Genomic DNA, 47,699 nt, shown 5'->3' with positions numbered 1-47,699 from the left:
CGAACACCCGGTGCGCATCCGGTTCCCGCGAGGGCGATGGGCACAGAATAAGGGTGGCTGAGAGGGCGGGGATAAAATTCCTAGAAAAAATCCTCTGCCTACTGACATCTGCTGACAGATTGGACTTTCGGAAGCGCCCGCGCGTTTCGCCGTCGCTCTGGCATGGATACCAGGGTCCAGCCCAGGTATAACGAAGGCGGGGAGTCTGCGTTGATTTCGATCGGTCAGGAGACGCGACAGCGCTTCTGAAACGCACCAGCGCCTCCGAAAACGCTCCATTCAAGAGCCACCCCGCTTGTCATTGCCGCCCGCATCGGTCACTGAAAACCTATGATCAGCCTGACCACCCAAACCCGCCGCCGCCTCGACCAACTTCTGGTCGAGCACGGTTTCTTCGAAAGCCGCGCCCGCGCGCGGGACGCAATCCGGCGCGGCACGGTTCGGGTTGATGACATCGTCGCAGCAAAACCTGGTCAGCTGGTCACTGCCGAGGCGCCTATCAAGGTGGAAGATCCCGCGCGAGACTATGTCTCCCGCGCCGCGCTCAAGCTATTGCATGGACTGGAGACCTTCGGCCTTGATCCGGATGGCGCGGAAGCGCTCGACATCGGCGCCTCGACCGGTGGATTCACACAGGTGCTGCTGGAGCGCGGGGCGGCTCACGTGACCGCCATCGATGTAGGCGCCGGCCAGATCCACGCGAAACTGCGCCACGACCCCCGCGTGAGCTGCCTTGAAGGGGTGAATGCGCGAGATCTCACCCTTGAGACCATTGAAGGACGAAGGCCCAATTTCCTCGTCTCCGACGTGAGCTTTATTTCGCTGAAATTGGCCCTGCCGCCAGCCCTCGAACTGGCGGTGCCCGGTGCGCGCGGCCTCTTCCTCATCAAGCCGCAGTTCGAAGCCGGACGGGAAGCCATCGGCAAAGGCGGGCTGCTGCGTAATCCGCACCAGGCTGGCGAAATAGCGCACGACATCGAGGCTTGGCTTGAAACGAACGCGGGCTGGCAGGCGATCGGCCTTTCACCATCTCCGATCGAGGGCGGCGACGGTAACCGGGAGTTCCTTCTGGCGGGGCGCAAACGATGAGTGAGCGGGTGGTCATTGACGAGCTTGGCGCGCAGGGCGATGGTATCGCGCAGACCCCCGCAGGCCCTCTCTATGTGCCGTTTACGTTGCCCGGAGAGACGGTCCTTGCGGAAATCCGCGCCAAAGGGCGCGCTGCGTTGCGCACAGTGGAAACTGCCTCTTCGCAGCGGCAAGAGCCCGCCTGCAGACATTTCGGCGAATGCGGCGGCTGCGCTGTCCAGCACGTTGCGCCGGAGGCCTATGCCGCATGGAAGCGCGCCAAGGTGGTGCGCGCTCTGCAAAGCCGTAGTCTGGAAGCCGAAGTCGCGCCGCTTGTGACATGTCCGCCAAATTCCCGCCGTCGCGTCACGCTCACCGCGCGAACCCTCGGAAACCGCATTCTGCTGGGCTATAATGCTGCCCAGTCACACCATCTCATCGATATCGAGGAATGCCCCATTGCCGCCCCGGAGATCGTGGCCGCACTGGAAGATATGCGTGTACTCGCCCGCATTCTCGCGCCCCGCAACAAACCCCTGCGCCTTGCCGTTACGGCAACGGCGACCGGTCTCGACATCGCCGTCGGAGCCGCCGGCCGCCTGGAAGAGAAGAGGCGGCAAAAGGCAGTGGAATGTGCGCTTGCAGGCCGCTTCGCGCGGCTCTCTTTCGATGGCGAGGTCCTGGTCGAGTGCGAAAAGCCGGTCGTCCAGTTCGGCGATGTGCCAGTGGCCGTGCCGCCCGGGGGGTTTCTGCAGGCAACCGCCCATGCCGAGAAAACCATGGCAGCCCACATTCTCCGCCATCTGGACGGCGCAAAGAACGTTGCCGACCTTTTCGCCGGCAGCGGCACATTCACCTTGCGTCTTGCGCGCCATTCGCGGGTTCACGCGGTGGAGGGGGATGCAGCGGCGCTGGCCGCGCTTTCGCACGCAGCAAGAACGGCTCCCGGCCTGAAGCCGGTCAGCAGCGAAAAGCGCGATCTGTTTCACAGGCCGCTTCTGCCCAGGGAACTTGACGCTTTCGATGGTCTCGTCTTTGACCCGCCGCGCGCCGGCGCGGAGGCCCAGAGCCAGCAGATTGCAAGGTCGAAAGTCCGCCGCGTTGCCGCAATCTCCTGCAATCCCGGCACGCTCGCCCGCGATCTCGCCATTCTCGTCGAGGGCGGCTATCGCATTGCGGAGGTAACACCCATCGACCAGTTTCTCTGGTCGCCGCATGTGGAGGTCGTGGCTTTGCTGGAGCGATCGGGAAAGCGACCTAGCTCTCCCTGAACTGGCAAGCGAGCTGGATCATCAACACGCTGAGCTTAGCTTGCGCCACTCGTCGGCAACCACACTGCATAAACGCTGGTAGAGGCGGTGATGAAAAGCCTGTTCAGTTTCGGGCCGCCGAAGCAGACATTCGACACGGTCTCGGGCACGAATATCTTCCCAAGCAGTGAGCCGTCGGGATCGTAGCAGTGCACGCCATCGCCTGCGCTGGTCCAGATGCCCCTGATTGTCGAGACGCAAGCCGTCGAAGTAGCCAGTCTCGGATGTCGCTCCAAATCAGCGACCGGAACGCAGGGACATAGACTGGACCTTCCGTTCAGGAACCTCTGGGCGAAGCAGCTTGAAAACGACACTCAGGACAGGCTCTAGGCTGAAATATCGCCTTTGAGAATGAGCTCCACATACTCCGGGACAACCCGGCTCGCCGGCCCGTGGATTGCCTCATCGAAGTCGAGTCTGTTCTCCGACGGCTCCAGGTTCAGCTCCACCGTATGCGCTCCGGCCCGCGCAGCCTCCTGCACGAATTGCGCGGCCGGATAAACGCTGCCGCTCGTGCCGATGGAGATGAAGACGCCGCACTGGCCGAGCGCCTCATAGATGCGCTCCATCTGGTAGGGCATCTCGCCGAACCAGACCACATCGGGCCGCATTCCCCCTGCTTCACCGCAGGAAGGGCAGGGTACTTTTGCCGAAAGCGGCTCGCGCCATTCACACCGCGCGTCGCACTTGGCGCACAGTGCTTTGGCGATTTCGCCATGCATGTGGATGAGATTTTTCGAACCGGCCCGCTCGTGCAGGTCATCGATGTTCTGGGTAACAAGCAGAACCTCGCCCTCGTGCTCGCGCTCCAGCCGTGCCAGCGCGAAATGGGTGGCGTTCGGCTCCACCTGGCTGAGCTGGCTGCGCCGACCGTTGTAAAACTCGTGGACCAAGGTCGGATTGGCGGAAAAGCCCTCTGGTGTCGCAACCTCCTCGAGATTGTAGCGTGACCAGATCCCGCCGGTGTCCCGAAACGTATCGACGCCCGATTCGGCCGAAACACCGGCACCGGTTAGGATGACGATGGCGTTCGGCATCACGCCTGCGTGCCGCCGACTGTGATTCCGTCCATGCGCAAATGGGGCTGGCCGACGCCGACGGGCACGCCCTGTCCGGCCTTGCCGCACATCCCGATACCGCTATCGAGCTTCATGTCATTGCCGATCATCGAGACGCGGTGCATGGCGTCCGGGCCGTTGCCGATCAGCATTGCGCCCTTGATCGGATGCGTGACCTTGCCGTCCTCGATCATATACGCCTCGGTGCAGCCGAAGACGAATTTGCCGGAGGTGATGTCCACCTGCCCGCCGCCGAAGGAGACCGCATAAACGCCCTTCTTCACGGAGGCGATGATTTCCTCCGGTGTTTTGTCACCGCCCATCATGTAGGTGTTTGTCATGCGTGGCATCGGCTCGTGAGCGTAGGATTCGCGCCGTCCGTTGCCGGTTGGCTTCATGCCCATGAGGCGGGCATTCTGGCGATCCTGCATGTAGCCGACCAGCTTGCCGTCCTCGATCAGCACATTGCGGCCCGAGGGTGTGCCCTCGTCGTCGATCGTGAGCGAACCGCGCCGCTCGGCGATCGTGCCGTCGTCCACAACGGTCACGCCCTTGGCGGCGACCTGCTCGCCCATCAATCCGGCGAATGCTGAGGTCTTCTTGCGGTTGAAATCGCCTTCCAGCCCATGGCCGACAGCCTCGTGAAGCATCACACCCGGCCAGCCATTGGCAAGGACGATGTCGAATGTGCCGGCGGGTGCCGGAGCGGCCTCCAGATTGACGAGCGCCTGGCGCAAGGCCTCGCCGGCAGCAAAGCGCCAGGAGTCCTCGGCCAGGAACTCGCCGAAGCTCTTGCGCCCGCCCAAGCCGTAGGAGCCGGTTTCCTGGCGATCGCCATCGCCTACCACGACCGAGATATTCATGCGCACCAGCGGGCGAATGTCGCGGGCGATCTGGCCGTCTGCGCGCAGGATCTCCACCTGCTGCCATGATGCCGCGAGCGATGCCGAAACCTGCCGCACGCGCGAATCCTCGGCCCGGACCCAGGCGTCTATCTCTTGCAGGAGCTTGGCTTTTTCTTCGAAACCGGGCGCCACGATCGGATTGTTATCACCGTACAGGCGCTGATTCGTCTTGGCAGGCGGCGTGGCAAGCGTGCCGGAATACCCGTCCTTGACCGCCGACACCGCGTCGGCCGCCCGGCGGAGGGCCGCTTCGGAAAGCTCGCTTGAGTGAGCGTACCCGGCCGCTTCCCCCGCGACTGCGCGCAGGCCGAAACCCTGATCCGTATTGAAGCTCGCTGTCTTCAGCCGCCCGTTATCGAAGACCAGTGCTTCGCCTTCCCGGTACTCCAGAAAGAGTTCACCGTCATCTGCACCTGAAACGGTATCGGAGAGGAGGGATTTCAGTTTATCTGCGGAGCAGTCAAACGAATCGATCAGCGAGCGTGTCATATGGCCTATCCTGTCCTTTTCCCGACCATGTAAGGGGGAGGGGCCAGTCAATCCAGTGCCGACAAAGGAAATCCCTTCAGGGTAGAGCCGCGAAACCTTCGTCAAAGCCGTCCAGGTCGACGGGGATGCCGATTCCCTCTTCTGGGGTCTGGAAGACGATGAACGTGGCCGACTCGCCATTGCCGAGCGTCTCGAGCAGCTCATCTTCCAGGATCACCTCTGCGTAGCATCCATCCTGAAAACAGCGCACGAAATAGGCGCGGCCGATATCCTCCCCGTCTACGTTGAGCCCGAGCCCGTTGGGCAGCAACACGCCGAGAGGCGCCAGTACACGCAGGATCTCCGCCTCGTTGTCCGCGGTGCGCAGCACCACGACCGAAAGACCGACTTCCGGCCGATCGTCGGCCACGACATTCTGCATCATTGCGCACTGCTCATCCGCAGCACCCGCCGGTGTGTCGCACACGATGGACCATGCGCCATGCGTGGAGCGTACCGTACCATCATTGGTATTCGGCTGCTGTTGCGCCAGGGTGGGCGTGGCCATCATCAGCCCGGTAAGCAGGGCGGCGACACGTGCGACCAAAGGCATATTTCCCTCTTTCTTCCAGCGAATCATGGCAATCTACTCTGAATGATGGCGCAACGGAAAGGAAATGGCGCCCGTCAACGCCTTTCCTCCGTGACTTTGGTTCCCGGTGCGCCAGATTCTCTAAAAATCCGACGGAATTGAGATGTGCGCGTGGAATCCAACGGCTTCGGGCCGACAATTTTGGGGCAAAAGTGCTCGAGGAGCGCAAAAATGCCGCACGATACGCATGACGCCTTTCTTGCGGTTCAAACGAGAGTATGATTTGAACGCGCCCGTATGAAAGCCAGAAATTTTCAATGCGGCTTTCGGAGGGGCTGAGTTGATGGCTACTGCACCGGCCGAGGACGCATTGTTCGGGAGATGACGAAGCTGATGAAGAAATTTGCTGCAAGCCTGGCACTTCTCGCGCTCTCGCTTTGCGCAACCGGCGCGTTTGCCGCGCAGCCGGAGCCCTGGCAGGTGCGCTTTCAGTCTGCCGGAACGGCAATCATGGACGAAGTCGCCTGGTTCGAAGCCTACACACTCTGGTTTATCACGCCGATCACTCTGCTGGTCATGGGGCTCTTGGCCTGGTGTATCTTCCGCTTCCGCGCCAGCGCCAATCCAACGCCTTCGCGCACCAGCCACAATACGGTGATCGAGGTGCTCTGGACGGTGGGGCCGGTGATCGTTCTGCTTTTCCTGGCCATTCCGTCCTTCCAGCTTCTGACGAACCAGTACACGCCGCCGGAAGAACCGGCTTTGACCATAAAGGCCACCGGCGTGCAGTGGTATTGGGATTATGAGTATCAGGACGAGGAGAACCCGCTTTCTTTCACCTCGCTGATGCTTCAGGAGGACGATCGCGCTGCGGCCGGCAAGGAAGACACGAGCGAGTACCCGCGCCTGCTGGCGGTGGATAACGAGGTGGTCGTGCCGGTCGACACCACCGTTCGTGTTCTTGTCACGGCAAGTGATGTAATCCATGCTTTCGCCATGCCTTCCTATGGTATCAAGACTGACGCGATCCCCGGTCGCATCAACGAGACCTGGTTCAAGGCCGAGCGTGAAGGCATCTATTACGGGCAATGTTCCGAGCTTTGCGGTAAGGACCATGCCTATATGCCCATCGCCATTCGTGCCGTCTCGCAGGACCAATTCCAGACCTGGTACGCGGCTGCGCAGGATGACCTGGAGGGTGCCAACCGTGCCCTGATGGCGGAACTCGAAAGCGATGACGGCGAAAAGGTCGCGTCCGCGGCTGAATAAGCCCGGCGATCTTCGGAACAATTTGGAGCGGTAGGACATGGCAGGCGCTGCAACAGAGACGACCCACGACGATCACAAACCCGCATTCTGGGTGCGTTGGTTCTATTCGACCAACCACAAGGATATCGGCACTCTCTACCTGATCTTTGCGATCATCGCTGGCGTCATTGGTGGTTTTCTGTCGGTGATGATGCGCTGGGAGCTGGCCGAGCCGGGCATCCAGCTCTTCCATGGCCTCGCCTCAATGGTCTATGGCTATGAAGGTGCTGCGGCGATCGATGGCGGCAAGGAGATGTACAACGTCTTCACCACCGCTCACGGGCTGATCATGATTTTCTTCATGGTCATGCCAGCGCTGATCGGCGGATTTGCCAACTGGATGATTCCGCTCATGATCGGTGCGCCGGACATGGCCTTCCCGCGCATGAACAACATCTCGTTCTGGCTGCTTCCGCCGGCCTTCATACTCATGCTTCTGTCCATGTTCGTGCCGGGAGCGCCCGGCGGCTTCGGGGCCGGCACGGGCTGGACGCTCTATCCGCCGCTTTCAACCTCCGGCCAGCCTGGCCCGGCTGTGGATATGGGCATTCTGGCCCTGCATATCGCCGGTGCCTCTTCCATCCTCGGCGCCATCAACTTCATCACCACGATCCTCAACATGCGCGCGCCGGGCATGACGCTGCACAAGATGCCGCTGTTCGCGTGGTCCGTGCTGATCACGGCCTTTCTGCTGCTTCTGGCGCTTCCCGTGCTCGCCGGCGGCATCACCATGCTGCTCACGGACCGGAATTTCGGAACCGCCTTTTTCGCCCCCGATGGCGGCGGTGATCCCATTCTGTACCAGCACCTGTTCTGGTTCTTCGGGCACCCGGAGGTCTACATCCTCATCCTGCCCGGCTTCGGCATCATCAGTCACATCGTGGCGACCTTCTCTCGCAAACCGGTCTTCGGCTATCTCGGCATGGCCTATGCGATGGTGGCGATCGGCGCGATTGGCTTTGTCGTTTGGGCGCACCACATGTATACGGTGGGCCTGTCGATCGACACGCAGCGCTACTTCGTCTTCGCCACGATGGTGATTGCCGTGCCGACCGGGGTGAAGGTGTTCTCCTGGATAGCGACCATGTGGGGCGGGTCCATCTCCTTCCGGGTGCCGATGCTGTGGGCCATCGCCTTCATCTTTCTGTTCACCGTCGGCGGCGTGACCGGCGTGCAACTCGCAAATGCCGGCCTCGATCGGGCGATGCACGACACCTATTACGTCGTGGCACACTTCCACTACGTGCTGTCCATGGGCGCCGTCTTCGCGATCTTTGCCGCCTGGTACTACTGGTTCCCGAAGATGTCGGGCTACATGTACAATTCCTTCGTCGCCCGGCTGCACTTCTGGATCACCTTCATCGGCGTGAACCTGATCTTCTTTCCGCAGCACTTCCTGGGCCTTGCGGGAATGCCGCGCCGCTACATCGATTATCCGGACGCGTTTGCCGGATGGAACATGGTGTCCTCTTACGGGTCTTACCTTGCAGCGATCGGTGTTCTCGTCTTCCTGTACGGTGTGGCGGAAGCCTTCGCCAAGCAACGGGTCGCCGGCGCCAATCCGTGGGGTGAGGGTGCAACCACGCTTGAGTGGCAGCTTCCTTCTCCGCCGCCGTTCCACCAGTGGGAAGAACTGCCGAAGGTCCGCTAAGGCAGAAAACAGGCGCGAGCCGGGCCAGTTTACCGGCCGCGCACAAGCAATGAATGAAACGTGTAGACATGGCATTGGTCGAGCGAGAACATATAGATGAGCGTGCCGGTCGCCTTTCCGAGGCGACCGCCGGCGATTTTATTGGGCTTCTCAAGCCGCGCGTCATGTCGCTCGTCGTCTTTACCGCCTTTGTCGGCATGGTGCTGGCTCCGGCCACGCCCAATCCGCTCCTGGCGGTCATCTCCATGATCGCCATTGCCGTGGGCGCGGGCGCAGCCGGCGCGCTCAATATGTGGTACGACGCCGATATCGATGCCGTCATGTCCCGCACGGCAAAAAGGCCAGTGCCGCTGGGACGCATCGAACCGGGCGAAGCGCTGGGCTTCGGCCTGTTTCTCTCAGTTTTTTCGGTGGTTATCCTCGGCCTGTTGGCCAACTGGATGGCCGCGGGGCTGCTCGCCTTCACCATCTTCTTCTACGCGGTCGTCTACACGATGTGGCTGAAGCGCTCCACCCCGCAGAACATCGTCATCGGCGGGGCCGCCGGCGCCCTGCCGCCCATGATCGGCTGGGCCGCCGTGACGGGCACTGTCACGCTGGAGAGCTTCGTTCTCTTTCTCATCATCTTTCTCTGGACGCCGCCGCATTTCTGGGCGCTGGCGCTTTTCAAGACCGATGAATACGGGCGCGCTGGCGTTCCGATGATGCCCAACGTGGCCGGTAAGGCGCATACGCGCCGACAGATCTTCGCCTATGCCGTTCTTGTTGCGGTGTGCGGCGTCTTGCCGACAGTGCTTGGCTTTGCCGGTTTGGCCTATGGCATTGTCGCCGCTGCTCTTGGCGGTGGCTTTGTCTGGTATTCCTGGCGCGTGCTGCGCGACGGCGGAGCGGATAAGAATGCACAGCCCGAGAAAGCGCTCTTCGGCTTTTCGCTGGTTTATCTTTTCGCCATCTTTGCCGCTCTTCTGTGCGACGGTCTGATAGCGCGTTTCGGGGGCTGACAAGTGCCTGAGGATAATCGCAAGCCGAACGACAATGGCGATAGTGACCGCATCAAGCCGACGAAAGCGCAGCTCAATGCGCGTCGCAACCGCTCCATCGCGATCGCCGTTGCGCTCGCCATCTTCGTTATCCTCCTTTACCTCGCCAGCATCATGAAGCTGGGACCCGCGGTTTTCGACAGGGCTATGTGAGACATGGGTACGACGGGCACTCGATCAGACGAAGTACGTAACCGGCGTAATCGCACTGTCGCGATCGCATGCGTCGGCGTGTTTGCCGGGATGGTCGGCATGTCCTACGCGGCGGTGCCTCTCTACGAGATGTTCTGCCAGGTCACTGGCTACGGAGGTACCACACAGCGTGTCGAGCAATACTCCGATACGATCCTCGACAAGACGGTTACCGTCCGTTTCGACGCAAACACGAATGGCATTCCCTGGGAGTTCAAGCCCAAGCAGCGCCAGGTGAAGCTGCGCATAGGCGAAACGTCTGAGATATCTTACCTGGCCCGCAACACGGCATCGCGACCGACCACCGGCACCGCTACGTTCAATGTCACGCCCGCGATTGCCGGTGCCTATTTCAACAAGGTTGAATGCTTCTGCTTTACCGAACAGGAGCTGCAGCCTGGTGAAGAGTACGAAATGCCAGTGCAATTCTTTGTCGATCCGGCAATCGTCGACGCGCCGGAGCTGAAGAACCTTAGCACCATCACGCTGTCTTACACTTTCTACCCGCTGCACCGGGAGTCGGCCGAAGCGCCGACGACGGGTGCAAACAAGAACCAGAAGCTCGGGGGATAACATGGCTGCCGCCCACACGAAGAAGCACGACTATCATATCATTGATCCGAGTCCCTGGCCGTTCCTCGGCTCTGTAGGTGCGCTGATCATGGCGCTAGGCGCCATCGCCTGGATGAAGGCAGCCCAAGGCACCTCCTTTGAGCTTTTCGGGGTGGATCTGGCGGCGGCCCGGTACTGGGTGTTCCTGGTCGGTTTGCTCGTCATCCTCTACACCATGTTCGCCTGGTGGAGCGACACCATCAAGGAAGGCCAGGAAGGCCATCACACGCAGGTTGTGTCGCTGCACCTGCGCTACGGCATGATCATGTTCATCGCTTCCGAGCTGATGTTCTTCGTCGCCTGGTTCTGGGCGTTTTTCGACGCCAGCCTCTTTCCGGGCGACGCTACGCAGGTCAGCCGTGCGGAGTTTACAGGCGGTGAATGGCCGCCCCAGGGTGTGGAGGTGCTCGATCCTTTCCACCTGCCGCTCTACAACACCATCATTCTGCTGCTTTCCGGCACGACGGTCACCTGGGCGCACCACGCATTGCTCGAGAACGACCGCCGGGGGCTCATTACCGGCCTCGCCTTGACCGTGGTTCTGGGCATCCTGTTTTCGTTCGTGCAGGCCTACGAGTATATGGAAGCGCCATTCGCCTTCCGCGACTCGATCTATGGCGCGACGTTCTTTATGGCGACCGGCTTCCACGGCTTCCATGTCATCATCGGCACGATCTTCCTGGCAGTTTGCCTGTTCAGGGCGATCGCCGGGCATTTCACGCCCGAGCGGCATTTCGGCTTCGAGGCAGCCGCGTGGTACTGGCACTTCGTCGACGTGGTGTGGCTGTTCCTCTTCGCCTTCGTCTACGTGTGGGCATCCGCTGGCGCGACCTACGCCCACTGATCGGATAGAGGCAGCATGTTCGGGGAGGGGCGGCTTGCAAAGCTGCCCCTTCGTCTTTTGGGTGCGTTCGGATGACACGATGAGATTGGCCATGAGTGAGGACAAGGCGGTGTTGCCGCCGGTGGACCCCGTTCGTGCCGGGCTGACCGGGCGCTGTCCCCGTTGTGGTGAGGGGCGGCTCTTTTCCGGGTTTCTTACAATTGGTAAGCATTGCGCGAACTGCGGCCTGGACTATGAGTTCGCCGATGCGGGCGATGGTCCGGCGGTATTCGTCATCCTGATTATCGGCTTTATCGTTGTCGGACTCGCGCTCTGGATGGAGGTCACGACGCAGGCGCCGCTCTGGCTGCACTTCGTGCTGTGGATACCTCTCACAGTGGTGCTTTCCCTCGGCGCGCTGAGACTGATCAAGGGGCTCCTGATTACGCTGCAATATTGTAACAAGGCCGCTGAAGGGCGCCTGGATGTGAGGAAATGAGTTCCAAAGAGACGAGGCCCGGCGGTCGTCGAAGCTGGCTGCTGCTCGCCTTCAGCATCCCAGTGCTGATCCTGCTCCTGGTGTTGGGGACCTGGCAGGTGCAAAGGCTTCAATGGAAAGAAGGCCTCATCCAGCGTATCGAGGAGCGTATCACCGACGCGCCCGTGCCACTGGAAGACATCGCGGAACTCTACGCACAAGGACAGGACGTCGATTACCGCCCGACCGCTATCGAGGGCGACTTCGACCATGACCGGGAGCGCCACTATCTCGCAACCTGGCAGGGGCAGTCCGGCTTTTTCGTTCATACCCCGTTAGCGCTGGAGAATGGGCGATACATCTTCATCAATCGCGGGTTCGTGCCCTATGACCGCAAGGAGCCGGAGACGCGCCAGGAAGGTCAGGTCTCCGGCACCGTGCAAATAGGGGGCCTTGCGAGGACCGCGCCGCAGGAGAAGCCGTCTTTCATCGTCCCCGAGAACGATCCAGCCGGTAATATCTTCTTCTGGAAGGATCTCCCTGCCATGACCCGCTCGGCGGGGTTGGACGAGGCAGAGGTTTATCCCTTCTATGTGGACGCGGATGACGCCGCAAATCCGGGAGGGCTGCCGGTTGGTGGGGTGACGCGGATCAATCTGCCGAACAATCATCTGCAATACGTCGTCACCTGGTATGGCCTCGCCTTTGCGCTTGTCTGCGTGCTGGTCTACTGGTTCCTGCGCGGGCGCAAGGATTAGGCTTGACACGTGGTACTGCACAAACCCACCTTCCGGCGGGACAGGAGTTATGACGGAATGTCGAATCCGGTAGAGAATAAGCGCCTGACGGTGCGGCTTTGCGGCCCGCGCGGTTTTTGTGCCGGCGTGGACCGCGCCATTCAGATTGTCGTTCTGGCGCTGAAGAAGTACGGCGCGCCGGTCTATGTGCGCCACGAAATCGTGCACAACCGCTATGTGGTCGAGGGGCTTCAGGAGCGCGGCGCCGTCTTCATCGAGGAACTGCACGAAATTCCGGATGAGCATCGCGAGCGTCCGGTCGTTTTCTCCGCTCATGGTGTGCCGAAATCCGTTCCCGCCGACGCCGAAGAGCGCAATCTCTTTTATCTCGATGCCACGTGCCCGCTGGTTTCCAAGGTCCACAAGCAGGCCATGCGCCACCAGCGGCTCGGCCGCCATGTGCTGCTCGTCGGACACGCCGGCCATCCGGAGGTGATCGGCACGATGGGGCAGTTGCCGGAGGGCACCGTCTCGTTGATCGAGACGGTAGAAGACGCCGATCGCTTTTCGCCTCCCGACGGGGTCGAGCTTGGCTATGTTACGCAGACCACCCTTTCGGTGGAGGACACGGCCTATATCATCCGGGCGCTGGAAAAGCGGTTCCCGAACCTTCAAGCCCCGGCGGCCGAATCGATCTGCTACGCCACGACCAACCGTCAAGAGGCGGTGAAGGAAGCGGCACCGGGATCCGACCTCTTTCTCATCGTCGGCGCACCCAACTCCTCAAATTCCCGCCGCCTCGTAGAGGTGGCCAAGCGGGCCGGGGCAAAGCGCGCGCTTTTGGTGCAGCGAGCCTCGGAAATCCCGTGGGAGGATATCGGCTCGCCATCCGTGCTCGGCTTGTCGGCAGGCGCCTCTGCGCCGGAAATCATTGTCGACGAGATCATCGATGCGTTCCGCGAACGCTACGATGTGCGCGTCGATCTCGCAGTGACGGCGGAAGAGCGGGAGAATTTCCCTGTGATGCGCCCCCTCCGGGATGTGGAACTCACCCGATCCGACATGGCGTTCGTCAACGGCATGGGCTAACAGAACGCCATGGCTGTTTACACCGACATTTCGGAGGGAGAACTCGGCGCGTTCCTCCGCGATTATCCGGTCGGCGATCTCCTGTCCTATAAGGGAATCGCGGAAGGCACCGAAAACTCGAATTACCTTCTACATACCTCCGAGGGGGCATTTATCCTCACGCTGTATGAACGCCGCGTGGAAAAGGCCGATCTGCCCTTCTTTCTCGGCCTGATGGAGCATCTGGCGATAAAGGGCGTCTCCTGCCCTCTGCCGGTGCACAGGAGCGACGGCACGCTGATTGGCGAACTGGCGGGGCGTCCGGCCGCGCTGATCACATTTCTGGAAGGCATGTGGCTGCGCCGGCCCGCGCCGCACCATTGCCGCGAGGTCGGCAAGGCACTGGCCGGCTTGCATCAGGCAGCGGCGGATTTTTCCATGACGCGCGAGAATGCGCTTTCACCGGATGGCTGGAAAAGGCTTTGGAATGCAACGAAGCCTCGGGCCGACGAGGTGGAGCCCGGCTTGGCGCGCGAGATCGAAGGGGAGTTCGACGACCTTCTTGGGAATTGGCCGGAGGACCTCCCTTCCGGCGTCATTCACGCCGATCTCTTTCCAGACAATGTGTTCTTTCTCGGCAATGAAGTTTCCGGCCTGATAGACTTCTATTTCGCCTGTAACGATCTGCTGGCCTACGACATCGCTACGTGCCTGAACGCCTGGTGTTTTGAAAAGGACACGTCCTACAACATCACCAAGGGTGCCGCCCTCATTGCCGGCTACCAGGAAGTGCGCCCGCTGGAACCCGCGGAGGTGCAGGCATTGCCGCAGCTGGCGCGCGGCGCCGCGCTCCGTTTCATGCTGACGCGCCTTTACGACTGGCTCAGCACCGCCGGCGGCCCGCTGGTCGAAAAGCGTGATCCTATGGACTATCTTCGCCGCGTCCGCTTTCACCGGCAGGTGAAATCGCCATCAGAATACGGGGTTGGATTGGCGTGAAGAAGGTCGAGGTTTTCACGGACGGTGCCTGCTCCGGCAATCCTGGCCCCGGCGGTTGGGGTGCAATCCTGCGTTATAACGGCGTGGAGAAGGAGCTTTCCGGCGGCGAGGCCAAAACCACCAACAACCGCATGGAACTGAAGGCCGCTCTTGAGGCGCTCAATGCGCTCAAGGGATCATGCGAGGTCCATCTCTATACCGACAGCAACTATCTTCGCGATGGCATATCCGGCTGGATTCATGGCTGGAAACGCAACGGCTGGAAAACGGCAGCGAAAAAGCCGGTGAAAAACGCCGAGCTCTGGCAGGCGCTGGATGAGGCTCGGCACCGCCACACGGTAGAATGGCACTGGATCAAGGGCCATGCCGGCCATCCGGAAAACGAGCGCGCCGACGCGCTGGCGCGTGAAGGTATGGCACCGTTCAAAAAGCTCCGGCGCGCGCAACCCTTTGCTTAACCTTCTTTGCAATTCCGGGTTTATTTTCTCCACGGCACGGGGCACGGTGCGCGCGGTGTAGGCGGGGAAAACATGAGCCTGGGAAGACTGCTGTATTTTTCAGCGCGCAGTTTTGCGCAGCTCTGGTCATCCTGGGGCGGCCTTTTGGGGCTGCTTCTGCTCGTCGCTTATTTTCTTACGGTGGTTGTCGTCTCGGTCGTCTATCCGCAGGCCGATTGGGATATGGTGGCCTATGTCGCCTCGGCCATGGATGACGGCAGCCGATCGGCGGCCGAGCTTCATGAGGCCGCCTGGAACGCGGTTCGCGAGCGCGTCAGCGAGGGCGAATTCCTCATGCTGACTGCCGACAGGCCCTACCGCGTGCGCCAGTATGCCGATCCCCAGGCCTTTGCCACGATGCTGGGCTTTTACAAGGTGAAACTCCTGTACGTGGTGCTCACCGAATGGCTTTCACAATGGATGCAACCGGTCGATGCCCTGCGTCTCATCTCGACTGTTTCGGCCGGAGTGACGGGCGCTGTTCTTGTCGCCTGGGCGGCGCGGGAGCGGTTTCTGGACTACGCGCCGTTCATTCTGGCGGTCGTCATCCTCAGCGGCGTGCCGCATGAGGCGCGCGTCGTAATACCCGACATGCTGTCGGCCGCCTTCTTCGTGCTTGGTACTTGGCTTTATCTGCGACGGCTTGACCTCGCCTGCGCGGTCGCCCTTTTCCTGGCGTTTCTCGCGCGGCCGGACACGCTGGCCTTCCTCGGGGTCTTCGCCGTGGCAGCCGTCATGACCCGTCAGGGCTACATCATGGCGATTGCCACTTTCCTGGCCGCACTGGTCGCCTATTTCCCTATCACACAGGCCGCCGGTCACCCGGGCTGGTGGATCCAGATGTGGTTCACCAACATCGAGTATGTTCCTACGCTCGAAGGCTTCAACCCCGATTTCTCCATTCTCGTCTATCTCAAGATGCTGGTGCGGGTTCTTGTCCGCTCGCTAGTGGAGAACACCTGGCTGGTCCTCTTCATTATGGAATTGATCATCCTCGGCCGAATGGTTTTGGGAAGGGTCTCCATGCGCGACCGCGAACTGGTGCTCGTCTGTGCGCTGGCCGCTGCGACTGTGGCGAAATACTTCGTCGCACCGTTTCACGGCGACCGCTACTACATGGCCCAGCTGCTATCGCTCGGCATGGTGCTGATCGGCATCTGGAGCCGTGAAACGCGAAAAAGCGAGCAGCCGTCGTAAGGCCGCTCGCTTCTCTTCTGTTCGTCTAAAGCTGTTCGAGAATCCGTGCGGCGCCGCTCGTGACCGCCTGACCGTGTTCTTCCTCGATGTTGAGCTCCTTCACCACGCCGTCTTCGATCACCATGGAAAAGCGCCTGCAACGCCTCCCGAGCCCGGAGCTGGAACGATCCACATCCATGCCCAGCGCTTGCGTAAACGCGCCGTTTCCATCGGCCAGAAAGTCCAGCTTGTTTTCGGCGCCGGTAGAGCGGGCCCAGGCAGTCATGACGTGGTGATCGTTCACCGCAAGCACCGCAACGCTGTCCACGCCGCGCCCACGTATCGCATCGTAGTTTTCGATAAAGCCCGGCACGTGATTGTGGGTGCAGGTGGGCGTGAAAGCCCCCGGAACGCCGATCAGAACCACTTTCCGGTCAGCAAAAAACTCCGCCGTGTTGATATCCTCAGCGCCGTCCGAGGCCACCCTTTTGATGGTAACGTCCGGCAAGCGATCGCCAACAGCAATTGTCATAGTGATACTCTCCTGCAGAATCTCGATGAGAAAAGGTAGGTGTTCGAGAAAGACCTAGGGCACCCCCTGATGAACCGCCAGCACTACTTTGAAATTGAAACCGTGCCGTTTACGGCGCTTCCCCCCGAAGTCAGCGTGTAGTCGAGTTCGATTCCTCGCGAGAAATCGGACGCGGAGATGATCTCGGCGGAGAACGTCGCTTCCGATCCATTCACCTCCTCAAGCGTCGGCGCGGCAAGGCGTACGCCCTCCGGCGAGACAAGAAATAGCGCCGTTTGCGCGTCATCCGCCGGAACCTCGGCCTGGATCAGGATACGGTCCTCCAGCCATGAGGCGTCCGTCACCTGAAATCCGTCGCGCGCCGTGCGGGGCAGGGCGGCGAAGGCGCGCTCGACCGTTATGGCGTGCTCGACGTTCTCGTAGTCCACGCCGGCGTCGAACGAGAAGGATGCCTGAAACGGAATGCAGATCGTTTTGCAGATTCCAAGCAGAACCTCGCCTTCAACAATGCCGCTGCTGCCGGGCGTGGCGTCAAAGATGACCGGCAACGCAATGCTCTTTGTGTATCCGGCCCACGTGGAAAATTCGTCTTTGACGCGCTCGGGCGGCGGGTAGCGCAGTTCCGCCCCGGTAATGTCGGATAGCTCGGAGAAGGTGAGTTGCGGCGGAATTCCTGCATCGCCGGGATCGCGCCAATAGGTTTTCCAGCCTGGCTCGAGCCGGATCTCCAAGGCACCCCGCAGCCGGCCGCTCTCGTCTGCCAGCCCGCTGGTAACGAGGCGGACCGCCCCACCGGCATTTTCCATCCAGTTGCTGGTGGATGCGGCGGCCGACCCGGCGGCAAAGAATGCGAACAGAAGTGGAAGTCGACGAAAAAGCATTCGTGGAGAATGGCTAGGGGACGAAAAGTTTGCAATCGCGGCGGCGGTACGTGCGTTCATTTTCGCGTGAGATCCGGTTCTCATAAACGTCTTTCAAGGGTCATCAAAAAGCGTTAGGCTTGGACCTATGGAACCGAATACTGGCGCAACCAGCTCCTTTTCCGAGGGCACGCTTCAGAACCATTTCCTGGTGGCGATGCCGGGCATGCGTGACGAGCGCTTTTCCGGCTCCGTGATCTACCTCTGCGCTCATGGCGATGACGGCGCAATGGGGCTGATCATCAACAGGACACAGCAGCTCGGCTTCACCGATGTTCTGGTAGAGCTTGGCATCGTGGAGCGCAGCCAGTCCATCCGCCTGCCCGCCCCAGCGCGCAATATGGCGGTGCGCAGTGGCGGCCCCGTGGATCGCAGTCGCGGTTTCGTGCTTCACAGCGGAGACTATGTGGTGGATTCCTCCATGGCGGTTTCCGAGCATATCTGTCTTACCGCGACGGTCGACATTCTGCGGGATATCTCCAGCGGACGCGGGCCGCGCCAGGCGCTCATGGCCCTCGGCTACTCCGGTTGGGGCGCCGGTCAGCTTGAAGCGGAAATTGCAGAGAATGGCTGGCTCGCCTGTCCCGCGACGCCGGAGCTCCTTTTCGAGAATGAGGTCGACTCCCTCTACGACCGTATACTCGGCTCCATGGGCATCGATCCGACCCATCTCAGCCACCTCACCGGCCACGCCTGATCCGGTCCTCAGGCGTCCTCTCGTTCGGGCATTTCCTTGTGCTCCGTCAGAAGCCGCAGGCTTGCATCCGCATCCGCCGGCGTTCCGAAATAGAAGCTTTGCGCATATTCACAGCCGATCTGGCGCAACTGACGCACATCCGCCTCGGTTGAGACGCCTTCGGCAACGACTTCCAGGCCCAGATCATGCGCCATGCTCACCATGGATTTCAAAAGCAGGCTGCCCTTGGCGCTGTTGTCCTCCAGAAAGCTCCTATCGACCTTGATCGTGTCGATGGGAAAGCGCGTCAAATAGGCGAGCGAGGAATAGCCGGTGCCGAAATCGTCGAGTGAAATGCCGATGCCGAGCTGCTTGAGCCGACTGAGCACATGTGTTGACTGCTCCGGGTTATCCATGACGAGGGATTCCGTCAGTTCCAGCCGGAAACAGTGCGGTTTGATATTGGCGCGCGCGATAACCGAGCGGACATCGCCCACCAGATCGCGTCGGATGAGTTGCCGGCTCGACAGGTTGACCGACATGAAAAGCGGAAGCTCCCCCAATTGCGCCTGCCAGTCGTGGAGATCCTCTGCCGCCTGCTGCATGGCGAACAGGCCCAGTTGCACGATGAGGCCCGACTCCTCGGCAACCGGGATGAAGTCCGACGGCGCGATACTCCCCCGTCTGGGATGCTCCCAACGCAGCAGTGCCTCGAAACCGGCAATGCCGTCATCGGTGAGCCGAATGATTGGCTGGTAGTCGAGCCGGAGCTCCTTCCGATCCAGCGCCCGGCGCAGGTCCGACTCCATCTGCAACCGGTCCGTGCCCACGGAACGGAATGCCGGCCGAAACGGCTCGATGCGGTCGCCGCCTTCGCGCTTGGCCTGGTGCATGGCCAGTTCCGCGTCTTTCAACATCTCCTCGGCCGAATTCTGGCTAGAGGTCCAGGACACCAGTCCGACAGAGGGGGTGAGCACGATCTCCCGCCGGGCGAATGTGATTGGTGCGGTGATGGCTTGCCGTACGGCATCGGCAACGGTTGCGATGCGGGCAGGGTCCTGCTCGGAAACGATGATCATGGCGAACTGGTCGCCCGCCACCCGTGAGAGCGCGTCGCCCGGTTTCAGCAGGCGGTGCAGGCGGCGGGACACGGTCAGGAGGATCGTGTCGCCGGCGGAAATGCCAAGCTCGTCATTCACCTGCTTGAAGCGGTCGATGTCGATGACGAAGACCGTGGGACGAATATTGTTCTCCTGGCCGCACATCGAGATGGTCGCATCGAGCCGGCTGAGGAAGAGCTCGCGATTGGGAAGTCCGGTCAGGTTATCGTGCACGGCATCGTGCAGGAGACGCTCCTCCGCCTTCTTCTGCTCGGTCACGTCTACCAGGGTTCCCACGCAGCGGATTACCTCGCCATCGGAACCAACCGCCGGCCGCGCGCGCAGAGACAGCCAGTGAAAGTGCCCGTCGGCCCCGCGCAGCCGGAAACTCTGCGCAAGTCGCCCGCGCCGCAGTTCCAGGACGGCATCCAGCGTGGTGCGGAAGGCGTCCCGGTCGTCGGCATGCAGAAGCGGAAGCCAGCTCCTCACCGGCCCGTGCAGGCTGCCCGCGGGCAAGCCGAGCTGGCGGCTGATATCCGGCTTCGTGATTACGCGATCGCGCAGCACGTCCCAATCCCAGACGATGTCGCCCGAACCGCTAATGGCGAGCGCCTGCCGTTCCATGTCGCTGAAAAGACCCTGGAACAGGGGGCTGCCGGAGAGTGCGTGCTGCATCACCGTGAAGCCAAGAAGTAGAACGATGAGTACGAGGCCTCCGCCGATGGCCGGCTGCACGATGTCGTTGTTGAGCAGCCCGGTCACCGCCATCCAGGAGCCGGTGCACCAGACCAGGAGCATCAGCCAGCTTGGAACGAGCATGATGGCGCGGTCGTACCCTTGCAGCCCGAGATAGACGATCAGCCCTGCGCCCACGACCGCCGTCGCACCGATTGAAACGCGCGCGATTCCTGCTGCGATGGAGGGATCGAAAAAGGCGATTGCACCGATGACTGCAAGCCCGAGCACCCACGCCAGCATCCCATAGCTGAAGCGCTCGTGCCAGCGGTTGAGATTGAGGTAGGTAAACAGAAAGACCACCAGTGTCGCCGCAAGTGCAACTTCCGACCCGGCGCGCCAGAGCTGCTCGCTGCCGGGCGTAATGTCGATGAAACGTCCGAGAAAGCCGAAATCGATCGAAATATAGGCCAGCGTGGCCCAGGCCAGTGCGGCCGTGGCGGGAAAGAGCGATGTGCCCTTGACCACAAAAAGGATTGTAAGGAACAGCGCTAGCAGACCCGCAATACCGATGACGATGCCGCGGAAGAGCGTGTAGGAGTTAACCGTGTCCTTGTAGGCGTCCGGTTCCCAGAGATAAATCTGCGGCAGGCTACGCGAGGAAAGTTCCGCCACGAAGGTTACGACGGCGCCCGGATTCAGCGTCACAAGAAATGTGTCGCCGTCGCGGCTTTCCTGCCGGTCGAGTGCGAAGCCTTCGCTCGGCGTGATCGCTCGGATGCGTTGCGAGCCGAGATCCGGCCACAGCATCCCGGACCTCACGAATCGGAAGTGCGGTGCCACGATCAGCCGGTCGATCTGTTCGTCCGTCGTGTTGGCAAGGGCAAACACGGCCCAATCGCCGGTGGCCTGCTCGTCCTGTGCTTCCACCTCGATGCGCCGTACGATCCCGTCCGCCCCGGGGGCGGTCGATACCTGAAAATTCGTGCCCTGGTCGCGATAGATTTCCACAGCCCCGGACAAGTCCAGCGCCACATCGCCGGGAGAAATCCCGATCGGCTCGACGGCCCAGGCCGGCCTCATAGCGATGGCGAGCAGAAGTGCCGCAAGTAGTGCCGTAAGCCATGCCGGTGATCGTTCCAAGCCGTCAGTCCCGTTTTTCCTGCCTTTGGTATTCCCCCGCGATCAGCGAATAGAGGCAATGGTCCTGCCACGACCCGTTGATGCGGAGATAAGATCTGAGCAATCCTTCGCGCTGAAATCCGGCTTTTTCAAGCAACCGCATAGAGCGTTCGTTATTCGGGATACAGGCTGCTTCCAGGCGGTGCAACGCCAGTTCGCCGAAGCTGAAGTGGATAACCAGGTGAAGTGCCTCGCGCATCAATCCCTGGCCCGCGAACCGCTCCCCCATCCAGTAGCCGATATGCGCGGACTGAGCGACACCGCGCCGGATATTGCTGATCGATATACCGCCGGCAAGCCGCCCGCCCGCACGCTCGAAAATGAAGAACGCGGCGCCGCTACCCTGGTCGTATTCGCTGTAATAGCGTTTCAGGCGAAGGCGATAAGCGTGGCGGGAAAGCTCGTCCGACGCCCATCGCGGCTCCCAGGGCTCAAGAAAGGCACGGCTTTCCGCGCGCAATGTAGCCCATTCCGCATGGTCCTTGGACAGCGGCATGCGCAGATGCACCTCTTTGCCTTCAAGCGACGGAAAGTCGCGGCGGAAGAGGGGCATCTGAAACATGGCGCCGCGTGCTCAAACGGCGAGTTTCTGCGGCGAGCTGTGAGGAGCGAGCAGCCCGTCACGGATGCTTTCAAATGGCGCCAGTGTGCCTATCGGTCCGATGGCGGATACCGTCGGCCTGGAGGTGAAAAGGCGCGTGGAAAGGTCGCTAAGGCGATCGGTGGTCAGCCCCGAAAGACGATCCATAAGCTCCTCTGTCTCGATTGGCCGGCCGTAAAGCAGAAGTTGCCGGGCAATCTGCGAGGCCCGGCTGGCCGAACTTTCGCGCGACATCATCAGTGCGGCGCGGTACTGGGCGCGCGCCCGATCGAGTTCCGCCTGATCGATGTACTCACCGGCTTTTTGCAATTCCGACAGAATGACGGGCACGAGTTCCTCAAGGCCCTCGCTCCCGGTAGCCGCATGCACGCCGAAGATACCGGTATCGGAAAAGCCCCAGTGGAACGCGTAGACAGCGTAACACAGGCCGCGCCGTTCACGCACTTCCTGAAACAGGCGTGAGGACATGCCCCCGCCCAGGATGATGGAAAGCACTTGGGAGGCGTAGAAGTCGCGCACATGATAGGCGCGTCCCTCGAACCCGAGGACGACCTGCGCGTCCATGAGTTCGCGGTCCTCGCGATAATCCCCGCCGACGTAGTGCGCATATTGCGGCACGATGGCCTCGCTCTTGCTGCGGAAGGTCCCGAGCCGGGCTTCCACTTCGCGGACGAATGCGTCATGGGAAACGCCGCCGGTCGCGACGACCACCATCCGGTCGGCCCCGTATTGGCGTTCCAGATAGCCGTGCAACTGTTCGGAAGTGAAGCCGCGCACCGTCTCCGGCGTGCCGAGGATGGACCGTCCGACCGCCTGATGGCGGAAGGCGGTCTCGGAGAAGCGGTCGAACACCGCGTCGTCGGGGATGTCGTGCGCCGCCCCGATTTCCTGCAGGATCACGTGCTGCTCCCGCTCCAGTTCCGCGGGGTCGAATTTGGAATCCATGAGGATATCGGACAGGATGTCGATTGCCAGCGGCAGGTCATCCCGAAGAACCCGAGCGAAGAAGGCGGTTGTTTCGACGCTCGTGGCCGCATTTATCTCGCCGCCAACGTCCTCGATATCCGTGGCGATCTGCAAGGCGCTGCGCTTGCTGGTGCCTTTGAAGGCCATATGCTCCAGCAGGTGGGCAATGCCGTGCTCGTCTTCCCGCTCGTCGCGCGAGCCGGATTTGACCCAAACGCCCATCGCGACGGATTCCAGATGGGGAAGGGTCTCCGTCGCAACGGTCAAACCGTTCGAAAGACGGCTTACTTCTACTGCCATAAACTCACTCCCTAACCCCCGCCGTGACGATGACGGGTTATATAATCTTTCACCATTTTTAGATCGGAAGAAAGGACTGTGTATCGCTCTTCTCTTTCCATCAGCCCCTTCAGCGTGTCCGGCAGGGCGGGCTCGATACCGCACGCCTCCGCCACTGCTTGTGGAAACTTGGCCGGGTGCGCGGTGGATAGCACCACCATCATCTCGCCGGGCCTTGCGTCGTCGCGTGCCACCTTCAGGGCTGTTGCCGTGTGTGGATCGGCGATGTAGCCGCACCCCTCGTTGTAGGCACGAATGACCCCCGCCGTCTCCTGCTGGTCGGCCCGACCGGCGGTGAAATCCGCACGCATGGCGGAAAGTGTATCGGCGCTGATCGTAAACCCGCCCGATTGCCGGAGACCGTGCATGTATCCGCGGATCTCATCGGCCTTCCGGCCGGATGCTTCGAACAGAAGCCGCTCGAAATTCGATGACACTTGAATGTCCATCGATGGCGAAGTTGTGGCAACGACATCCCGCGTCGCGTATTCGCCTTCTGCCAGCGTCCTCGCGAGAATGTCGTTTTCATTGGTTGCGATGATCAACCGCTCGATCGGCAGTCCCATCTGCTTGGCGGCGTAACCAGCGAAAATATCTCCAAAATTCCCTGTTGGCACAGTGAACGAAACCGGCTGGTCGGGTGCGCCGAGAGTCGTTGCGGCGGTGAAGTAATAGACGATCTGGGCCATGATGCGCGCCCAGTTGATCGAGTTTACGCCCGAGAGCGAATGCTGATCGCGAAAAGCATGATCGCCGAACATTTCTTTCACGAGGCGCTGACAATCGTCGAATGTGCCCTCAATGGCGATAGCCTGCACGTTCTCGGCGTCCGATGTGGTCATCTGGCGCTGCTGCACGGGTGATATCCGGCCGTGAGGGAAGAGGATGAACACGTCCGCCCGGCTCATGCCGGCAAAGGCCTTGATGGCCGCCGCGCCCGTATCGCCGGACGTCGCGCCGACAATGGTCACCCTCTCATCGCGTTCGGCGAGCACATGATCCATGATGCGCGCCAGGAATTGCATCGCCAGATCCTTGAAGGCGAGCGTGGGGCCGTGGAAAAGCTCGAGAATGAATTCCGAAGGCCCGGTTTGCACCAGCGGACACACCGCTTCGTGGCGGAATGTGGCGTAGCTCTCGTCGATGATCCGCTTCAGCGCGTCGTCGGAAACAGCGCCTCCAACGTATGGCTTCAGAATTGCAAAGGCGGCCTCGCCGTAAGGCCGTCCCCTGAATGCGCGGATATCTTCCGTGGAAAACCGCGGCCAGGCGCGCGGCATATAGAGCCCGCCGTCCCGGGCGAGTCCCTGGAGGAGCACGTCCGAGAAGCCCAATTCCGGCGCTTCGCCTCGCGTGCTGACATACTCCATGCTCTTCACTCCGTTCTTAAGACCGCGATATTCCCTTGGCACAGCCAATCATTTAATGATTATCTACAGCCGTGGGGAGAAGCGGGAAAGAATGAGACAACGGTCGAAATCCTCCCGCTCCGTTGGTATAGAGCAGCGGCCTTGTTGTAGAAAGTGCAGTTTACGGGGTTTCCATTGTTCAAGAAGACATTTGCGGCGGGACTCATCCTTGCTGGTTCAGCCTTTCTGGCGGCTTGTCAGACCGGCGGCGTGCCGGGCGAGCCGGGTTCCCGCGACAATACCGCGCAGGGGGAAGGCGAGCCCATCCGAGCGAGCGAGTTGAGAGCCTATTGCCCTCCAGTGCGCCTGCGCGATGGCACCGCCTTCTTCAGGACGTACCAAGGCAATGCGCAGGATGATCCGGACAAGCTCATCTACCAGGCATCCATCAGCGATACTACGCGCTCTTGTGACTACAGGGCGGACGCGACGGTCATGACCGTGGGGATAGCGGGCAAGATCGTGCCCGGCCCGCAAGGCCGTACAGGCACCATCACGATGCCGATCCGCGTCGCGGTCGTCCGTGGCGATGAGGTGCTTTACTCCGAGCTGCACCGGCATTCGGTTTCGGTCAACGATACGTCCGGCGCCACGCAATTCCTGTACATCGACAACAATGTCGCCATCCCTGGTGGCGTGGAGCAGGGAATGCAGATCATCGTCGGCTACGACGAAGGCCCGTCTTCCTGATCGGATTCAGTTAGTTCGCCGCCCAGTCCGACAGCGCGTCGATAACGGTGTTCAGGTCGGCCATGCGGTGGATCGTGGTCTCCGCGCCGGCCTCCATCAGCATGTTGGCGTGATTGGGATGGCTGTGTGATGCCCCAGTGAACCCGATGACGCGCATGCCGGCCGCTGTCGCCCCGTTCACGCCGTGGACCGAATCTTCGATCACGAAGGTGCGGCCCGGCTCCGCTTCCATCTTCTCGGCAGCGTGGAGGAAAACATCCGGCGCCGGTTTCGGCTTTTGGCTGGGTGTATCCAGCGAGGAGAAGATCACACCTTCGAAGAGCGGCGCCAGTCCTGTTTTCTGCAGCATGGCCTTGATGCGCTCATCGCTGGAGTTCGAGCAAATGCATTTTCTCGTCTTGAGCGCCGCAACAGCCTGCGCGACTCCGCGAATGGGCTTCACCTCCCTACGCAGCCGCTCGTCCACTTTTGCCTCCGCGTGGTCGAGCAGTGTGGCCTGAAAAAGCATCTGCGCCTCTTTCTCGATGGAAATGAGAATGTCGCGGAAGGTGAGGCCCGAGTAGCGCGCCGCCAGTTCCTCCGGCGTGATTTCATAGCCGGCCTGGCGCAAAAGCTCCGCTTCCACCCGCGCGGCGACGATCTCCGAATCCACGAGGACACCGTCGCAATCGAAAATGACAAGGTCGGGAGCGGGCATTGCAAGGCTCTCTTGGCTGAAGGGAACGGGTAAGGTGCAAGCCAATACCCGCGAAGTGCGATTGGTTGCAACCCGCGCACCCAAAATGAGGGGAGGGGAGTTTCTGCTCGTTACGGATTATTTACCCAGTTCGGTAACCATAACGCACACTAAACAACTCTGTTCGAGGTGGGTGTAAATGTCAGCGGTGCGTCATCTTGAGGATCTTTCCTCAACCCCTGCAAAGGCCGAATGGCTGGACAAGATCGTGCGGGGAGACTGTGTTGCCGCGCTGGATCGTTTGCCGGCGAAGTCGGTCGATGTCATCTTTGCCGACCCGCCGTACAATCTGCAGCTCGAAGGGGCACTCCATCGGCCCGACCAGTCCCTGGTCGACGCCGTCGATGATGCGTGGGATCAGTTCGAGAGCTTCGCCGCCTACGATGCCTTCACACGCGCCTGGCTGCTCGCCGCCCGCCGCGTCCTGAAGCCGAACGGCACGATATGGGTCATAGGCTCCTATCACAACATCTTCCGCGTCGGCGCCATCATGCAGGATCTCGGCTTCTGGGTCCTGAACGACGTCGTCTGGCGCAAGACCAATCCGATGCCGAATTTCCGCGGCCGGCGCTTCCAGAACGCACACGAAACCATGATCTGGGCCTCGCGCGAGCGCGATACCAAGAACTACACCTTCAATTATGAATCCATGAAAGCCGCCAATGACGACGTGCAGATGCGCTCCGACTGGCTGTTTCCCATCTGCAACGGCCATGAGCGCCTGAAGAATGCCGAGGGCACCAAGGCGCACCCGACGCAGAAGCCGGAGGCGCTGCTTTCGCGCGTGATCCTGTCATCCTCGAAACCCGGGGATATCATCCTCGATCCGTTCTTCGGCACCGGCACCACCGGCGCGGTCGCCAAGAAGCTCGGCCGGCATTTCGTCGGCATCGAGCGCGATCAGGGCTATATCGATGCCGCCAACGCCCGTATCGCCGCCGTCGAGCCGCTCGAGGATGGGATCCTCGCCCCGATGCCTGGCAAGCGCGCCGAGCCGCGCGTCGCCTTTGCCAGCCTGATCGATTCAGGTCTCGTCACCCCCGGCACGCAGCTCTTCGACAGGAAGAAGCGTTGGGCCGCCAGTGTGCGCGCGGACGGCACCATCGCGGTAGGCCAGGAAGCCGGCTCGATCCACCGCCTAGGGGCTCATGTTCAGGGGCTCGATGCCTGCAATGGCTGGACCTTCTGGCATTTCGAGCAGGAGGGCGCTTTGAAACCAATCGACGAGCTGCGCCGGGTTGCCCGCCAGAATCTGCTCGCCGTGGGCGCCTGAAACAACTGCTTCAGAGTAGATGGCACGCGGGTGGCGTTCGGAAACGTCGGTGAAATTGGTTCCACTCAGGCGTGGGTCCTCGGGTCAGGTCCGAGGAACGACTGTGGGATGCCCCCGCGAAATTTCACAGTTCGCCACAATCAGCATCGCCGTTGACGGTGGCGAACGCGGTTCCCTCTACCCGTCAAGCCTAGCCCGGCAGGCTGCCTGTGCGGCGGCCAGGCGGGCAATCGGCACACGGAAGGGCGAGCACGAAACATAGTCGAGCCCGACGCTCTCGCAGAATGCGATCGATGACGGGTCGCCGCCGTGCTCGCCGCAAATGCCGAGCTTCATCGCCTCCCGCGCTGCCCGCCCGTTATCCGAAGCAAGCCTGATGAGCACGCCGACGCCATCCTCGTCCAGTGTGACGAACGGATCCCGCTCGATGATGCCCTTCTGGCGGTAGACATCCAGAAAGCTCGATGCGTCGTCGCGCGAGATGCCGAATGTCGTTTGGGTCAGATCGTTGGTGCCGAAGGAGAAGAACTCCGCCTCCTTCGCGATCTCGCCCGCATTGAGCGCGGCGCGCGGCAACTCAATCATTGTGCCGACGAGATACTCGATTTCTACGCCGCGCTCGTTCATCGCTTCCTTCGCGGCAGCATCGATAATGGCTTTGACGAAAGAAAACTCGGATGCGACAGCCACCAGCGGCACCATGATCTCCGGCACCACGGGCGCGCCGGTTTTCTGCGCGGCCTCGATTGCCGCCTCGAAGATGGCGCGCGCCTGCATCTCCGCCATTTCCGGATAGGTGATGGCTAGCCGGCAACCGCGGTGGCCGAGCATTGGATTGAATTCATACAGACTTTCCGCTCGCTGGCGAAGCTGCTCCGCCTCCACGCCCATCGCAGCAGCCACTTCGGCGATCTCTTCCTCCGTCTTGGGCAGGAATTCGTGCAGCGGCGGGTCGAGCAGGCGGATTGTCAGCGGAAGCCCTGCCATGATCTCGAAGAGCTCGGTGAAATCGGCCCGCTGCATCGGCAGCAGTTTTGCAAGTGCCGCCCGCCGCTCCTCCGACGTGTCGGCCAGGATCATCTCGCGCATGGCGGCAATGCGTTCCTCGTCGAAGAACATGTGCTCAGTGCGGCTGAGCCCGATTCCCTCCGCGCCGAAGGAGCGTGCCGTGCGCGCATCCGCGGGTGTTTCGGCGTTGGCGCGCACCTTCATGCGGCGCAACTCGTCCGCCCATTCCATGATGGTGGAGAAATCGCCGGAGAACGCCGGCTGCGTCATCGGCACCGCGCCGTTGAGAACCTGCCCTGTTGACCCGTCGATGGTGATCACTTCGCCGCGTTCGAAAGTCCGGCCCAGCGCCGACATGGTACCCGCGCGATAGTCGACCTGGATCGTGCCCGCACCGGAGACGCAGGGCTTGCCCATACCGCGCGCGACCACCGCCGCATGGCTCGTCATTCCGCCGCGCGTGGTCAGGATACCTTCCGCCGCGTGCATGCCATGTATGTCCTCGGGGCTCGTTTCCACGCGCACCAGGATCACCTTGTGCCCGCGCCCCTTCATCTCTTCCGCCTCGTCCGAGGAGAAGACGATCTCGCCCGTCGCCGCCCCGGGGGAGGCTGGCAGGCCGGTGGCGAACATGTCGCGCTTGGCATTCGGATCGATCGTCGGGTGAAGAAGCTGGTCGAGCGAGGCCGGGTCGATCCGGCACACGGCCTCGCCACGCGTGATCAGGCCTTCATTCGCCATATCTACCGCGATCTTCAGCGCCGCCTTGGTTGTGCGCTTGCCCGAGCGGGTCTGCAGCATCCACAGCTTGCCCCGTTCAATCGTGAACTCGAGGTCCTGCATGTCGCTGTAATGGCTTTCCAGCTTGTCTGCGATCTCCACGAAAGACGCGAACGCCGCCGGCATGATCTTTTCCAGCGAGGGCTGGTCGGAGCCGGCCTCCAGCCGCGCGGCTTCCGTCAGGTTCTGAGGCGTTCTGATGCCCGCTACCACGTCTTCACCCTGCGCATTGACGAGAAACTCGCCATAAAGGCTCTTCTCGCCGGTCGAGGGGTTGCGCGTGAAGGCAACGCCGGTAGCCGAGTCGTCCCCCATGTTGCCGAACACCATGGCCTGGACATTGACTGCCGTGCCCCAGCTTTCGGGGATTTCGTGCAGCCGGCGGTAGGTGACCGCACGCGGGGTCATCCAGCTCGAGAAAACAGCACCGATGGCACCCAAGAGCTGCTCTTCCGGCTCCTGCGGAAAGTGATGCCCCAACTCGCTCTCGACCCGCTCCTTGTATTGCGCGATCACGCGCCTCCAATCCGCCGCCGAGAACTCGGTATCGACATCATAGCCGTGTCGTCCCTTTTCATCTGCCAGGATTTCCTCGAAAAGATCGTGATCAAGGCCCAGCACGACGTCGCTGTACATCTGGATGAAGCGCCGATAGCTGTCATAGGCGAAGCGCGGATCGCCGGACTCGGCCGCAAGCGCCTCCACCGTCACGTCGTTGAGGCCGAGATTGAGAACAGTGTCCATCATGCCCGGCATGGAGGCCCGTGCCCCGGAGCGCACGGAGACGAGTAGCAGCCGTGCCGGGTCGCCGAAGCGCCGCCCCGTCGCGCGTCCGACCTCTTTCAGCGCCTCGCCCACCTGCTCGCGCAGTTCCGGAGGATAGGTGTGGCCATTGGTAAAATAATGCGTGCAGACCTCGGTGGTGATCGTAAAGCCCGGCGGTACCGGCAGGCCGAGATTGGACATTTCGGCAAGATTTGCGCCCTTACCACCGAGAAGGTTCCGGTCGGAAGCGCGGCCCTCGGCTTTTCCATCACCGAAACAGTAGACCCATTTGGTCATGCAATCCTCCAGCAAGTCTGCTGACAAGGCGATAGCCGAAAAACGTTCTCTACTCCAAGGGCTCGTTTCCGCATCGCTAAGGAAAATCGATTTAGGCCCTGTGGATAGGTGTATTTCCTGCGCGAGCCTACGGATTTCGCTCTTTTTTCAGGAGAATAAGGCCGACGCCGACGAGCGATATCCTCTTTTCCCCGGACCGAATTTGTCCTCAGGCTGTCTCGTACGGACCACGGAACATCATAGCCTTCCGGCTGGTCGTCCGGAAGGCGCGGCAATGATTATGGCCGGGCAAACATTCTCTAGTTCTCCGCCTTGCGCTCTTTGCGGTGCTGATATCGCTGTGGTCCGGCAAAGCACGCGATGAGCAAAACTGTTGACCGGAGCGTGTCCTGGATCAGGACCGCTCCGGCAGGAAGAAAGCTATGCCCCTTCAGGAATCCGGGCAATGACCTTGATCTCGAAATCAAACCCGGCGAGCCAGTTCACACCGACAGCGGTCCAATTTGGATAGGGCGGGCTCCCGAAGATCCGGTTCTTGACGGCCATGATGGTCTCGAACTGGTTTTCGGGATCCGTGTGGAACGTGGTCACATCGACGATGTCGTCGAAACTGCAGCCCGCTGCTTCCAGCGTTGCCTGGAGATTGTCGAAGGCCAGTTGGACCTGACTCCCGAAGTCAGGTTCGGGAGTACCGTCAGGATGGCTGCCAACCTGCCCGGAGACGAAAAGGAGATCGCCGGATCTGATCGCGGCTGAATAGCCGTGTGCCTCGTAAAGTGCATGCCTGTCGGCAGGGAAAATTGCGTCGCGCTGCGTCATTCTTCAATCCTTCTTCATCATTGCTGGATGGCACTCGATGAGCGGAACGCCACGCTTCGGGCGCTTTACACGCTGCCGCACATTTCTATATACGCCATGTATGTGAAGTAGCTGATATACGCAGCGTATGTCAATCCATATACGAAGCGTATGTGAGCATAGGAGTTGCGAGATGGCAAAGCGACGCGTCGAGATGATGGAGGAGAACCGCGCAAAGCTGATCGTGGCCGCGCGAAAGGCGTTTGCCGAGAAGGGGTACGCTGCCGCCTCGATGGACGAATTGACCGCCGAAGTCGGCCTGACGCGAGGGGCGCTTTACCACAACTTCGGGGACAAGCGCGGGCTTCTGGCCGCAGTCGTCAACCAGATCGACGCTGAAATGGCGTCGCGGGCGCAGGAGATCGGTTCCCGGGCGGACGACCCGTGGGAAGGGCTGCTTGCAGAGGGGGCGGCCTACATCGAAATGGCGCTCAATCCCGAAGTGCAGCGTATCGTGCTGCTCGACGGACCAGCGGTCCTTGGAGATCCATCCCAATGGCCCAGCCAGAACAGTTGCCTGCAGGCGACAAAGCAGACAGTAGAGCGGCTGATCGTGAAAGGAATTCTGAAGCCGGTCAACGCGGAGGCCGCCGCCCGGCTTCTGAATGGGGCCGCGCTCAATGCAGCCCTCTGGATTGCGGCCAGCGAAGAGCCGGAGGAAATTTTTCCGAAAGCTGTCGAGGCCTTCCGTTGCTTGGCCACAGGTCTGCTAGCAAAACCGATGTGATCTCACCCATCGCTGAACAAGTGCGCCAGAATCCGTGCGCTTGCAGCGTGGCTGTTAAAGGGCCCTAGCTCGCCTCGCGCATCTGCTCGGCGGTCTGGAGATCGACGGAGACGAGCTGGCTGACGCCCTGCTCGCCCATGGTTACGCCGAAGAGACGATTCATGCGCGCCATGGTGATGGGATTGTGCGTGATGAGGACGAAGCGCGTCTCTGTCGAAGCGGCCATCTCGTCCATGAGATTGCAAAAGCGCTCGACATTGTGGTCGTCCAGAGGCGCGTCGATCTCGTCGAGCACGCAGATCGGCGCCGGATTGGTCAGGAACACCGCGAAAATCAGCGCCATTGCCGTCAGGGCCTGTTCGCCGCCCGAAAGCAGCGTCATGGTCTGCGGCTTCTTGCCGGGCGGCCGGGCGAGGATTTCCAGCCCCGCATCCAGCGGATCATCGGATTCGACCAACTGCAGTTCCGCCGTGCCGCCGCCGAATAGATGCGTGAACAGGCGCTGGAACTGACCGTTCACCACTTCGAATGCCGCTAAGAGCCGCTCGCGTCCCTCCCGGTTCAGGCTCTGGATCGCCTGGCGCAGCTTGCGGATCGCCTCGATCACGTCCTCGCGCTCACCGACAATCGTTTCCAGCCGCCCGGAAAGCTCCTGCTGCTCCTCCTCTGCGCGAAGGTTGACCGCGCCCAGCCGCTCGCGTTCGATCTTCAGCCGCTCCAGTTGCTTCTCGACATCGACCGCCTTGGGCAAGGGCTCGTCCGGCGCCAGCTCTGCATGGCGCAGCGCCAGATGCGGTGGCACGTTGAGCGCCTGCTGGATGCGTGCTTCGGCCTCCTTGCGCCGCTGCTCGGCTGCCGTCTGCCGCTCTTCCGCGCGCACGCGGTTTTCCCGCGCGCCGGCCAGAGCCTGGATGGCGTCGCTAGCTGCCTGGTCGAGCCCCTTTTGCCGATTTTCTGCTTCCTGCAGCTTGTCGGCGGCTTCCTTGCGCGCGGCCTCGGCCTCGGAAATCTGCGAGAGAAGCTTGCGCCCGCGCGCCTCGATCTCGTCCGGCGCATCCGCCAGCTTCTCCATCTCGCCGGCGGCATCCGCGCGCCGCTCGGAAAGCGAGGCGATCTGCTTGTCGGCGTTCTCGGCGCGTGCGGTCCAGCTCTTGCGCTCCTCCGCAATCGCATCGAGGCGCTTGCGGCGGGCCTCGGCCTCGCGCTTCAGCCCGTCATGATTGGCCCGAGCCTCTGATGCGCGCGCCCGCGCCGCCGAGACCTCGGTGTTGGCTCGGTCGAGCTCGGCCTGGAGCTCGGAAAGGTCCGGCGCATCGGCGAAGGCGGCCTCAGCTCCGGCGACTGCCTTCAGCGCTTCTTCGTGGTCCTCCGCCAGCCGGCGTCGGGAATCCTCCAGCGCGGAGCGCCGGCTTGCAAGTTCGCCGGATGCTTTCTCCGCGCTTGCAAGAGCATCCCGCGCCGCACTTACCCCTCGCTGGGCCTCGCGAAGGCGCTCGCGCGCGAGCCGCTCGCCTTCCACCGCCTGCTTCACGGCCTCGCCCGCAGCGGCGAGGGCCGTTTCGGCGTTTTGCAGCTTTTCGCGCGCCGCCGCTCCCTCGCTTTCGAGCTCGGCGAGGCGGTTCTTCTGCGCAAGCCGTTGAGCGGCCGCGGTCGGTGCGTCGGCACTGGCGATGTAGCCATCCCAGCGCCATAGCGCGCCATCGCGTGTGACAAGCCGCTGGCCGGGTTGCAAAAGCGCTTGCAGGCGCGGCCCGTCCTCCGGTTCGACCACTCCAATCTGTGCCAGCCGTCGAGACAGTTGTTCCGGCGCGCGGACCTGTTTCGCCAGTGGCTTGGCGCCTTCAGGCAGTGCTGGGTCGTCGCCCGCTGGCGCAATCGAGCTCCAATGCGCCGGGGCTTCGGCATCGAGCGGCACGTCCAGATCTTCCCCCAGTGCCGCACCCAACGCCGTTTCGAAACCGCGCTCCACACGCACCTGCTCAAGAACGGCGGGGAAGCGGTCATGGCCACCGGCATTGAGGATCTTGGAAAGCGTGGCGGCCTCCGTCTCGATGCGCTGCACCTCCGCGCGCGCTTCGTTGACGGGCTGGCGCGCTGCATTCTCCGCCGCGCGTGCTTTGGCCACCACGTCTTCAGCTTCCGCCGACGCCTTCTCGGCCTCATCTTGTGCAGCAGTCGCCCGCTCAAGCTCTTCCTGCTTCTTCGCAGGGTCTGGCAGGGCGCCAATTTTTTCGTTCAGCTCGGTCAGCTGGCGGTCCGCGCTCTCCAGTTGCCCGGCAAGGCGATCGCGCCGCTCCGCGCTCTCGCGCGTGGCGCGCTCGGCCTGCGAACGGGTCGCGGAAGCCTCAGCTTTTTTGGCCGTCAGCGCAGTCAGCGCCTCTTCGTGACCGGAAAGCTCAGTCGAGGCCTTTTCCAGTGTGGCGCGCATCTCCACCTCGCGCTCACCGGAGCCGGCCTCGGCTTGCTTCAGCCCGGCTTCTTCCTCATCGAGGCGCTTTAGCGTCTGCGCGTTATCGCTGACCATCTGCTCTTCGCGAGCGATGTCGGCGTCGAACTGCTCTATGCGCTTTTGCAGTTCCGCCGCCCGGTCGCGAACGCGCCGCGCCTCCTCCTCCACCTGGGTGCGGGCCAGCGTCAGGCGCTGCAGGGCGGCGGCGGCGGCGGCTTCGGCATCGCGCAATTCCGGCAGGCGCTTGGCCGCGATCGCCTGCTCCTTCGCCGCCTCCATTTGCGCGCTTGCCCGCTCGCCCACCTCAGCCGTGGCCGCGGCGAGGGCGGATTTCGCCTCTGCCTCCTGCTCCTTGGCCTGTGACCAGTTGAGATGCAGCAGGATCGCCTCGGCTTTTCTGATCTCGGCGGAAAGTTTCTTGAAGCGGTTCGCCTGCCGCGCCTGGCGCTTCAGGCTTTCGATCTGGCTTTCCAACTCGCCGACCACATCGTCGAGCCGTTCAAGGTTCTGCTCCGCACCGCGCAGGCGCAACTCGGCCTCGTGACGCCTGGTGTGCAGGCCGGAGATGCCCGCCGCTTCTTCAAGAAGCGCCCGGCGGGCCTGCGGCTTGGTCTGAATGAGTTCGCCGATACGCCCCTGTCCCACAATGGAGGGCGAGCGGGCGCCGGTGGACTGGTCGGCGAAAAGAAGCTGCACGTCGCGGGCGCGCGCTTCCTTGCCGTTGATGCGGTAGACCGAACCCGCCTCGCGCTCGATGCGGCGGGAGACCTGAAGTTCGTCCTGATCGTTGAAGGCTGCCGGGGCGGTGCGGTCGGAATTGTCCAGAAAGAGAGTGACTTCCGCCGTGTTGCGCGCCGGGCGCGTCGCCGAGCCGGAGAAGATGACATCGTCCATGCCGGAGGCGCGCATGTTCTTGTACGAGCTTTCGCCCATCACCCAGCGCAGAGCTTCGACAAGATTGGACTTGCCGCAGCCATTGGGGCCCACGACGGCCGTCAGGCCCGGCTCGATAATGAATTCGCCGGGCTCGACAAAAGATTTAAAACCAAGAAGGCGGAGCTTCGTGAACCTCATGCGCGTCCGCCCCGGCGCGCATCGCGGTGCTTGCCGATACGGCTGATGCCTGCGTTAGAGCAGGGGATCGATAATCGCCGACATCTGCGCAATCGACATGGCTCCCGAATACTTCTTCCCATTGATGAAGAAGGTGGGCGTCGCCTCCACGCCAAAATTCTCCGCAGCGCGTGCGCGCACCGACCTCACATCATCCAGGAGTTGCTGGTCCGTCAAGCATGCCTCGAAGGACTCCTGTGTAAAACCGGCGAGCCGCGCGATGCGTAGCAGTTCGGCGCTGGCGTTTTCAGCGCGTGCCCATCTGCTCTGCTGCTCGAAAAGCACATCGACCATGGGGAAGTACTTGTCGTCCGCGCAGCGCGCAAGCATGAAGCCGGCCTCGGCCCGCGGGTCGAACGGGAACTCACGCATGATAAAGCGCACCTTGCCCGTGTCGATGTACTCCTCCTCGAGCGCCGGGAACGTGTTGTTGTGGAAATTGGCGCAATGGCCGCAGGTCATGGATGCATATTCGATGATCGTTACGGGCGCATCCTCATCTCCAAGCGCCTTGTCGGGCAGCGCTCCGGACGCCATCAACTCATCCACGTCGGCCGTGCCAGACGATGCGGGTGCATCGACCGCCGCGGTCGTGGCATTCGACGGCGCGTCGTCGGCGTTGGCCTGCCCGTTATCGCTGCAGGAGGCCAGCACCGGCAAGGCCATGAGGACAACGAGAGAAGTGAGAATACGCCTGCGCGTCAGTTCAATCATGCGAATCACCAAGTTAGACCCAGATTTTACTCCCGACGGGAGCGTTCGTCATTTTTGCACGTAATTAAAGGCAAGTGTCCCGTTCCGCCAATCGCTAATTGACGCAGATCGCTCACGAATTCGCGAGGTCTGTCTTGCGCCGCGTAGACAAAACGCTCTCGCCGAGGCGTTCGAGGCTTGCGCGCAGCCCCTCGTCTTCTATCCCCGCGGTCATGCCGGCGAGCTTGCTTTTCTCGTCTGCCGTCAAAGGGCGGGGACGCGGGCGCGGCTTCACCGCAGTTCCGGAGACGGGCTTCTGAACGATCTTCACCCGCCCGATCGCGCCAAATCCCAGGAAAGCATTGGCGCGAGCGATAATCTCCGATGTCTCGTGCTGGACATGGAGGGCGGCTGGGCCCTCGCACGCGATGACCAGAGTTGCCGGCTCGAATGGATCGTCCTCTCTTGCACGCCGCGGCCAGGCGACCTTTTCCGGGCGGGTGCGTCCGGCCAGCCGCTCGCCGACAATCTCGCTCCAAGACTGAACAAGATCGATCGAAAGCCCTGCACGTCGGCGCAGCACCGGATCGATCAGCTCGCTGGCGAGATCGCTAACCGGGATGGGGTAGTTACCGTACTTTCGTCCTGCCATCCGAAGATACCTTGCTCCACCGGGCAACCTAACGCATAACCGCCGCCGATGACATCGCAAATGACGGCAGAAAGAGAGTTAAGCGAGGCGCCCGGGCGCGCGCTTCTCGCCTGGTACGACCGCCACCAGCGGCAACTTCCCTGGCGACTCTCTCGCAGTGAAGCAGGGCAGGGGCTCCACCCCGATCCCTACCGCGTGTGGCTATCCGAAATTATGCTGCAGCAGACCACGGTTACCGCGGTAAAGCCCTATTACGACAAATTTCTGGCGCAATGGCCCAACGTCGAGGCGCTTGCCGCCGCCGAAACCGACGAGATCATGCGAGCGTGGGCCGGGCTCGGCTACTACTCCCGCGCGCGGAACTTGAAGAAATGTGCGGACATGCTGGTTGACCGGCATGATGGTGAATTTCCGAACACCGAAGCCGAACTGAAGAAGCTGCCAGGCATCGGCGACTATACGGCAGCGGCGATCGCGGCCATCGCATTCGGCAGGCCGGCGGCGGTCGTCGACGGCAATGTTGAACGCGTCATGTCCCGCTTCGCCGGAGTGGAAACGCCGCTGCCTGCGGCCAAACCGGAAATCAAGAAGCTGGTCGAGGCTATCCTGCCTGCCGAGCGCCCGGGTGACTTCGCACAGGCGATGATGGACCTCGGCGCGACGATCTGCACACCGCGCCGGCCCTCCTGCATTCTGTGTCCTCTAACCGGCGATTGTATCGCCCGTCGGCAAGGCGCGCAGGAGCGTTTTCCGCTCAAGGCACCCAAGGCGGAAAAGCCCTTGCGCCGCGGGGCGGCCTTCGTGGCGGTGCGGGAGGATGGGGCGGTGCTCCTGCGCCGGCGCCCGGAAACCGGTCTGCTGGGCGGAATGTGTGAGGTGCCGACCACCGCGTGGAACGCGCGCCAAGATGGTCGAGAGGACATAACGGCAGCTCCCTTCACCGCCGACTGGCAGGACTGCGGCACGGCCCGGCATGTCTTCACGCATTTCGCGCTGCAGCTATCGGTTTACAAAGCGCTGGTTGGGAACGATATGGCAGCGGTGGGTGGTTGGTGGTCGCCGTGCGACGTGCTTCATGGGGAAGCCCTGCCGAGCGTCATGAAAAAGGCGATCGAAACGGCTATACCCGGCGCGACCAAACGAAAAAGGGAAAAAGCGGCAAAATGAGCGAAGTTCGGCATATCGTGTTCGATATCGGCAAGGTCCTCATCCACTACGATCCGGATATCCCGTATTCCCGCCTTATTCCCGACGCGGCAGAACGGCGCTGGTTCTTTGAGAATGTATGCACCCACGATTGGAATCTGGAGCAGGACCGGGGCCGCGGCTGGGACGAGGCGGAGACCGCGCTGATTGCCCTTCACCCGACGCATGAAGAAAATATCCGCGCTTTCCGTAAGCATTGGCACGAGATGGTGTCGCATGCCTATGACGATTCCGTCGCCATTCTCGAGGAATTGGTCGACTCGGATCACGACGTGACCATGCTCACCAATTTCGCCGCCGATACGTTTATCGAGGCGCGCGAGCGATTTCCCTTCCTCAGCCGCCCGCGTGGCGTCACCGTCTCAGGGGAAATCCGCATGATAAAACCGGATCGCGAGATTTACGACCACCACATCGCGAACTTTGATCTGGAGCCGGCGGCTACTCTTTTCATTGATGACAGCCCGAAAAATGTGGCCGGGGCCAAGGCTGCGGGCTGGAAAGCGGTGCAATTCATCGATGCCGAAACGCTGCGCGAGGATCTCCGGCGGCACGGATTGGCCGTTTGAGGTTACCGACGCTAGGTAACACCGCTATCGGTTGAGTTTTCCCATCAGGTCGGCATAGGCTTTTGCGAGGCGCGCGGCAGGCATCTCGCTGGTTTCTGCATCCTCCACGCGCAGCGGCCCACCGTCGGTCGGCTGCGCGACAATTGCAAGCTTGCGCTCGCCATCGGCGTCCAGCGCAACAGCCGCGACCCAATCGCACCCTGCCACGCCGCCCATGCGCGTGCGAAAAAGGAGAGTTCCGCCGATTCGCTCCAGCGCCTGACGCACCGAGCCCTCAAAACCTTTTTCAACAAAATCCTGATGCTGTAAGGCAAGCTCGAGTTCGACAATCTCAAGCGTAGGGACGGGCCCACCTGACCGTACCGTCGATTTTTCCATTAACTTCCATCACTTCCTTGCCCCCCTTGGGCCGGAGTTGAACGCACGAAGCCTGCAAAGGTTCCATGCGCGCTCGAACTATGGCCGATTCGGCATAGGCGGGGCCATCGTTATATGTATTCTCAAGACATATTGCGGCCGGCAGATACTCTGCTGGGCTCTCAAGCTGGAGAAAAGCGCGCTTCCAAGGAAGGCGTGTTGTCCGCCTTGGCTCGCCCCCGGCTGACGAGGTCTTCCAGATGCGCTAGCACCGACAGCGCGGCCGCGCCATGAAGGCGCGGATCCGTATCCCGGTAAATGCTTTTCACAATTTCTGGAATACGGCGTTCGCCGGCGCGCAAGCGCTCCAGGATCGCTCGTTCGCGCATTTTCCGGTGCGTCTTCAGCCCTCGCATGAACTGCCGGGGGTTTCCCACCGGCCCGCCGTGTCCGGGCAAAAGAAGGTAATCGTCACGCTCAAGCAACCGGTCGAGCGAAGCCATATAGTCCGTCATGGCTCCATCCGGCGGGGCAACGATCGTGGTCGACCAAGCCATCACGTGGTCGGCGGAGAACGTGATGCCCGTGCCCTCCAACGCGAAGGCGCAGTGATTTGCCGTGTGGCCAGGCGTGTGGAGCGCGCGCAGCTTCCAGCCATCCCCCTCAACCAACTCACCATCGGCAAGCGTGAGGTCCGGGCGGAAATCCGCATCAGCGCTGGCGTCGAGTGGGTTTATCTCGCCGATCTCGAGAGGCCGCGCCGGTCTATGCGGTCCCTCGGCGGCGGTTTGGGCGCCGGTTAGTTCCGCAAGCCGCGCGGCCAGCGGCGAGTGATCCCGATGTGTGTGGCTGACCAGAATATGGCTGACCGGCCGTCCGTCCAAGGCGCGCATCAGGGCGGCTAGATGAGCTTCGTCTTCGGGTCCCGGATCGATGACTGCGAGCGGTCCCTTGCCGCCCACAATATACGAGTTTGTGCCATGGAAGGTGAACGGACTCGGATTGGGCGCCGTGATCCGACGGATGTTCGGCACCACCTCAACAGCCTCGCCATGGCGCGGCTCGAACCGCGTGTCGAACTCCAGAGCCATCAGGCAACCCATCCCCGTTTGCGAATGTTGCGCCGCTTTTCGTGTATGCAGATCGCGAGCATGTTGCCGCTTATCATGGAAGCGAATATAGAGAAACGAACCATTTCAAAGGAACCATTCCCTGGAGGCTCTCATGCAGGCGACTGCTTCTCGTTCGCTAGTTTCTCTCTCGCTACCCGAGTCCGGCGCGTCACGCCTGTTGACGCAGGGACTGCTCGCAGTTGCCGGTACGCTTCTTCTGACGCTCTCGGCCAAGACGAAAGTCGTGCTCGGCCCGGTCGACATATCGCTGCAGACGCTGGCGGTGCTCGGCATCGCCGCGGGTTTTGGAGCTCGCTTGGCTGTCGCTACGCTTCTACTTTATCTTGCGGAAGGCGCTATGGGGCTGCCTGTATTCCAGAGCGCGCCGGAGCAGGGTGTCGGTCTGGCTTATATGATGGGCCCGACGGGCGGCTATCTGCTCGGCTTTGTGGCCATGGCGGCCATTGTCGGCTCTGCGGCGGATCGTGGCTGGGACCGCAGTGTGGTGAAGCTCTTCGGCGCGATGCTCGCCGCCGAAGTGGTGATGATGGCGCTCGGCTTTGCCTGGCTTGCGGTTCTGCTCGGCGCAGGCAACGCCTGGACGTTCGGCGTCCTGCCTTTCATCCTGCCGGATCTCATGAAAGTTGCCCTTGCTGCCTGCCTGGTGCCGGCGGGGTGGACGCTGCTGGGACGGTTCGGGGCTGGCCGGTCCTGAGCGGCTCGCGAAAAGCTGTGCCTGACGTTTGATCGAGGCCATGGGCATATTGCCCATGGCCGTTTTTGATTGGGGAGCGGGAAATTGACAGTCCTGGTGACGGGTGGAGCGGGCTATATCGGAAGCCACATGGTGTGGGAGCTCCTGGACCATGGAGAGGAAGTGGTGGTGCTCGATCGCCTTTCCACCGGCTTCGACTGGGCCGTGCCGGAAGCTGCCGAGCTGGTGATCGGTGATATCGGGGACCAGAAGCTGGTCGAGGACGTTATCAAGCGGCGCTCGGTCGACGCGATCATTCATTTCGCCGGCTCGATCATCGTGCCGGAGTCGGTCGCAGATCCGCTCGGCTACTATCTCAACAACACCGTCAAATCACGCGCGCTGATCGAGTCCTCAGTTCGTTGCGGCGTGCGAAACTTCATCTTCTCTTCCACCGCCGCCGTTTATGGCAGCCCGGAGGCAAGCCCGGTGACGGAAGACGAGCCGCTCACGCCTGAATCGCCCTACGGTACCTCGAAGCTGATGACCGAAATCATGCTGCGCGACACGGCCGCGGCGCATGATTTTGCCTATACGGCTCTACGCTATTTCAATGTTTCGGGCGCGGATCCGAAAATGCGCACCGGCCAATCCACCAAGGGCGCCACGCATCTGATCAAGGTCGCGTGCGAGACCGCGTCGGGAAAGCGGTCGTACATGGAACTTTTCGGCGAGGATTACCCCACGCGCGACGGCACCTGCGTCCGCGACTACATCCACGTTTCGGACCTCGTGAATGCGCACTATCTGGCGCTCCAGCGCTTGCGTGAGGGCGGCGGCAGCCTGGTGGCCAATTGCGGCTACGGCCGCGGCTATTCCGTGCTGGAAGTGATTGACACGGTCAAGCGCGTGTCGGGCAAGGATTTCCAGGTGCGCAAAAGCGACCGCCGACCGGGCGATGCCGTGGCCATCGTGGCAAGCGCCGAACGGTGTTTCAATGAACTGGGATGGAAGCCGCAGCACGATAATCTGGAGGAAATCGTCAGCCACGCCCTGCGTTGGGAAGAAGTGCTTGCGCGGCGAAACCGACTTTGAGAGAGGCTGCGTGGTTTCACTTCTGACTTGACCGCGTTTTCACCACCGCCTTTGTCGACTTCCCGACCCTACCGCCGTTGGCAGGGCGGTCCAAACCAACCCGAGAACTCTAATTTTTCGCTTGTAAAGGCGCTGCCAGGGGAACAGAGCTGATCCCGCCTTTCAGAGAGACGCTTTCAACAGTGATATCCTGATCTTGAGCGGGCTTCAGGAGGTCCTTGCTCCACAGAACATCCGCGATATCACTCGAAGGAGCGTAGCCGGTTGGCGCGCTTCTAAGGATCGCCCGTATAGAGTTGATATCGTTATCGGCAAAACGGGCGGACAGCTGATCGAGCAGCCTTTGCAAGTCCGGCCAGGACATGGATCTTTCTTTAGCGGTCAAGATACGAGGATGGTCGGTTCTTGTTGTTGTGTTGTCGATGAGAAGCTCTTCGTAGAGTTTCTCCCCGTGTCGCAGGCCGGTGAACACGATTGGAATATCGCCCCCTGCATCCTTATCGGCGGAATTCGGAAAATAGGGCGTAAGGCCGGAAAGCTTAACCATCCGCTTTGCCAGATCTACGATCCGGACGGGTTCGCCCATGTCCAATACGAAAACATCTCCACCTTTTGCCATCGCCCCCGCCTGAATGACGAGCTGTGCAGCCTCATGAATGGTCATGAAGTAGCGCGTGATCTCCGGGTGGGTCACGGTGATGGGGCCGCCGGCTTCGATCTGTTGGCGAAAACGCGGAATAACAGACCCCGAAGAGCCGAGGACATTCCCGAATCGGACCATGGAGAAGCGGGTTTGCGTTCGCTCCGCCAGCGCCTGGCAGATCAATTCGGCCATGCGTTTGGAAGCGCCCATGATATTTGTGGGTCTCACCGCTTTATCGGTCGAAATCAGAATGAAATTTTCGATCCCGCAGGATGCAGCCGCCCTGGCAACATTCAATGTACCAAAGATGTTGTTGCGTAGACCTTCAATCACGTTCTCCTCAACGAGAGGAACGTGCTTGTAGGCCGCGGCGTGATAAACGGTATCGATATTGAAGAACGTGAGTGTATTCTCGACGCGGCTGAAATCCTGAATCGAACCAAGCACCGGTATGATTTCAACGTTCAGTTCGGCCGCGAGCGCTTTCAGCTCCATGTCTATTGAATAAAGCGCTATCTCGGAGACGTCGAAGAGAACCACCTTTGCCGGTCGATATTGGATAATCTGGCGGCACAATTCGCTACCGATGGATCCCCCGGCGCCCGTGACCAGGACGGCTTTTTCACGAATATTGGCATCCATGAGTTCGACACGAGGAGGAACCGGATCACGCCCGAGGAGGTCTTCGATCGGGACTTCCCGGAACTCGTTGATCTGCGCATCTCCGGAGACGAGATCGGCAATACCCGGAATGGTCTGAATGTGCACAGGCAATGGCTCGAGCCGCTCGAGTATGGCTTTGCGTGCCGTCCGTGAGGCGCTTGGGACGGCAAGAAGGATCATCTGAGCCTTGCGATTGCTGACGAGTTGCTCAAGCGAATTGGGCGAGTGGACACGATAGCCGCCGATGTCGGTGCCTTGCAGAGCGACGGAGTCGTCTACGAGCGCAACCGGCGCGTACTCTCGCCCGTGTTGGAGAGCATTCAGCAATTGGCGTCCGGACTCTCCCGCTCCGTAGACGATAACGCGTGTCTTCTGCTGGTCTTGCTGGTGCAGAAACAACAATTGCAGAAGGAAACGCGCTCCACCGACCGAAATTGTGGCCAACACCGCGTAAATTGCCGGAACAGACCGGGGGATCGGCAGGTCGAGCAGTTGAGAGAATGCGAAGAGCGCAACCGATGAGGCAAATATCCCGAGCAGGATTACGCGAAGCGCCCGTCTCGAAATATAGCGGATGACGGATCGGTAGAAGCCGAGCTGCATAAAGGCGATGATGGCGACCGGCAACGACAGTGCGATCGCCAGCCATACCTCAGGCTTTGAAGCGAAATCGAAATGCTCGAGGCGCAGCGCCATCGCGGCTGCGAAAGTCACTACGACGATAAACGAATCGGCAATGATCTGGATTGCCAACTTCTGCCGGCGCTTCAATTGAAAGAGTCTTGATAGAAGCTTTTCAATCATAGTCCTCAATTCCAAATACCGGCAGCATTATACTGAGTCATGTGGAGGGATTGTGTTTCGATCGCGCAGCGCGCCGGGGATGCGGAAAACTCCGATTTCGTCGTGGCTGATCCTCGGGATCCCCCTTCCCACGGACCAGTTCCTGACTTGAGAGGCTCTCGCTCATATCACGCACCAAAAGCAATCCGTCCGCACCGCCTGATGAGCAGATATCATTTGTCAGCGGGAATATAGGAAAGCAGGAAGCTGCACAAGCTATCGCAGAATCTGACCACGGCACTTTACGTCACAAGTTTTTCGGCAGTTCTACAAGATTAGACGTTAGCCGCGCAAGATTCGCCATAATGGAGCTGATTTTCACGAGCAAGCGACCTAACGCCACTGCGCAAGCACCTGGTCGTGAGGCCAGTCGGGGGTGCGGGGCGGCATAGTGGCCGCTGTGTTGTGAGTGTGCATATACGACGCATTCGGCGTTGCGTCGGCGCGCCCAAGCCTTTATATGGGCTGCATCCAGGGATTCCCCCCTAAGTCCCGGAAAAATTGGGGCGTAGCCAAGCGGTAAGGCATCGGTTTTTGGTACCGTGACTCGCAGGTTCGAATCCTGCCGCCCCAGCCAAACTGGATGTCCGGTTGCAATGTGGCTCCGCGGGGCCTCTTTCATCGCGCGGGAACGCGATCAGCGCACCTCGATATGAATACTGCTGTCCGCAGCGATTTTATCCCCGCCCTCGAGAACGGTCTTACTCTTGTGCCAAGCACAGGAGGTATCGCATGGACGAGACCGCGAATTTGAAACTTCCCTTCATCCTGCCCTCACAGGCACAGAAGCACGTCACGCTAAATGAAAGCCTGTCGATGCTCGACAGCATCGTGCAGCTTTCCGTCATTGATCGTGATTTCACCGATGCGCCCGCAGAGCCGGCTGAGGGCGATCGCTACATCGTGCCGGCTGGCGCGAGCGGCGCCTGGGACAGGCGGGACGGGCAGGTCGCCGCTTTTCAGGATGGGGCGTGGAGTTATTTTCAGCCACGGCCCGGCTGGCAGGCATGGGTGGCCGATGAAGGTCGCTTTGTCGTATGGGATGGCAGCGCCTGGAACAGCAGCAATGCGGAACTCCAGAACGTCCCCCTGCTTGGCGTGGGGACGGAGGCCGATAATGAGAATGTCTTTTCCGCCAAGCTGAACAAGACACTGTGGGCAGCGAAGCATGTGGGCGAGGGGGGCGACGGCCACTTGCGCTACACGATGAATAAGGAGGCATCTGGCAACATCCTGTCGCTGCTCATGCAATCGAACTGGTCGGGCCGGGCGGAGCTCGGCCTCATCGGGTCGGACGATCTTTCGTTCAAGGTGAGTCCTGACGGGAATACCTGGCACGAGGCGATCCGCGTGGACCGCGCGACTGGTGTCGTCTCCGAGCCGGCATTGCCGCGCTTTCAAGGCATTCACCGACCATGACAATTACGTCGGGCTCGATGCCTGGACGACGATTGCGATTAACGTCACCGAATACAATGACCAGGGCTTCTTCGACACCGCCGCGAACCGATTTACCGCGCCTGTGGCAGGAACATACCTCTTTGGCGCATCGCTGCTCTATAAAGTGAACAACACGACGGCTTCTCGCATGCGCGCACGGATGCTGCTGAACGGCTCCAGTGTGATCAAAGGTACCTTGGGCGAGGTCTCCGGTGCGCACCAATCGCTGGCGACGGCGCTGACACTCACTACGCTCGTGCCGCTCTCGGCTGGCAACACGGTGGAGCTACAGGGCTATTTCCGCGAGGATGACGGCTATTTCGCCGCCGACCACACGACGTTCTGGGGCGTGAAAGTCGGGTAGACTTATGCGGCGCGTCCCTCTGCGATGAAGAACGGGTTGGCGAAGGCTTCAAGGCCCTCGCCATCCTTGGGGCCGTAGGTGAGGGTGGTGCCGTCAGTATTGACGGTCCGCCCTCCGGCCGCGCGCAGCACCGCATCGCCGGCTGCCGTATCCCACTGCATGGTCCGCCCGAAACGAGGATAAAGATCTGCCTCGCCGGCAGCGAGCATGCAGAATTTGAGCGAGGAGCCGACGGAGACGGTTTCCGCGCCCGAATAGCGGGCGATGAACTCCGCCGTCTCCGGCGTGGCGTGGGAGCGGCTTGCGACGATTACAAGCGGCGCGCTGCGTGCTCGCGTCTTGATCTCGCGGCGGCTGCCAATGGAAAGGCCGCCTGGGCATTGCGCCTCGAAGGCCACACCCGGCCGCCCCGAGTAGAGCGTGGTGCGTGCGGGCGCGTAGACTACGCCCAGAACAGGCGTGCCATCTCGCACGAGCGCGATATTGACCGTGAAGTCCTGCCTGCGGTTGATGAACTCGCGCGTCCCGTCGAGCGGATCGACCAGCAGGAAATCACCGTCGCAGACCGGCAGAACGCCAGCGGAGGCGGCTTCTTCCGAGACACAAGGCGTGGCGCCCAGCTTTGTTCGAAGGCCATCGAGGATGATGCGCTCGGCTGCGCGATCCGCTTCTGTGACCGGAGAGGCATCCGCCTTGTGGTCGACATCGAAGCCGGCCTCGAAGTGGCGCATGATCTCGCGGCCTGCGGCAAGCGCCAGTTCCTCAAAGAAGGCCAGCAGCTCGGTCTCGTTCCGCGGCAACTGGGTCGCGGTTTCCGTCAGCAATAGCCACGCTCCTTCAACCAGCCTTCTAGGTCGTCCACCAGTTCCTCGGGCGAGCGGCCTGCAGTGCGCAGGTGAACGTCGGCGCGCTCGGGCTCCTCATAGGGCGAGTCCACGCCGGTGAAGTTCTTGATCTCGCCTTTGAGAGCCCGGGCATAAAGCCCCTTCGGATCACGTCGAGCACATTCCTCGAACGGGGTGTCGACGAAAACCTCGATGAACTCGCCCTCGTCCATCAGATCGCGCGCCATGCGCCGTTCCGACCGGAATGGTGAGATGAAGGAAACGAGCACGATCAATCCCGCTTCCGCCATCAGCCGGGCGACTTCGGCGACCCGGCGGATATTCTCCACCCGGTCTTCCTCGGTGAAGCCGAGATCGCGGTTAAGCCCGTGCCGTACATTGTCGCCGTCGAGGATGTAAGTGTGGCGGCCTTCCGCGTGCAGCTTCTTTTCCAGGAGATTGGCAATGGTCGACTTGCCGGAGCCCGAAAGCCCGGTGAACCACAGCACAGCTGGTTTCTGGTGCTTCTGTTCGGCGCGCGAAGCTTTCGAGACGTCGAGTGACTGCCAGTGGATGTTGTCCGCCCGGCGAAGCGCGTACTGGATCATGCCTGCACCGACCGTTGCGTTGGTCAGCCGGTCGATCAGAACGAAGGCGCCCGTGGTGCGATTTTCCTGAAAGGGGTCGAAGGCGATGGGCGCCTGAAGCGAGAAGTTGCACACGCCCACTTCGTTGAGAGCCAGGCTCTTGGCCGCCTCATGGGCGAAATTGTTGATGTTCACCCGGTGCTTGAGCGAAGTGACCGTGGCGCTCACCTCATCCGTTTCCGTGCGCAGCAGATACGGTCTGCCGGGCATCAGCGGATGCTCGTCGAACCAGACGAGATTGGCCGCGAACTGGTCCGCCACCTGCGGGCGGTCCTCCGGGGCGGCGAGCATATTCCCGCGCGAAACGTCAATCTCGTCCTCCAGGACAAGGGTGACCGCTTCGCCTTCGGCCGCCTCTTGAAGATCACCGTCGTATGTAACGATGCGTTTTACGCGCGAGGGCTTGCCCGATTTTGCGACCACGATGTCGTCGCCGACGGCCACGGTGCCCGAGGCGATCGTACCGGCGAAGCCGCGGAAGTCGAGATTGGGTCGCGAGACATACTGGACCGGAAAACGGAACGGCCGCTCACGCGCATCCTGCTCAACGTCCACCGTCTCCAGGTGACTTAGAAGGGAGGGGCCCGAATACCAGGGCGTATTTTCCGAGGCGTGGGTGACGTTATCGCCATAACGCGCGGACATTGGGATGGCCTGGATCGAGGCAAAGCCGAGATCCTTGGCGAAGGCCTCGAAGTCGGCCTTGATGTCGTTAAAGACGTCGCGGTCGAAATCGACGAGATCGATCTTGTTCACCGCCAGAACGATATGCCGGATGCCCAACAGCGAAGCGATCATGGAGTGGCGCCGTGTCTGCGG

General features: G+C 61.4%; 43 protein-coding genes, 1 tRNA gene and 2 pseudogenes (1 of these 46 cut by a window edge). 25 read left to right on the top strand and 21 right to left on the bottom strand.

Annotated features, from left to right (window positions below; translation table 11 throughout):
• The first annotated feature begins 330 nt into the window (after positions 1-330).
• Positions 331-1,089 carry a TlyA family RNA methyltransferase gene (locus tag LY631_RS09765; RefSeq protein WP_274425079.1) on the top strand — a complete coding sequence of 253 codons (759 nt, stop codon included), beginning with the start codon at positions 331-333 and terminating at the stop codon, positions 1,087-1,089.
• Positions 1,086-2,339 carry a class I SAM-dependent RNA methyltransferase gene (locus LY631_RS09760; protein ID WP_274425078.1) on the top strand — a complete coding sequence of 418 codons (1,254 nt, stop codon included), beginning with the start codon at positions 1,086-1,088 and terminating at the stop codon, positions 2,337-2,339. Before LY631_RS09765 ends, LY631_RS09760 begins: the two co-directional genes overlap by 4 nt.
• Before the next feature lie 35 nt (positions 2,340-2,374).
• Here the strand turns inward: LY631_RS09760 and LY631_RS09755 are convergent.
• The 4 genes and pseudogenes from LY631_RS09755 to LY631_RS09740 form a co-directional block, all read right to left on the bottom strand.
• Positions 2,375-2,594: pseudogene (locus tag LY631_RS09755) on the bottom strand (SMP-30/gluconolactonase/LRE family protein); the annotation flags it as partial.
• Positions 2,595-2,704: 110 nt separating this feature from the next.
• Positions 2,705-3,415, bottom strand: a complete 711-nt coding sequence (locus LY631_RS09750; protein ID WP_274425076.1) for an NAD-dependent deacylase — start codon at positions 3,413-3,415, stop codon at positions 2,705-2,707.
• Positions 3,415-4,830 carry a metalloprotease TldD gene (gene tldD / locus LY631_RS09745; protein WP_274425075.1) on the bottom strand — a complete coding sequence of 472 codons (1,416 nt, stop codon included), beginning with the start codon at positions 4,828-4,830 and terminating at the stop codon, positions 3,415-3,417. The genes LY631_RS09750 and tldD overlap by 1 nt, the downstream gene beginning before the upstream one ends.
• Before the next feature lie 76 nt (positions 4,831-4,906).
• Positions 4,907-5,380, bottom strand: coding sequence for an invasion associated locus B family protein (locus LY631_RS09740; protein ID WP_274425105.1), 474 nt, complete (start codon positions 5,378-5,380; stop codon positions 4,907-4,909).
• Positions 5,381-5,794: 414 nt separating this feature from the next.
• Here LY631_RS09740 and coxB point away from each other — a divergent pair, with 414 nt between their 5' ends.
• From coxB to LY631_RS09680, 12 genes are all read left to right on the top strand, one after another.
• The gene (coxB, locus tag LY631_RS09735) at positions 5,795-6,670 is read left to right on the top strand and encodes a cytochrome c oxidase subunit II (RefSeq protein WP_274425074.1); all 876 of its coding nucleotides are present in this window, start codon (positions 5,795-5,797) and stop codon (positions 6,668-6,670) included.
• Positions 6,671-6,707: 37 nt separating this feature from the next.
• Positions 6,708-8,360, top strand: a complete 1,653-nt coding sequence (gene ctaD, locus LY631_RS09730) for a cytochrome c oxidase subunit I (protein WP_274425072.1) — start codon at positions 6,708-6,710, stop codon at positions 8,358-8,360.
• A 68-nt stretch (positions 8,361-8,428) separates the two neighbouring features.
• A complete protein-coding gene (locus LY631_RS09725) occupies positions 8,429-9,361 on the top strand; it encodes a heme o synthase (protein WP_274425104.1) in 933 nt (310 codons plus the stop codon).
• 3 nt (positions 9,362-9,364) lie between these two features.
• The gene (locus LY631_RS09720; RefSeq protein WP_274425071.1) at positions 9,365-9,553 is read left to right on the top strand and encodes a hypothetical protein; all 189 of its coding nucleotides are present in this window, start codon (positions 9,365-9,367) and stop codon (positions 9,551-9,553) included.
• Between the two features lie 3 nt (positions 9,554-9,556).
• Positions 9,557-10,165, top strand: a complete 609-nt coding sequence (locus LY631_RS09715; RefSeq protein WP_274425070.1) for a cytochrome c oxidase assembly protein — start codon at positions 9,557-9,559, stop codon at positions 10,163-10,165.
• 1 nt (position 10,166) lies between these two features.
• Positions 10,167-11,048: a cytochrome c oxidase subunit 3 gene (locus tag LY631_RS09710; protein ID WP_274425068.1), complete on the top strand. Its 882-nt coding sequence runs from the start codon at positions 10,167-10,169 to the stop codon at positions 11,046-11,048.
• A gap of 91 nt (positions 11,049-11,139) precedes the next feature.
• Positions 11,140-11,526, top strand: coding sequence for a DUF983 domain-containing protein (locus LY631_RS09705; RefSeq protein WP_274425067.1), 387 nt, complete (start codon positions 11,140-11,142; stop codon positions 11,524-11,526).
• Positions 11,523-12,263 (top strand): SURF1 family protein, encoded by a 741-nt coding sequence (locus LY631_RS09700; protein ID WP_274425066.1) that lies wholly within the window; start codon positions 11,523-11,525, stop codon positions 12,261-12,263. The genes LY631_RS09705 and LY631_RS09700 overlap by 4 nt, the downstream gene beginning before the upstream one ends.
• 57 nt (positions 12,264-12,320) lie before the next feature.
• Positions 12,321-13,331 carry a 4-hydroxy-3-methylbut-2-enyl diphosphate reductase gene (gene ispH, locus LY631_RS09695; RefSeq protein WP_274425065.1) on the top strand — a complete coding sequence of 337 codons (1,011 nt, stop codon included), beginning with the start codon at positions 12,321-12,323 and terminating at the stop codon, positions 13,329-13,331.
• A gap of 9 nt (positions 13,332-13,340) precedes the next feature.
• Positions 13,341-14,309, top strand: coding sequence for a homoserine kinase (locus LY631_RS09690; RefSeq protein ID WP_274425064.1), 969 nt, complete (start codon positions 13,341-13,343; stop codon positions 14,307-14,309).
• On the top strand, positions 14,306-14,767 hold the full coding sequence (rnhA, locus tag LY631_RS09685) for a ribonuclease HI (RefSeq protein ID WP_274425063.1): 462 nt from the start codon (positions 14,306-14,308) through the stop codon (positions 14,765-14,767). The genes LY631_RS09690 and rnhA overlap by 4 nt, the downstream gene beginning before the upstream one ends.
• A gap of 72 nt (positions 14,768-14,839) precedes the next feature.
• Complete coding sequence (locus tag LY631_RS09680) at positions 14,840-16,003, top strand: hypothetical protein (protein ID WP_274425062.1); 1,164 nt, start codon at positions 14,840-14,842, stop codon at positions 16,001-16,003.
• A 25-nt stretch (positions 16,004-16,028) separates the two neighbouring features.
• On the opposite strand, the gene LY631_RS09675 is transcribed toward LY631_RS09680, so the two are convergent.
• Entirely contained in the window at positions 16,029-16,514 is a 486-nt protein-coding gene (locus tag LY631_RS09675) for a peroxiredoxin (protein ID WP_274425061.1), read from the bottom strand.
• Positions 16,515-16,597: 83 nt separating this feature from the next.
• Positions 16,598-17,455, bottom strand: a complete 858-nt coding sequence (locus LY631_RS09670) for a protein-disulfide reductase DsbD domain-containing protein (protein WP_274425060.1) — start codon at positions 17,453-17,455, stop codon at positions 16,598-16,600.
• 67 nt (positions 17,456-17,522) lie between these two features.
• On the opposite strand from LY631_RS09670, the gene LY631_RS09665 reads away from it, so the two are divergent.
• Positions 17,523-18,131, top strand: coding sequence for a YqgE/AlgH family protein (locus tag LY631_RS09665; RefSeq protein WP_274425059.1), 609 nt, complete (start codon positions 17,523-17,525; stop codon positions 18,129-18,131).
• 8 nt (positions 18,132-18,139) lie between these two features.
• Here the strand turns inward: LY631_RS09665 and LY631_RS09660 are convergent, their stop codons facing one another.
• The 4 genes from LY631_RS09660 to thrC all read right to left on the bottom strand — a co-directional run bounded on the left by LY631_RS09660 (position 18,140) and on the right by thrC (position 24,343).
• Positions 18,140-20,968, bottom strand: a complete 2,829-nt coding sequence (locus tag LY631_RS09660; protein ID WP_274425103.1) for an EAL domain-containing protein — start codon at positions 20,966-20,968, stop codon at positions 18,140-18,142.
• Positions 20,969-21,032: 64 nt separating this feature from the next.
• On the bottom strand, positions 21,033-21,629 hold the full coding sequence (locus LY631_RS09655; protein WP_274425058.1) for a GNAT family N-acetyltransferase: 597 nt from the start codon (positions 21,627-21,629) through the stop codon (positions 21,033-21,035).
• A 12-nt stretch (positions 21,630-21,641) separates the two neighbouring features.
• Positions 21,642-22,934, bottom strand: coding sequence for a M16 family metallopeptidase (locus LY631_RS09650; RefSeq protein WP_274425057.1), 1,293 nt, complete (start codon positions 22,932-22,934; stop codon positions 21,642-21,644).
• An 11-nt stretch (positions 22,935-22,945) separates the two neighbouring features.
• The gene (gene thrC / locus LY631_RS09645; protein WP_274425055.1) at positions 22,946-24,343 is read right to left on the bottom strand and encodes a threonine synthase; all 1,398 of its coding nucleotides are present in this window, start codon (positions 24,341-24,343) and stop codon (positions 22,946-22,948) included.
• A gap of 174 nt (positions 24,344-24,517) precedes the next feature.
• Here thrC and LY631_RS09640 point away from each other — a divergent pair, with 174 nt between their 5' ends.
• Complete coding sequence (locus LY631_RS09640) at positions 24,518-25,072, top strand: hypothetical protein (protein ID WP_274425054.1); 555 nt, start codon at positions 24,518-24,520, stop codon at positions 25,070-25,072.
• A gap of 10 nt (positions 25,073-25,082) precedes the next feature.
• Here the strand turns inward: LY631_RS09640 and LY631_RS09635 are convergent, their stop codons facing one another.
• Complete coding sequence (locus LY631_RS09635; RefSeq protein ID WP_274425053.1) at positions 25,083-25,769, bottom strand: HAD family hydrolase; 687 nt, start codon at positions 25,767-25,769, stop codon at positions 25,083-25,085.
• 178 nt (positions 25,770-25,947) lie between these two features.
• Between LY631_RS09635 and LY631_RS09630 the strand changes: the two genes are divergently transcribed.
• The gene (locus tag LY631_RS09630) at positions 25,948-27,081 is read left to right on the top strand and encodes a site-specific DNA-methyltransferase (protein WP_274425051.1); all 1,134 of its coding nucleotides are present in this window, start codon (positions 25,948-25,950) and stop codon (positions 27,079-27,081) included.
• A 177-nt stretch (positions 27,082-27,258) separates the two neighbouring features.
• Here the strand turns inward: LY631_RS09630 and ppdK are convergent, their stop codons facing one another.
• Entirely contained in the window at positions 27,259-29,931 is a 2,673-nt protein-coding gene (ppdK, locus tag LY631_RS09625; protein ID WP_274425050.1) for a pyruvate, phosphate dikinase, read from the bottom strand.
• A gap of 420 nt (positions 29,932-30,351) precedes the next feature.
• Positions 30,352-30,750: a RidA family protein gene (locus LY631_RS09620; RefSeq protein ID WP_274425048.1), complete on the bottom strand. Its 399-nt coding sequence runs from the start codon at positions 30,748-30,750 to the stop codon at positions 30,352-30,354.
• A 172-nt stretch (positions 30,751-30,922) separates the two neighbouring features.
• Here LY631_RS09620 and LY631_RS09615 point away from each other — a divergent pair, with 172 nt between their 5' ends.
• A complete protein-coding gene (locus LY631_RS09615; protein WP_274425046.1) occupies positions 30,923-31,516 on the top strand; it encodes a TetR/AcrR family transcriptional regulator in 594 nt (197 codons plus the stop codon).
• Positions 31,517-31,580: 64 nt separating this feature from the next.
• On the opposite strand, the gene smc is transcribed toward LY631_RS09615, so the two are convergent.
• From smc to LY631_RS09600, 3 genes are all read right to left on the bottom strand, one after another.
• Positions 31,581-35,039, bottom strand: coding sequence for a chromosome segregation protein SMC (gene smc, locus LY631_RS09610; RefSeq protein WP_274425045.1), 3,459 nt, complete (start codon positions 35,037-35,039; stop codon positions 31,581-31,583).
• A gap of 54 nt (positions 35,040-35,093) precedes the next feature.
• Entirely contained in the window at positions 35,094-35,792 is a 699-nt protein-coding gene (locus LY631_RS09605; protein WP_274425044.1) for a DsbA family protein, read from the bottom strand.
• 112 nt (positions 35,793-35,904) lie between these two features.
• Positions 35,905-36,423: a DUF721 domain-containing protein gene (locus LY631_RS09600; protein WP_274425043.1), complete on the bottom strand. Its 519-nt coding sequence runs from the start codon at positions 36,421-36,423 to the stop codon at positions 35,905-35,907.
• A 60-nt stretch (positions 36,424-36,483) separates the two neighbouring features.
• Here LY631_RS09600 and mutY point away from each other — a divergent pair, with 60 nt between their 5' ends.
• Together mutY and LY631_RS09590 are read left to right on the top strand one after the other, a co-directional pair.
• Positions 36,484-37,590 (top strand): A/G-specific adenine glycosylase, encoded by a 1,107-nt coding sequence (mutY, locus tag LY631_RS09595; protein WP_274425042.1) that lies wholly within the window; start codon positions 36,484-36,486, stop codon positions 37,588-37,590.
• Positions 37,587-38,198 carry an HAD-IA family hydrolase gene (locus LY631_RS09590; RefSeq protein ID WP_274425041.1) on the top strand — a complete coding sequence of 204 codons (612 nt, stop codon included), beginning with the start codon at positions 37,587-37,589 and terminating at the stop codon, positions 38,196-38,198. The genes mutY and LY631_RS09590 overlap by 4 nt, the downstream gene beginning before the upstream one ends.
• A gap of 24 nt (positions 38,199-38,222) precedes the next feature.
• Here LY631_RS09590 and LY631_RS09585 read toward each other — a convergent pair whose 3' ends face one another.
• Together LY631_RS09585 and LY631_RS09580 are read right to left on the bottom strand one after the other, a co-directional pair.
• Positions 38,223-38,576 (bottom strand): hypothetical protein, encoded by a 354-nt coding sequence (locus LY631_RS09585; protein ID WP_274425040.1) that lies wholly within the window; start codon positions 38,574-38,576, stop codon positions 38,223-38,225.
• Positions 38,577-38,737: 161 nt separating this feature from the next.
• A complete protein-coding gene (locus LY631_RS09580) occupies positions 38,738-39,646 on the bottom strand; it encodes an MBL fold metallo-hydrolase (RefSeq protein ID WP_274425039.1) in 909 nt (302 codons plus the stop codon).
• A gap of 133 nt (positions 39,647-39,779) precedes the next feature.
• Here LY631_RS09580 and LY631_RS09575 point away from each other — a divergent pair, with 133 nt between their 5' ends.
• Both LY631_RS09575 and galE read left to right on the top strand, forming a co-directional pair.
• Complete coding sequence (locus tag LY631_RS09575; protein ID WP_274425038.1) at positions 39,780-40,382, top strand: biotin transporter BioY; 603 nt, start codon at positions 39,780-39,782, stop codon at positions 40,380-40,382.
• 84 nt (positions 40,383-40,466) lie between these two features.
• Entirely contained in the window at positions 40,467-41,456 is a 990-nt protein-coding gene (gene galE / locus LY631_RS09570) for a UDP-glucose 4-epimerase GalE (protein ID WP_274425037.1), read from the top strand.
• A gap of 220 nt (positions 41,457-41,676) precedes the next feature.
• Here the strand turns inward: galE and LY631_RS09565 are convergent.
• Positions 41,677-43,566, bottom strand: a pseudogene (locus LY631_RS09565) (polysaccharide biosynthesis protein); the annotation flags it as partial.
• A 541-nt stretch (positions 43,567-44,107) separates the two neighbouring features.
• Here LY631_RS09565 and LY631_RS09555 point away from each other — a divergent pair.
• From LY631_RS09555 to LY631_RS09545, 3 genes are all read left to right on the top strand, one after another.
• Positions 44,108-44,182 (top strand) — tRNA-Gln (locus tag LY631_RS09555).
• A 155-nt stretch (positions 44,183-44,337) separates the two neighbouring features.
• Positions 44,338-45,024, top strand: coding sequence for a DUF2793 domain-containing protein (locus tag LY631_RS09550; protein WP_274425036.1), 687 nt, complete (start codon positions 44,338-44,340; stop codon positions 45,022-45,024).
• Entirely contained in the window at positions 44,972-45,409 is a 438-nt protein-coding gene (locus tag LY631_RS09545) for a C1q-like domain-containing protein (protein WP_274425035.1), read from the top strand. The genes LY631_RS09550 and LY631_RS09545 overlap by 53 nt, the downstream gene beginning before the upstream one ends.
• 2 nt (positions 45,410-45,411) lie before the next feature.
• Here LY631_RS09545 and cysQ read toward each other — a convergent pair whose 3' ends face one another.
• Positions 45,412-46,233 carry a 3'(2'),5'-bisphosphate nucleotidase CysQ gene (gene cysQ, locus LY631_RS09540; RefSeq protein ID WP_274425034.1) on the bottom strand — a complete coding sequence of 274 codons (822 nt, stop codon included), beginning with the start codon at positions 46,231-46,233 and terminating at the stop codon, positions 45,412-45,414.
• Positions 46,227-47,699, bottom strand: the 3' portion of a protein-coding gene (gene cysN, locus LY631_RS09535; RefSeq protein WP_274425033.1) for a sulfate adenylyltransferase subunit CysN. The gene runs 441 nt beyond the window's last position; 1,473 of the gene's 1,914 nt are visible here — the last part of the coding sequence; its start codon lies beyond the right edge, outside the window — the gene reads right to left on this strand; its stop codon occupies positions 46,227-46,229. The genes cysQ and cysN overlap by 7 nt, the downstream gene beginning before the upstream one ends.

It is taken from the genome of Chelativorans sp. YIM 93263 (assembly GCF_028767125.1).
GTDB lineage: Bacteria > Pseudomonadota > Alphaproteobacteria > Rhizobiales > Rhizobiaceae > Chelativorans.
This window is presented reverse-complemented; position numbering and strand designations above follow the sequence as displayed.

Bases quoted from the DNA above. Each gene is read 5' to 3' on its own strand.
- LY631_RS09665 (WP_274425059.1), top strand. From the start codon at position 17,523: ATGGAACCGAATACTGGCGCAACCAGCTCCTTTTCCGAGGGCACGCTT.
- LY631_RS09550 (WP_274425036.1), top strand. From the start codon at position 44,338: ATGGACGAGACCGCGAATTTGAAACTTCCCTTCATCCTGCCCTCACAG.
- LY631_RS09715 (WP_274425070.1), top strand. From the start codon at position 9,557: ATGGGTACGACGGGCACTCGATCAGACGAAGTACGTAACCGGCGTAAT.
- LY631_RS09585 (WP_274425040.1), bottom strand. From the start codon at position 38,576: ATGGAAAAATCGACGGTACGGTCAGGTGGGCCCGTCCCTACGCTTGAG.
- LY631_RS09655 (WP_274425058.1), bottom strand. From the start codon at position 21,629: ATGTTTCAGATGCCCCTCTTCCGCCGCGACTTTCCGTCGCTTGAAGGC.
- ppdK (WP_274425050.1), bottom strand. From the start codon at position 29,931: ATGACCAAATGGGTCTACTGTTTCGGTGATGGAAAAGCCGAGGGCCGC.
- coxB (WP_274425074.1), top strand. From the start codon at position 5,795: ATGAAGAAATTTGCTGCAAGCCTGGCACTTCTCGCGCTCTCGCTTTGC.
- ctaD (WP_274425072.1), top strand. From the start codon at position 6,708: ATGGCAGGCGCTGCAACAGAGACGACCCACGACGATCACAAACCCGCA.
- smc (WP_274425045.1), bottom strand. From the start codon at position 35,039: ATGAGGTTCACGAAGCTCCGCCTTCTTGGTTTTAAATCTTTTGTCGAG.
- LY631_RS09760 (WP_274425078.1), top strand. From the start codon at position 1,086: ATGAGTGAGCGGGTGGTCATTGACGAGCTTGGCGCGCAGGGCGATGGT.
- LY631_RS09635 (WP_274425053.1), bottom strand. From the start codon at position 25,769: ATGCCCGCTCCCGACCTTGTCATTTTCGATTGCGACGGTGTCCTCGTG.
- LY631_RS09710 (WP_274425068.1), top strand. From the start codon at position 10,167: ATGGCTGCCGCCCACACGAAGAAGCACGACTATCATATCATTGATCCG.
- LY631_RS09590 (WP_274425041.1), top strand. From the start codon at position 37,587: ATGAGCGAAGTTCGGCATATCGTGTTCGATATCGGCAAGGTCCTCATC.
- LY631_RS09650 (WP_274425057.1), bottom strand. From the start codon at position 22,934: ATGGCAGTAGAAGTAAGCCGTCTTTCGAACGGTTTGACCGTTGCGACG.
- LY631_RS09725 (WP_274425104.1), top strand. From the start codon at position 8,429: ATGGCATTGGTCGAGCGAGAACATATAGATGAGCGTGCCGGTCGCCTT.
- LY631_RS09690 (WP_274425064.1), top strand. From the start codon at position 13,341: ATGGCTGTTTACACCGACATTTCGGAGGGAGAACTCGGCGCGTTCCTC.
- ispH (WP_274425065.1), top strand. From the start codon at position 12,321: ATGTCGAATCCGGTAGAGAATAAGCGCCTGACGGTGCGGCTTTGCGGC.
- LY631_RS09670 (WP_274425060.1), bottom strand. From the start codon at position 17,455: ATGAACGCACGTACCGCCGCCGCGATTGCAAACTTTTCGTCCCCTAGC.
- LY631_RS09765 (WP_274425079.1), top strand. From the start codon at position 331: ATGATCAGCCTGACCACCCAAACCCGCCGCCGCCTCGACCAACTTCTG.
- LY631_RS09675 (WP_274425061.1), bottom strand. From the start codon at position 16,514: ATGACAATTGCTGTTGGCGATCGCTTGCCGGACGTTACCATCAAAAGG.
- LY631_RS09580 (WP_274425039.1), bottom strand. From the start codon at position 39,646: ATGGCTCTGGAGTTCGACACGCGGTTCGAGCCGCGCCATGGCGAGGCT.
- LY631_RS09750 (WP_274425076.1), bottom strand. From the start codon at position 3,415: ATGCCGAACGCCATCGTCATCCTAACCGGTGCCGGTGTTTCGGCCGAA.
- LY631_RS09660 (WP_274425103.1), bottom strand. From the start codon at position 20,968: ATGAGGCCGGCCTGGGCCGTCGAGCCGATCGGGATTTCTCCCGGCGAT.
- LY631_RS09605 (WP_274425044.1), bottom strand. From the start codon at position 35,792: ATGATTGAACTGACGCGCAGGCGTATTCTCACTTCTCTCGTTGTCCTC.
- LY631_RS09620 (WP_274425048.1), bottom strand. From the start codon at position 30,750: ATGACGCAGCGCGACGCAATTTTCCCTGCCGACAGGCATGCACTTTAC.
- LY631_RS09700 (WP_274425066.1), top strand. From the start codon at position 11,523: ATGAGTTCCAAAGAGACGAGGCCCGGCGGTCGTCGAAGCTGGCTGCTG.
- LY631_RS09705 (WP_274425067.1), top strand. From the start codon at position 11,140: ATGAGTGAGGACAAGGCGGTGTTGCCGCCGGTGGACCCCGTTCGTGCC.
- LY631_RS09615 (WP_274425046.1), top strand. From the start codon at position 30,923: ATGGCAAAGCGACGCGTCGAGATGATGGAGGAGAACCGCGCAAAGCTG.
- LY631_RS09600 (WP_274425043.1), bottom strand. From the start codon at position 36,423: ATGGCAGGACGAAAGTACGGTAACTACCCCATCCCGGTTAGCGATCTC.
- thrC (WP_274425055.1), bottom strand. From the start codon at position 24,343: ATGGAGTATGTCAGCACGCGAGGCGAAGCGCCGGAATTGGGCTTCTCG.
- LY631_RS09680 (WP_274425062.1), top strand. From the start codon at position 14,840: ATGAGCCTGGGAAGACTGCTGTATTTTTCAGCGCGCAGTTTTGCGCAG.
- LY631_RS09575 (WP_274425038.1), top strand. From the start codon at position 39,780: ATGCAGGCGACTGCTTCTCGTTCGCTAGTTTCTCTCTCGCTACCCGAG.
- mutY (WP_274425042.1), top strand. From the start codon at position 36,484: ATGACGGCAGAAAGAGAGTTAAGCGAGGCGCCCGGGCGCGCGCTTCTC.
- tldD (WP_274425075.1), bottom strand. From the start codon at position 4,830: ATGACACGCTCGCTGATCGATTCGTTTGACTGCTCCGCAGATAAACTG.
- LY631_RS09740 (WP_274425105.1), bottom strand. From the start codon at position 5,380: ATGATGGCCACGCCCACCCTGGCGCAACAGCAGCCGAATACCAATGAT.
- LY631_RS09630 (WP_274425051.1), top strand. From the start codon at position 25,948: ATGTCAGCGGTGCGTCATCTTGAGGATCTTTCCTCAACCCCTGCAAAG.